Raw genomic sequence first — 55,592 nt, 5'->3', positions numbered from 1 at the left:
TAAATGAAAGCATGTTTCCACAGCCAGCATCGGCTGATGAGAAAATTGATGTTGTCTTCCCGTTGCTGCACGGACCAAATGGAGAAGATGGCACAATGCAAGGATTACTTGAGCTGTTAAATATCCCGTATGTCGGCAACGGCGTTCTCGCGTCTGCTGCGGGTATGGATAAAGTCATGATGAAAGATGTTTTTGCACAAGCAGGACTTGCACAAGCAAAGCACCTTTCTTTCAATAAAAAAGACTATGAGAAAGCGACACCAGACAGCTTAGAACAGGTGGAACAAGTACTTGGCTATCCATGCTTTGTGAAACCTGCCAACATGGGATCGAGTGTTGGAATTAGCAAATGCCGCAGCAAAGAAGAACTGCAGACTGCATTTGACCTCGCTTTCCAATATGATCGTCGTGTGGTCGTAGAAGAAGGCGTCGTTGGAAGAGAAATCGAGATTGGTGTATTAGGCAACGATGAGCCGAAATGCTCTGTTGTTGGTGAGATTGCACCTAAAACAGATTTTTATGATTACAAAGCAAAATATGAAGATGGCGATACAGATTTGATCATTCCTGCGAGTGTGTCAGAGGATGAATATAAGACGATTCATGACATGGCGATTAAGGCATTTAAAGCCCTTGATGGATCTGGTCTCGTACGTGCAGACTTCTTCCTTACAGAAAAAGGTGAAGTGTTGATCAATGAAGTGAATACAATGCCTGGATTCACACCTTTTAGTATGTTTCCATTACTTTGGAAGCACACTGGTGTAGAGTATCCAGAGTTGATTGAAAAGCTGGTGTCACTTGCAATTGAACGCCATCAAGAAAAACAAACCATTAAAACAACTTTTTAATGTGAGCAGTAAGCAGACACTATCCTTAGGTAGTGTCTCTTTTCCTTCAAACGTGAAATGAGAAAGAGAGGCGAAAATCATGATCAAACGTACAGTGAAACAAATCGCCCAAATGGCTGGGGGAACCCTATCTAATCAAGCTTTTGGCGAAGAGCAGATTCACGGAGTGACAACAGATACACGAAAAGTATCAGACGGCGCCCTGTTTATCCCGCTTATTGGAGAACATTTTAACGGTCACACATTTGCTGCGAAAGCAGTAGAGCTTGGAGCATCAGCTGTTCTTTGGAATCAAAAAGAAGCTAATCCGCCAGAAGGCGTTCCTGTTATTCTTGTAGAGGATACATTAGCTGCGCTTCAACAGCTGGCGAAATCATACTTAAAAGAAGAAAACCCTCGTGTTGTCGGTATTACAGGAAGTAATGGGAAAACCACAACGAAAGACATGATTCATTCTGTCTTGCAAACAGCGTATCAAGTTCATAAAACAGACGGTAACTTTAATAATCATATCGGTCTTCCGCTCACCATTCTTGCAATGCCAGAAGGAACTGATATTGCGGTTTTGGAGATGGGTATGAGTGCAAAAGGCGAAATCGAATTTTTATCAGAACTCGCTGAGCCGGATGCAGCAGTCATCACAAATATCGGGGAATCTCATATGCAAGATTTAGGATCAAGAGAAGCTATTGCTGATGCAAAATATGAGATTGTAAAAGGCTTAAAAGAAGACGGCATCTTTTATTACCTAGGTGATGAGCCTTTGCTTCGCGAAAGAGCAGGTTCACTCTCGCAGCGTGTAAAAACCTTTGGAGAAGCAGAGGACTGTGATATCAAGGTAACGCACATCAACCAGCTTGCAGAAGGAACAGAATTTCAAGTCGAAGGGTATGCCCAGGGTTTTCTCATTCCTGTATTAGGGAAACATAATGTGAAGAATGCACTTGCTGCTATTGCTATAGGCCAGCATTTTGGGCTGAATGAAAGACAGATCGCCCAAGGACTGATGCAAACGAAGTTGACAGGGATGCGTCTTGAGCTGTTTAAAACAGACAAGGGAATCACTGTTATCAATGATGCGTATAATGCAAGTCCTACTTCTATGAAAGCAGCCATTGACCTTGTAGGGGATATGGACGGCTTTGCCAATCGTATTCTTGTACTTGGAGATATGCTTGAAATGGGTAGCGAAGAAGAAACGTACCATTATGAACTTGGCCGTTATATTAAGCCGGAATTTATTGATCATGTTATGACGTATGGCCGTCTAGGTGCATTCATTGCTGAAGGAGCGAAAAAATCATTCGGATCTGAGCACGTATTCTCCTTTATGGACAAAGAGGAACTAAAGAAAAAACTAGCTGAAGTGGCAGGGCCTGACGATGTTGTGCTTGTCAAAGCCTCACGAGGTATGAGGTTGGAAGAAGTCATTACTGCACTATAAAAGTGAGAAGGTGACAGAATGATTGGATGTTTATGTATTCACGGTTTTACTGGTGCCCCTTATGAAGTAGAACCGCTTGCGCAATACTTAAAACAGGCGGCAGATTGGAATGTGCAGTCTGTCACGCTTCCGGGGCATGGGGATGAGCTTCAGTTAAAAGGCATTCTTTATCAAGAATGGATAGCGACAGCTGAACTCGAACTTCTATCCCTTTACCGGACTTGTGACACTGTGTATTTGGTCGGCTTTTCTATGGGCGGAATGATTGCTTCTTACTTAGCAGCGAAGTATCCAGTTGCCCGTCTTGTCCTTTTAAGTGCTGCGGCCAAATATGTAAATCCAAAACAAATGATGCAAGACACACGGCAGATGGTAAAGGAGTCCCTGTCAGGGATCATTGATACAAACCCTTTATATGATCGATATCGCCATAAGCTCACAAGCACGCCGCTGTCAGCTGCGATAGAATTTATGAAGCTGGTAAAGCAAACAAAGAATTCGCTTGAGAAGCTTCATCTGCCTGTGTTAATTGTTCAAGGTGAAAGCGACGGAATTGTGCCTGCTTCAAGTGCAGAATTTATTTATCATAAAGTTCCGTCTCGCCAGAAAGAAATGTTTTATTTGCCGGATTGTAAACATCATGTTTGTCATGAGCCGTGTGCCCAGCAATTGTTTGAGAAAGTAGAACATTTTCTAAAAAAAGCAATTTAATTATATAGAAAAGCTAAAATGTGGCTAAACTAATATAAATTGAATCCCACTTGTTAAAATTTGCATCATTTTTGTCGAATGAGTGACAGGCCTATGGTACAATAGGAAAGAAAAGGTGGTTGATTCGGTTGTTTCAATATGACGGAAAAACCTTTATCCCGCAGTCTAATTCGAGTAACGGAGAAGTATCAGCAGGAACCATATTTCAATATCGTCAGGACGGGAATATATTAACGGGCACATATAAAGGCGGCAGTATTGTATCTGGCGTACTTGTAGGAACTGTGAATGAGGATGGAACACTTCATTTTAGATACCACCATGTAAGCAAGGACGGCGGCATGAGAAGCGGGTCTTGCGACTCCACTCCTAAGCAGCTGGATAACGGAAAAATTCAACTGTTTGAAAAGTGGAAATGGATGGACGGAGATCAAAGTGAAGGTGAATCTGTCATTGTAGAGCAGTAGATATATCCATTTCTGTCTTGTTGAAAAACAAATAGTGTAATGGTAAGATATAAGGTAGGGTAATTCGGGCTTTGTATATAATGGACCTGTCCTTTCAGAAAAGGGCAGTTTTTAATGATCATTCACGAGATTACTGAAACAGCAATTAGAAGGAGTTTGAATAAATTGACTATAACGTTTCAAGATTTTCAATTAAGCGAAAGTCTCATGAAGGCTATTAACCGCATGGGATTTGAAGAAGCAACACCGATTCAAGCAGAAACGATTCCTCTCGGTCTTCAAAATAAAGATGTCATCGGACAAGCACAAACAGGTACAGGAAAAACTGCAGCATTTGGTATTCCTCTGGTTGAAAAAATCGACCCAGCGTCTCCAAATATCCAAGCGATTATCATTGCGCCAACAAGAGAATTAGCGATTCAAGTATCTGAAGAGCTATATAAAATCGGCCAAGACAAGCGTGCACGCGTACTTCCTATTTACGGTGGACAAGATATCGGCCGTCAAATCCGTTCGCTCAAGAAAAATCCTCATATCATCGTAGGGACTCCAGGACGTTTACTCGATCACATTAACCGTCGTACAATGCGTCTTCAAAATGTTGAAACAGTCGTGCTAGATGAAGCAGACGAAATGCTAAACATGGGTTTCATCGAAGACATTGAAGCGATCCTTTCAAATGTACCAAGTGAACACCAAACACTTTTATTCTCTGCGACAATGCCTGCACCAATTAAGCGCATTGCAGAGCGTTTCATGACAAACCCAGAACACGTAAAAGTAAAAGCGAAAGAAATGACTGTATCTAACATCCAACAGTTCTATTTGGATATTCACGAACGTAAGAAGTTTGATACATTGACTCGTCTTCTTGACATTCAATCACCTGAGCTTTCAATTGTCTTTGGCCGTACGAAACGCCGTGTTGACGAATTGACTGAAGCACTTAACCTAAGAGGTTATACAGCTGAAGGAATTCATGGTGACCTGACTCAAGCAAAACGTATGGTTGCGCTTCGTAAATTCAAAGAAGGTTCAATCGATGTGCTTGTCGCAACAGACGTTGCAGCACGTGGACTTGATATCTCAGGCGTCACACACGTGTATAACTTCGACGTGCCGCAAGATCCAGAAAGCTACGTACACCGTATTGGACGTACTGGACGTGCTGGACGTACAGGTATGGCGATGACATTCATCACACCACGTGAAAAAGATATGCTTCGTGCGATTGAGCAAACGACTAAACGTAAAATGGATCGTATGAAAGAACCTACACTAGATGAGGCAATTGAAGGACAACAGCAAGTAACAGTTGACCGTCTACGCACGATCATCAGTGAAAACAACTTGAACTTCTATATGACAGCTGCTGCTGAATTGCTGGAAGATCATGATTCTGTAACAGTGGTTGCAGCTGCTATCAAAATGATGACAAAAGAGCCGGATGCAACGCCTGTTCGTTTGACAGATGAAGCACCAATGATTTCAAAACGTCATCGTAACAACCGCAGCTCTTCTAAACGCAGAGACGGCGGCGGTGGCGGAGGCTACCGTGGAAAAGGCAAGAACAGCCGTTCATCTTATGGTGATAAAAAGCGTTCTTCAAATGACCGCAATCGTTCTTCTAACGATCGTCGTCAAAAGAAATCTTATAATAACTAACATATAAAAGAGCGAATCCTGTGCAGGGTTCGCTTTTTTTAACAGGCTAAAATTGAAACTTTTTAGGCTTTGTTACGTAATATATTGATAGAAAAGTAAGAGAATGGGGGAAGAATGTGAGAAAACAGCCGCAACGTCAAATTAGTCTAAATGGTTTAAAGGTATGGCGTCTTCAAAATGGAATTATCTCATTGATATTCTTACTCATCATCATTGGGGTATTTGTTGCTAGCTACTATTTTCAATGGCCATATTGGATTGGAGCGATTCTTTCTGGTTTATGGGTCTTACAGGTCATTTTTGGCATTTGGCTCATACCAAAAATCCGCCATCACATCTGGCGCTACGAAGTATTCGAAAATGAAATTGAAATACAGCATGGACTCATTCGTGTCACACGTGTCATTGTGCCGATGGTTCGTGTTCAGCATGTTGATACATCTCAAGGACCGCTTTTAAGGCGCTACCGTTTAGCCTCTGTTCAAATTTCGACTGCTGCCACAGTTCATGATATACCGGCGCTAGAATTAGAAGAGGCAGATGAGCTTCGTGATTACATATCTCGTTTAGCAAGGGTGACGGAAGATGATGTCTGAACCAAAACGTGTACATCCCATCTCGATGTTCATTGATTTTATATCAGATGCTGTGTCCATGATCAAAAACTTCATTATCCCTTTTTTCGTGTTGATTTTTGTGAACTCGAATTCGAGCATTCGCTTTTATGCATTTATCATTCTTGGTGTGCTTCTTTTATGGAAAGCCGTTTATACCATTTTAGAATGGAGACGATTCACCTACCGGATGGAAGACGATGAATTTCGTGTGGAATCGGGCGTAATCACGAAAAAGAAAAAATATATCTCATTAGAACGAATTCAAACAGTCAATACAAGTGAAGGTATTTTCCAACGGATTTTTGGTTTAGTACGGGTCCAAATCGAAACGGCAGGCGGAACGGATGGTCCAGAAGTGAGCCTGACCGCGATTACTAAAGCAGAAGCGGAACAATTAAAGCAGTCGATTTTCAACCGGAAGAAACGCTTGCAGGAAGAAGAAATGACGGATGAAGCAGGAGATCTGCATGGCCATTTGGCTGCTCAGAAACCTGTGCAGGAAGAAATCAATGTCTCCTATCGTATGGGTGTGCCAGAATTGCTTTTGGCTGCGACCACTTCAAGCGGTATCGGGGTCATTATATCTGGGTGTCTTGCCATCTACACACAAATAGATGAAATTCTCCCTTTGGACGGGTTCTTTAAGAAGTTCTCTTTTTTAAGTCATGCGAGCGTTGAAATTTATGCGATTTTGATATTTCTTGCCGTATTGATCGCGTGGATCCTGAGTGTTGGGGTAACAGCGCTTCAGTATGCGAATTTTGCTGCAAAGCGAAAAGGGAATGACATCATCATTACAAGAGGACTCATCGAGAGACATCAAATGACCATTCCACTTGCTAGAATTCAAGCAGTGAAAATCAAAGAGAATATTATCCGTGAGCCTTTTGGCTTTGCGACAGTGATGCTTGTTAGTGCAGGAGGTTCGATTACAGAGAAAGAAACTTCTTCCGTCTTATTTCCGCTCATTCGGAAGAAAAAAATAAATGAATTGCTGTCCCAATTCACGGATCATTATCATGTAGCACCAGAAACAGAGCTGAAAAAGGTGCCAAAGCGTTCACTCAAACGCTACCTGATCTCATATGGCTTTGTGCCGTTACTTGTAGGTGTCATCCTGTCGGTGCGCTTTCCGCCATGGGGATATTTGGGACTCATTCCGTTACCACTTGCTCTATTCTTTGGCTATTTAGCTTATAAACAATCAGGATATACAATCAAAGATTCATTGATTCAACTGACATCAAGAGGCATTGGCAAGACCACTGGCATTGTCTTGAGAAAACGAATGCAAAACTATACGATGACGCAATCTTTTTTCCAAAAGAAAGGCCGGGTCGCAAGTATTCACACCTTTGTAAAATCCTCCGCGCTGCTTGATTCCTTTGGTGTGCATCACCTTGAGGAAGAAGATGCTGCACGTGTATTTGATTGGTATTCGTATGAAAAAAATCAATCGTCTTAAACGAAAAATGTCGATCAGCTCCAGCTCAAGGAGGGATCGACATTTTTTATGAGATTAATAGCGTCTTTTTTTCGAATGGAAGAACAGCGTAATAGGTGCTAGAATCATACCGCCGATCAATCCAAATAAGTGAGCCATGATATTGATGTTCGAATTGACGAAGGTCATGATGACAGAAACAGCCAGAATCGTTAAAATCACTTGTGAATTGCCGCGGTCCATCATGTGCGGTTTAAATAGGACAAGGTATAGATACACCCCAAATAAACCAAAGATCGCACCAGAAGCGCCAACGTGTACATACTCTAAAGGCTCCACCCAATAGGTCCCGAGATTGCCAATGAACCCTGCTCCAAGATAAATGATTAAAAATCGAACCTTCCCGAGCAAATGTTCAAGCGCTGGGGCGAATAAGAAAAGGGACATAGAATTAAATAAAATATGCGTGAGACTTCCGTGGAGAAAAATAGGTGTGACGAGCCGCCACCATTCCCCAGCCGCTACACCATAGTTGAAACCGACGAGATGATCCTGTCCAAGCTGTATAATAGGGATAGGAATCGCAAATATAAGCCACAGGCCGATTTGTAAAGCAAGGATCGCTGTGACGATTGGATACGATCTAATAAATTGTTGAAAGCTCTCCGTTCGAATAAACATAACAAACCCCTTTTGACTAGATAATGGTAAGTTTATAGTAACACGTTTATGAAGTGAACACTTAAATTAGTACGAGTATCATAGGAGGTACCTCATGATCAAAGGAATAGGCATTGATATTGTAGAGATCGACCGGCTATCGCGAGTGCTCAGCAGACAGCCTCGTTTACCAGAACGCATTTTGACTTTAAGTGAACAGGATGTCTTTCGTACACTCAGTGAAAAAAGACAGCTGGAATTTTTGGCAGGACGTTTTGCGGCAAAGGAAGCTTTCGCTAAAGCATACGGAACGGGAATCGGTCAGCATTTAAGCTTTCATGATATAGACATTCAAAAAGACGATAATGGAAAACCTTTCATCAAAAGCGAGAAAGCGGAGGGAGATCAGGTTCATGTGTCCATTACCCATACAAAGGAATATGCTGCTGCACAAGTTTTAATTGAAAGGTTGTCAAGCTAGTCTGCATATTGTTTGTCCCCCCTTCATATATTGGGTAGTGCGATAAGGAAGGGCGAGTTGCTAACAGGCTTTGATGGTTCGCGGTACGCAGTTAACTCTTGAGGCGTACTGTTAAAGTCAAACAAGCGGTTTCTTCCTTTTAACACAATTAACGAAGGGGTTGAAAAGGGTGAGAAAAAGCTTTGTTTTGCTTGTAACGGGAATCCTTTTTGTACTGATTCTCTCCGCATGCGGTCAAAAATCTCAGCAGGATATCGTTGGAGATTTAAACAAAAAGGCAGAGGAAATGACATCATACAAAGCCAAAGCAAAAATGACCATTGAGACAGGAAATGACCCGCAGGAGTACCAGGTAGAAATTTGGTACAAAAAGCCGGAGCTTTACCGTGTCTATTTAGAAAATCCGAAAAAGGATCAGAGTCAAGTCATTTTAAGAAACGGCAATGGTGTGTTTGTGCTGACACCTTCATTGAACAAGAGCTTCCGTTTCCATAGCGATTGGCCGAATAATAGCAGTCAAGTCTATTTATTCGAATCACTCGTGAAGGACATTAAAAATGACAGTGCAGCTCAGTTCAAAGCGAAAGAGTCAAAGTATGTGTTCGAAACGAAGACCAATTATCAGCACAATCAAATGCTGCCTACCCAAGAGATTACCTTTCATAAGAAAACAATGGCGCCTGCCAGTGTAAAAGTGCTGGATAGCGACAAAAAGCCAATGGTGAAAGTGGAATTCTCTCACTTTGAATTCAATAAATCCTTTGACAAAGATGCATTTGATGAGAAGAAAAACATGACACTCTCTCAAATGGATGTTGCCACAAGTGCAGACCCATCTGACAGTTTTGCGGTGAAAACACCAGTTCATATGCCAGAAGGCGTAAAAAAGATGGAAGAGAAAGAAATGACGACAGATGCTGGGAAGCGTTATGTGATTACGTACGGCGGCAAGAAATCCTTCACACTCATCCAGGAAAAAGCGAGAGTAGCTGAAGCATCTACGCCTGTCACGATGAACGGCGAGCCGGTCGATCTTGGTATGACAGTAGGGGTTCTGACAGATCAATCTCTCTCATGGACATCTGACGGAGTTGACTACTTAATTTCCTCAAGTGATCTATCGAAGGAAGAGCTGTTGATGGTCGCAAAGAGTGTAGAAGGCCAGTCAGCTAAATAAATGAGGTTCTCAGGCGGAAAGCCTAATAAATGAAGCATCAGCCCTGTGCAAGGGCTGATTTTCTTTGATTTGTTTCACATTATTCTTGATTTTTAGTATCATATGAGGGGATTGAATCATTCAATAGGGAAGTGTGACTGATGGACACAAATGCCTTTTATAGAGACACATGGGCAGAAATTAATTTAACAGCAATCAAGCACAATGTTTCGCATATGAAAGATCATATCGGTCAAAATGTTCAACTGATGGCTGTTGTGAAAGCCAATGCATATGGACATGGAGATATAGAAGTGGCAAGAGCTGCCCTCAAAGCAGGTGCAGACTTGTTAGCTGTAGCTTTTTTAGATGAGGCCATTTCTTTAAGAAATAAAGGCATCAAAGCTCCGATTCTTGTACTCGGCGCAGTACCACCGGAGTATGTCAAAACCGCTGTTCGATACAATGTGATTATGACCGCTTACTCCACCAGGTGGCTGAGGGAAGTCGTCGATATGGTGAAAGGGCAGATGGGACAACCCGTTCGTTTTCATTTGAAAATAGACAGCGGAATGAACCGTTTAGGTGTGAAAACGTTGGAGCAAGTCAGCGAAGTAAAGAAGCTAGTCAGCGAGCATTCTTATTTACAGCTGGAAGGAGTATTTACTCACTTTGCGACCGCGGATGAAAAGGATGAGAACTATTTTGATCGGCAGGTCGACACCTTTCAAACGCTGCTTCAGCCGCTTCATACGGAAAAGCTGCTCGTTCATTGTGCCAATAGTGCAGCAGGATTAAGGTTTAAAGAAGTGTTGTTTAATATGGTTCGCTTCGGCATCAGTATGTACGGGCTGTCACCGTCAGAGGAAATGAAAGATGAACTTCCTTTCAAGCTGAAAGAAGCCATGTCTCTTCATACAAAGCTTGCCCATGTAAAGCTCATTCAAAAGGGTGAAAGTGTCAGCTATGGGGCGACGTATACAGCTAATCAAGATACATGGATCGGTACGGTACCAGTCGGCTATGCAGACGGGTGGATTCGGAAACTGGCAGGCACGGAAGTACTTGTTGGCGGAAAACGCCGGAAGATTGCTGGAAGGGTATGTATGGATCAATTCATGGTTGAACTGAAAGAGAACCTTCCAGTAGGGGAGCCAGTCGTTTTGATTGGTGGACAAGGTGAAGAAATGGTATCAGTCGATGAAATTGCAAAAAGGCTTGAAACCATTAACTATGAAGTCACATGCTCAATTGGACACCGCGTTCCAAGAGTATATATAGAGGACGGCAAAAGGGTACATGTGCGGAATCCGCTGCTTCAAGGCGGGCCAAGCCTTTTCTAAACAGCTTTCACAGGAACGATCGTCAAACTGACATCGTTCCTTTTTATTCTACAACGAAGGCGTAAACATTCTCCCTTTTTTAGAGATTTTGGAAATACCGTATGATTTTCGGAAAAAAGCGTATAATGTGAAAGAGGAACTCCATTATCATCTTTGATTTACGGGTGAACAGCCGCTTCATGTTCTAATAAGAAATCATGAAAAAACAGCTTTGCTTGCGCATTGAATAATGGTATGATTAGTCTTGGAATGGATCGAAACGGTATCCGTAAGTTTTGTGGAGGTGTATGTTTTTTGTCTGAATCCAGCGCAACAAACGAAATGAAGATTCGACTACCGGAGGCTTTGATGTCTGAAATCGAACGAGTAGCAGAGCAGGATAAGGTAACAAGAAATGAATTGATCTACCGAGCGACAAAAACGTATATTCGTGAACGTAATATTCGACAAAATCGTGAATCGATGAGACGCGGCTACATGGAGATGGCGAAAATTAATCTGAATATCTCTTCAGAGGCACAATACGCAGAATTTGAGGCTGAGAATACAGTTGAGCGATTAGTCAGCGGGGGTTAAACATTTGATTGTTAAACGCGGTGATGTTTACTTTGCTGATTTATCTCCTGTTGTTGGCTCCGAGCAGGGCGGGGTTCGCCCAGTATTGGTGATTCAAAATGACATTGGAAATCGCTTCAGCCCGACTGCTATCGTTGCAGCCATAACAGCCCAAATACAAAAAGCGAAATTACCGACTCACGTCGAAATTGATGCAAAGCGCTACGGCTTTGAACGAGATTCTGTCATTCTCTTGGAGCAGATTCGTACAATCGATAAACAAAGATTGACAGATAAAATCACACATCTTGATGATGAGATGATGGAGAAGGTTGATGAAGCCTTACAAGTTAGTTTGGCTCTTATTGATTTTTAATATGGTGAGATTTGGTTGCTCTCAAGAGAGCAACTTTTTTTTGTGTTCAATTTTTATTAACGTTATAATGAAGAAAGAATAAAAGAAGTGCTGTTTATGTACGTAGGGGGTAAAACATGTCGAATCATATCGTGTTAGCTTTCGCAAGGGAGCATCAAGAGGAATTACAAAAAGAGTGGACGGACATTTTTAGACGACTCGGAGAAAAAGAAACGGACATGATGCTGAACGACAAAATGTATGAAACCATCTGTTCGGAATATGTTCAACTGATCATTACATCTCTTTCAGAGGGGTATAATGAGGATTTTGAAGAAAAAGTGCAAACTCTTGCTTTAAACATTGTTCAAATGGGTATATCACTTAAGTTACTGGCAAATGGTCTAACTGAAATCCGTACACATTTATATCAAAAAATGAACGATGACAAAGATACAACAGAAGAAAGTCATGACCTCATCTGGCAAATCGACCAATTCATCACACCAATTCATAACGAGATATTAAACCAGTATTCCATCTCATGGGAGAAAACAGTCAACCTTCAAAAAATTGCGCTGCAGGAACTTTCTGCCCCGCTGATCCCTGTATTTGAGCACATCACCGTCATGCCGCTTGTTGGAACAATTGACACAGATCGTGCGAAAAAAATTATGGAGAACCTGCTAAATGGTGTCGTCAAACATCGCTCACAGGTCGTCTTAATTGATATTACGGGTGTCCCTGTCGTTGACACAATGGTAGCCCACCATATCATTCAAGCATCTGAGGCTGTGAGATTAGTAGGTGCGAAGTGTTTGCTTGTCGGTATTCGCCCAGAAATAGCCCAAACCATTGTGAACCTTGGAATTGATTTATCTCAAGTTACAACAAAGAATACCCTTCAAAAAGGAATTCAAACTGCTTTGGAAATGACAAATCGAAAAATTGTTTCATTGGAGGGATAACCCAGTGAGAAATCACCCGAAGATTCCAATCTTAAAACTATATAACTGTCTTCTGATTTCAATACAGTGGGAGCTTGATGATCAGACAGCTCTCCACTTTCAAGAAGACTTGCTGAATAAAATTCATGAAACAGGAGCAAACGGTGTTGTCATTGACCTCACATCCGTCGATATGATTGATTCCTTTATTGCAAAGGTATTAGGCGATGTCATCACGATGTCCAAGCTCATGGGGGCAAAAGTTGTATTAACAGGAATACAGCCGGCAGTCGCTGTGACGCTGATTGAACTTGGAATATCGCTTGAAGAAATTCAGACAGCATTAGATCTTGAACAAGGGCTTGAGACACTGAAGCGGGAATTGGGGGAATAGATATGAAAGACCAATCCTGTGTAAGAATATTGACGGAATGGGACATAGTCGCAGCAAGACAATTGGGGCGCAATGTTGCAAAAGAACTTGGATTTGGAACAGTTGACCAAGCAAGAATTACGACGGCCATTTCAGAATTAGCTCGAAACATCTATTTATACGCTGGTAAAGGTCAGATTTGTATAGACGAAGTGATGGAGCGCGGAAAGCGTGGACTCAAAGTCATCGCAGCCGATGAGGGGCCGGGTATCATGGATATACGTAAAGTAATGGAAGACGGATTTTCAACATCAGGGGGACTCGGAGCAGGTCTTCCGGGTGTCAGAAGACTGATGGATGAATTTAAATTAGACTCTGCACCAGAACAAGGAACGGAGATACAAGCTGTTAAGTGGCTTCGCTAGGAGGGAAACCATGGATTTTAAGGAGGTAATGGAGCAGCGGTACCATCAGCTGCTCAGTCGTTATATCAGTGATTTAACTGAAACATCGCTTTATCAAGCTCAAAAATTTAGCCGTAAAACCATTGAGCATCAAATACCTCCTGAAGAAATAGTGAGTGTTCACCGAAAAGTGATTCAGGAGCTTTACCCTGATTTGCCGGAAGATGTTTTTCATTCACTAGACTTCTTAATTGAAGTCATGATTGGGTACGGACTTGCCTACCAAGAACATTTAACACTCAGAGGCATTCAGCAAGAAATAAAATCTGAAATCGAAATTGCTGCAAATGTTCAGCAAACCCTTCTGGAAACGAAAATTCCAGAAGGAGATACCTTTGATATTGGTGCGATTAGTGTACCGGCAAAACAGATGAGTGGAGATTATTACCACTTTGTAACGGATCACGATACAATCAATATCGCGATCGCAGATGTCATTGGAAAGGGAATCCCGGCTGCGCTCTGTATGTCGATGATTAAATATGCGATGGATTCCTTACCAGAGTCAGGGAGCGGCCCAACAAAGGTACTGAAAACCCTGAATCGTGTAGTCGAGCAAAACGTAGATCCAAGTATGTTTATCACGATGTTCTATGGCAGCTATAATAAAGAAACGCATGAGTTTAAATACGCATCGGCTGGTCATGAGCCGGGCTTTTTCTATTGCAAAAAAGAGAATTCATTTTACGATTTAGACGCAAAAGGGCTTGTTCTTGGGATCGCACCAGACTTTGACTACAGACAGTACGAGAAGCATCTGGACGTAGGAGACATGGTGATCTTATTCTCTGATGGGGTCACAGAATCCAAGTCAGAGGACGGTTTCCTAGAGCGGGAGGATATCAAAGCACTCATATCAGAGCACCTATCCTACTCAGCTCAAGAAATGGTGGATGCCATCTACGCCAGCTTACTCAAACTACAAGATTTTCAACTGCACGATGACTTTACTTTACTTGTTCTCAAAAGAAAGGTTTAGAAAGTGAACATGCGGGTATATAAAACTTTAGGAAACAAGAATTTCGAGGTGAATGCATAATGAATATGTCTGTAAAAGAGCATCAAATAGATCAAAAAACGAAAATCAGCGTCAGCGGAGAAATCGATGTGTACTCCGCTCCTCAGCTAAGAGAAACGCTCATGCCTAAAGCAGAGGCGGGAGAGCATCTTGAAATCTGTCTAAAGGATGTTACGTATATGGATAGCACAGGTTTAGGTGTATTCGTTGGGCTGTTTAAAGCGGCTCAAAAAGCAGGTGGCACATTAAAGCTTGAGAACTTGTCAGAACGACTTGTAAGGTTGTTTGAAATCACTGGATTAAAGGACATCATTGACATTTCTGCAAAGTCAGAGGGTGGGGTACAATGAACGAATCAGTAGATCTAATCGAGATGAAAATACCGGCAAAACCAGAATATGTAGGCATCATTCGTTTGACTCTTTCAGGCGTCGCGAGCCGGATGGGCTATGCCTATGAAGAGATTGAGGACTTAAAGATTGCCGTCAGTGAGGCCTGTACAAATGCAGTTCAGCATGCCTACAAAGGTGAAGACGGCGAAGATGGAGAGGTGGCTGTTCGCTTTCTTGTCTACGAGGATCGTCTAGAAATCATTGTCGCTGACAAAGGCGGTAGCTTTGACTTTAAGCAAAAACAAGAAGACTTGGGACCGTACACATCTGCTCATACGGTGGATCAATTGGCAGAAGGAGGTCTTGGTTTATACTTAATGCAAACATTGATGGATGAAGTCGAGGTGCAAGCAAACTCCGGAGTTACCGTGGCGATGACAAAGTTTTTAAACAGGGAGCGAGTTGACCATGACACAACCATCCAAAACTATGAAACTAACTAAAGATGAAGTAGACCGCCTCATCCAAAGCTATCAAACCAATCAAGACGAGCAGGCGCAGCTCACGCTGGTCGAATGCTATACAAACTTGGTTGATATGCTGGCGAAAAAATATTCTAAAGGAAAAAGCTTTCATGAGGACCTCAGACAAGTTGGAATGATTGGTTTACTTGGCGCCATTAAACGATACGACCCGCTCGTCGGTAAATCATTTGAAGCCTTTGCTATTCCAACCATCATCGGGGAAATCAAACGCTTTTTACGAGATAAGACATGGAGTGTCCATGTACCAAGGCGGATCAAAGAGCTTGGACCAAGAATCAAAATGGCAGTCGATCATTTGACAACAGAGACACAGAAATCACCTAAAGTCCAAGAAATTGCAGAATACCTGGATGTAACAGAAGAAGAAGTACTTGAAACCATGGAGATGGGCAAAAGCTATCAAGCGCTGTCTGTTGACCAAGGCGTAGAGGCTGATTCTGAAGGAAGTACTGTGACGATTTTAGACGTTGTCGGCTCACAGGAAGAAGGCTACGAACGTGTGAACCAAAAAATGATGCTTGAGAGTGTGCTTCATGTGCTGTCGGATAGAGAAAAAGAGATTATCAATCTGACTTACTTGCAAAATAAGAGTCAGAAAGAGACAGGCGATTTACTTGGCATATCTCAAATGCATGTATCGAGACTGCAGCGGAAGGCAGTGAAAAAACTGCGAGATGCATTATCAGAAGATGCGTCTATGGAGCTAGGGTAATGAAACAGATTGAACAGCATGAGCATGTAAACGCCATTATCTATCAATCGAATAAAGAAGGAAAACCATGCTGCGGGGACAGTTTTTTTATTAAAGCAGATGATGAAGAACTAATTTGTGCTGTAGCAGACGGATTAGGCAGCGGCCAGTACGCCAATGAATCATCTTCTTTAGTCAGCGAAATTGTCGAAGAATATGGACATGAGGATGTGGCAACTCTCATCGACAGATGCAATCAGGCCATGAAAAATAAACGCGGTGCCACAGTTGCGATCTTAAAGGTGAATTTTTCCCAGCAGCAATTTACCTATTGTTCGGTTGGTAATATTCGTTTTATCTTGAATGCACCTTCTGGCGACTATATTTATCCACTTCCGACATCAGGATACTTATCAGGCAAACCTAGAAAATATAAAACATACACCTATTCCTACGAAAAAGGATCGATATTCATTATGTATTCAGACGGACTGAATGTGCCAAACATGCGCATGTGTTTAAAGCATGGACATTCAGTTGAAGACATCGCCAAACAGCTTGAAACATACACACAAGACAAAAAGGACGATCTCACCTATGTACTTGGTCAGCTCACGTAAAATAGCTGACCTTTTTTCTGTTTTGCCGGTTTTTTTGATACACTAAAAGAGAAGACACAGTGAGAGGATGCAAAGTATGAAGACATCTGACTTTTTATTGAAACAAATTGCGACAGAATTAAAGCTTTCAACGAAGCAAATTGAAAGTGTGATCAAGCTTTTAGAGGATGGCAACACCGTCCCGTTTATTGCCCGTTATCGGAAAGAGCAGACAGGCTCACTGGATGAGGTGCAAATTCAAACCATTTCAGAGCGCTATACATATATCCAAAATGTCACGAATCGAAAAGAAGAAGTCATTCGCTTAATTGCTGAACAAGACAAACTAACCGATGAATTAAAACAGAAAATTGAACAAGCTCATAAACTGCAAGAGGTCGAAGATTTATACCGGCCTTTCAAACAAAAGCGCAAAACAAAGGCGAATGTAGCCAAAGCAAAAGGGCTGGAGCCGCTGGCGGAATATTTACTCACGCTGCCAAGCGATCAGATCGAGAAGAAGGCAGCTGCTTTTATGAATGAAGAAAAAGAAGTGACGAATGTAGAAGAGGCACTTGAGGGTGCACAGCACATCATTGCTGAACAGCTAGCAGATGATCCTGATATGCGAAAATGGATTCGCAGTGAAACGTACCAAAAGGGCAATCTGGTCACATCAGGAAAAGACGTCGAAAGCGATGAGAAAAACGTCTATGAAATGTATTACGATTATCAAGAGCCAATCAAAAAGATTGTCCCGCACCGTGTACTAGCGGTCAATCGTGGGGAGAAAGAGGGCATTTTAAAGGCAGCCATCGAACCACCTGCTGAAAATATTCGCTTCTATCTCGACAAACAAGTTCTAAAAGGCAAACAGACGACAGCGAGACCGTTTATTGAAGCAGCAATCGATGATGCATATAAACGTCTCATTCAGCCTTCCATCGAACGAGAAATACGAAAAGAGCTGACAGAAAAAGCAGAGGAACAAGCGATTCATATTTTTGCTGAAAACTTAAGAAAACTGCTGCTTCAACCGCCGATGAAAGGGAAGCGTGTACTTGGAGTCGACCCCGCATTTCGGACAGGCTGTAAATTAGCCGTCGTGGATGATACGGGCAAAGTCCATCATATTGGCGTCATTTACCCGCATCCGCCCGTGCAGAAAAAAGCGGAAGCGAAACAAAAAGTCAAAGAGATCATTCAATCATCAAACATTGAAGTCATTGCGATTGGAAACGGTACAGCCTCAAGAGAGACAGAACAATTCATTGCAGACTTGATTCAAGAGCTGGATCAGCCGGTGTCCTATTTGATCGTGAATGAAGCAGGAGCAAGTGTTTACTCAGCATCTGCGCTGGCACGAGAAGAGTTTCCAGATCTGCAAGTCGAAGAACGAAGCGCCATTTCAATCGCTAGAAGATTACAAGATCCTTTAGCAGAGCTCGTGAAAATTGATCCGAAGTCTGTTGGTGTGGGCCAATACCAGCATGACGTCAGCCAGAAGCAATTAAACAGCTCGTTAACCTTTGTCGTTGAGACAGTCGTCAACCAAGTTGGTGTAAACGTCAATACAGCATCACAGGCGCTGCTGCAATATGTATCAGGCCTTTCAAAAGCCGTCGCTGGGAATATCCTCAAAAGGCGCGAAGAGATTGGGAGATTCACAAGCAGAAAAGAATTGAAGGATATTCCAAGGCTCGGTGCTAAAACATATGAGCAGTGTATCGGTTTCTTGCGTATTACAGACGGACAAGATCCGCTTGACCGCACAGGCATTCACCCAGAGAGCTATAAAGAAACAAAACAGTTTTTACGCATGATCAACATGACGCCAGACGATCTTGGCACAGAGCAGTTAAAAGAGAAAATTGCTGAAGTGAAACTGGATGAAGCAGCAGAACAGCTAGATATTGGGACAATTACACTTCAAGATATCATCGATCAGCTCACAAGACCTGAGCGTGATCCGCGGGATGAAGTACCAAAACCGCTGCTCAAAACAGATGTGTTGAAATTGGAAGACTTGAAGCAAGGAATGGAGCTGCAAGGAACGGTAAGAAACGTCGTAGACTTCGGCGCATTCATTGATATTGGCGTAAAGCAGGATGGGCTTGTGCATATTTCCAAACTAAGCAATCGTTTTGTGAAGCATCCGCTTGACGTTGTATCAGTTGGTGACATTGTGACCGTCTGGGTGGACTCCGTTGACCAGGCAAAAGGCCGCGTTGCCCTCTCCATGCTGAAACCAGAGTAAACAAAAAACGAGGCGCACCTTAGGATGGGGTGTGCCTTGATGTGACTGAATGTTTTTTTCTATAGAAGTACCAGCATTGATTCAGCAATTTGATTTGATAATGATTTTTCTCATAAAATGCCTTCTGCATCTGATTTTTCAGCCAGTTGGGCATCGCCCATTCCTCCTTTGATCGAAACAGTGGGTGTATCTTCAATGTATGCATAGGGGAAATTGTCCCGTTCGAGGTTTTTATAGAAAGGAACGATCTTGATTGAACGAGAGAGAGTTACAGCAGTTAACAGAGCACATTTCCCAGCAGTTCTTTGGCAAGACATTCCGCCATCAGGCTGTTTTTAATGACCGGTTAAAAACGACAGGCGGGCGATATTTACTTGGTACACACAATATCGAACTGAACCGCCGATACCTAGAGGAGCATGGACGAGAAGAATTAATTGGGATCATCAAGCATGAGCTGTGTCATTATCATCTACATCTTGAAGGAAAAGGCTATCAGCATCGAGACCGTGATTTTAAAGAGTTATTAAAACAAGTAGGAGCCCCGCGTTTTTGTACACCGCTTAAGACCGTACAAAAGAAGCGACGTGCGGGGAAACGCCATGAATACATTTGCACAGGATGCGGCCGGTCTTTTATCAGAAAAAGACGGTTTGATACCTCTCGTTATGTATGCGGCGTCTGCAAAGGGAAATTAAAGTGGCAGCGTACAACCGATTCATTGTGATAAGCATTCCTCTATGGGGATGCTTTTTTTGTTCCATTAGATGTGTGGACATATGGAGACAAAAAGAGACGCATGTCTCATTTTGTCTCTTTTTTCATCGGTGTGATTCGGTCAAAGCCTAAATGTTCATGTATCTTCATGTTGGCACGATTTTTGCTTGTATAGAAGTGCAAGCAAAAAAGGATAGGAGGTTTTACCAAATGGAAATGGCATTGACTAAAGAAAAAGCCGTATGGATGTATCAAAAAATGCAGGAAATCCGCCAATTTGAAGACCGGGTGCACACGCTTTTTACAAAAGGAATCTTGCCGGGGTTTGTCCATCTTTATGCTGGCGAAGAAGCTGTTGCCGTAGGAGTCTGTGCTCATCTGAATGAAAAAGACAGTATTACAAGTACCCACCGCGGCCACGGCCATTGTATAGCGAAGGGCTGTGATCTAAAAGGAATGATGGCAGAAATCTATGGAAAAGCCACAGGTCTTTGTAAAGGCAAAGGCGGATCCATGCACATTGCAGATTTTGATAAAGGAATGCTTGGTGCCAACGGAATTGTTGGAGGCGGCTTTCCTCTTGCGTGCGGGGCAGCACTCACAGCCAAATATAAAAAGACCGAAAATGTAAGCGTTTGCTTTTTTGGAGATGGTGCAAACAATCAAGGGACTTTCCACGAAGGAATCAATCTCGCGGCCATCTGGAAACTGCCCGTCATTTTCATCGCAGAAAACAATGGGTACGGAGAAGCGACACCATTTTCCTATGCTTCAAGCTGCAAATCAATCGTCGATCGAGCGGCCGGTTATAACATTCCTGGGATTCAAGTAGACGGAAAAGATTTGATGGCCGTTTATCAAGCCGCAGAACAAGCAATTGAACGAGCGAAAAATGGAGAAGGTCCGACATTGATTGAATGTATGACATATCGGAATTATGGCCATTTCGAAGGAGACGCCCAGCGTTACAAAACCAATCAAGAAAAAACAGAACATCAAGAAGAGAGAGATGCGATCACTCTTTTTAAAAATGAATTGATCAAGCAGCAGCTGCTGACGAATGGAGAGCTATCAAATATTGAAACGGCAGTAACTGAAGCGATAGATGAAGCCGTTCAATTCAGTGAAGAAAGTGAATATCCAGATCAGACCGAATTATTGACCGACGTGTATGTTTCGTATCAATAAATCAGAAGGAGGAGAGGAAAATGACAAGAGAAATCAGCATGTCTAGTGCATTGAATGAAGCGATTAAGCTTGCCATGAGAAGAGACGAGGATGTCATTTTAATGGGGGAAGATGTTGCTGGCGGCGCTCATGTAGATCACTTACAGGATGATGAAGCATGGGGCGGTGTGCTCGGTGTAACGAAAGGAATCGTTCAGGAGTTTGGACGTGAGCGAGTCCTTGACACACCGATTAGTGAAGCTGGCTATGTAGGTGCGGCCATGGCAGCTGCTTCCACAGGGCTAAGGCCAATTGCAGAACTCATGTTTAATGATTTTATCGGCACCTGTCTGGACCAAGTGCTGAATCAAGGAGCAAAATTCCGATATATGTTTGGCGGAAAAGCAGAGGTACCGATCACGATCAGAACGACACATGGAGCGGGTTTTAGAGCAGCTGCTCAGCATTCGCAAAGCTTGTATGCGCTATTTACAAGCATCCCTGGATTGAAAGTGGTGGTGCCTTCTTCACCATACGATGCCAAAGGATTGCTGCTGGCAGCCATCGAGGATCAGGACCCTGTCATCTTTTTTGAAGACAAAACGCTTTACAATATTACAGGAGATGTTCCGGAGCGATATTACACGCTGCCGCTTGGCAAAGCAGATGTGAAAAGAGAAGGCTCAGATGTGACCATTTTTGCAGTAGGCAAACAAGTTCATACAGCACTCGAAGCAGCAGAGCAATTAGCTGCGCAAGGAATTGAAGCCGAGGTGATTGATCCTAGAAGCTTGTCGCCGCTCGATGAAGAGGCCATTCTGACTTCAGTAGAGAAAACAAATCGGCTTGTCATTGTGGATGAAGCAAATCCAAGATGCGGAATTGCCGCAGATATTTCTTCTCTGGTTGCGGATAAAGGCTTCGATTTACTCGACGCTCCAATCAAAAAAGTGACGGCTCCTCATACACCGGTCCCATTTTCACCACCGCTTGAAGATATCTATTTGCCGACACCTGATAAGGTTGTGAACACTGTCTTAGAGATGGTTGGAAAAAGTCATGACAAGATCTTGAACTAAAGAAAGGAGAGAGGGAGATGGCTGTCGAGGTTGTGATGCCGAAATTGGGCATGTCAATGAAAGAAGGAACGGTATCTGTCTGGAATAAAGAGATCGGAGAGACCGTGAATAAAGGGGAAAGCATTGCAAGCATCAACTCTGAAAAAATTGAAATGGAGATCGAATCACCTGCAGAAGGAACCATATTGGATATAAAAGTGTCTGAGGGAGAAGGTGTACCGCCTGGCACGGTCATCTGCTATATCGGTGAAGGAAATGAACAGGTCGAGGAAAAGAAAGAAAAAGACCTGCCGCCAAAACAAAAGAAAGAGAGAATAAAAATCTCCCCTGTTGCACGTAAGATTGCTCAAAGTGCTAATTTGGATATTCATACACTAGTGGGAACAGGTCCAGATGGGAGAATCACGAAAGCGGATGTGCTTCGGGCACTTCCTGATGAAAAAGAAAAACAACATAATGAACCAACAAAGCATCAGCCAGTCAGCATGATGCGGAAAACCATTGCCTCGCGAATGATGGAAAGCCTGCAAACAAGTGCACAATTAACAATAACGATGAAAGCGGATGTGACAAAACTTACAGCATTACAGTCTGAGTTGAACGAAACAGCTGGAGCACAACACGATATGAAATTAACCATGACCGATTTTGTAGCCAAAGCAGTGATTCTTTCTCTGCAAAAGCACCCTGCAATGAACAGTCAATATCAACATGATAGAGTCGAAACTTTTGAGCATGTACATCTTGGAATCGCTGCTGCTTTAGATCACGGGCTGGCAGTACCTGTTATTCGGCATGCGGAAAAGCTTTCACTTATTGAGCTGGCGAAGAGTATCAAATCGTATGGCAAAAAAGCACGTGAAGGCAAACTTCTCCACGATGAAATTGAAGGCTCTACCTTTACAATCACTAACCTAGGTGCTTATGGTGTGGAACATTTCACCCCGATTTTGAATCCGCCGGAAGCAGGTATTCTTGGCGTTGGAAAAGCGGATCACATGCCTGTTTATCATGGGAATGAATTATGTAAAGGGACGATCCTGCCACTCAGTCTGACATTTGACCACCGCGTGCTGGACGGGGCTCCGGCATCACAATTTTTATCAACTGTTAAAGCCTATTTAGAAAAACCAGTATCCATTCTTTTATAGGAAGAAGGTGAAATGACCATGACGCTAGTCATTATAGGAGGCGGGCCAGCAGGATATGTGGCGGCAATAACAGCCGCCCGTTTTGGCAGAGAGGTTGTATTAATCGACCGAGGCCTGTTAGGAGGTACCTGCCTGAATGAAGGCTGTATCCCAACGAAAGCCCTTTTGCAAAGCGCCGATATGTACGAGCATGTCAAATCAGCTGGTCATTTTGGAATTGAGCTTCCAGAAAATGACCCTATCATTCATTGGGATGCTGTTCAAAAGCGGAAGCGGTCAGTCGTGAAGCAGCTGACTGATGGCGTTCGTTATTTGATGAATAAAAACAAAATCAGCGTGTTAAATGGGAAAGCATCATTTCTTTCAGCACATGAGCTATTGATAGAAAGTGAAGGGAAATCAGACATCATTCAAGCAAAACAAATCATTATTGCTTCAGGATCAGAACCTGCTGCTTTACCCTTCGCCCCATTTGATAGAGAGTGGATCATTGATAGTAAGGATGCGATGACGCTCCCTTCAATACCAGATTCGCTTTGTATCATTGGCGGAGGAGTGATCGGCTGTGAGTTTGCAAGCATCTTTAGCAGAATGGGATCAAAGGTTGTCATGGTTGAACAGGCAGCACACATTTTACCTGAAGAAGATCACGATACCGCTAACTGTCTTCACGATCAGCTTCAAAAAGCTGGTGTGGAGATTTTGACATCAGCAGCAGTCAAACAGCTTGATGCAATCTCAAAAAAAGTGGTGGTTGAGAAGGAACATGGAGAGCGCTGTGACATCAAGGCCAATCATTGTTTAGTCGCCATTGGCAGAAAGCCGAGGCTGGGAGAGCTGAATCTTGAGCAGGTCGGCATAGAATTTGACAGAAACGGCATCTGCGTCAATGAGCATATGCAAACCAATCTCCCGCATATCTATGCGTGCGGTGATGTGACAGGCGGTGTTCAGCTTGCTCATGCTGCTTTTCATGAAGGAACGATTGCGGCATCACATGCATCAGGTGAAGATGTAAAGGTCAATGAACAAGTGATTCCAAGGTGCATCTATACGTCTCCAGAAATCGCGAATGTCGGTTTAAATGAAGAGAGTGCTAGAAAAAAATATGGGGAGATTCGGATAGGGAAATTCGCATTTTCTGCTAATGGAAAAGCACTCATTTTAAATCAGCCAGCAGGTCAAGTAAAGGTCATTGTCGAACCGAAATATCAAGAAATTTTAGGTGTATCAATTATCGGGCCAAATGCCACAGAACTGATTGGACAAGCGGCAGTGATGATGCATACAGAGTTGACAGCTGATACATTAGAGCAGTTTATTGCGGCACATCCGACACTCTCTGAGGCGATACACGAAGCCTTGCTGCAAACAAATGGACGAGCGGTGCACTGCTGATAGAGAAACATTTTATCCGAATGAATTCCTGGGTCAGTCAATAATTGAAAGCGCTTTTATAATTATCTATAATGGATAAAAAGCCCCCAGAGGAGAGGATGGAATGAATCCGACGCCTTGTTATTTAAATACTTGGAAACGCTTTGTTCGTGAAGGTTTACTTGATAGGTCTCGTCTGGACAAGAGAGTGATGGAGTCATGGCACAGATGTAAACAGGCAAATGTGAACCCGTATTTAGATAAAGGACAGTCGTTGTTAGAAAAGGAATTATTCAGTATTCAAAAAAAGAAGTACTCACTATTCCTAAATGCCGCTCTTCCTTACTTAAATAAAATTAGTCAGCAATTAATAGAATCGGACATGATGGCTCTACTCATTGATGCAGATGGCTATGTGCTAAGTCTGACAGGAAGCCAAAGGACGCTGGTAGAAGCGAAAAAAATAAATTTTATGGAGGGCGCGCGCTGGACCGAAGCCGATGTGGGGACGAACGCTATTGGAACGGCACTGGTCATTGGGGAAGCTGTAGCGATCAATGGAACTGAGCATTTTTCAGTCGCTTCCCACCATTGGAGTTGTTCAGCGGCCCCTATTCGTGACGCAGACGGCACGATCATAGGAGTCATTGATATCTCCTGTATGGCGGATCAAAGGCATCCTTTTATGCTTGGGATGGCTTCAACAGTTGCATATGCCATAGAGAGAGAAATTCAGGTCCAGCAAAAAAGGAAAGAGATGGAGCTGGTCAGTCATTGTCTCCAGCAGGTAGAAGCGGACGAGCCGTATGTTGTCTGTAATGAGAAAAAGCAGATTGTTTTGGCAAGCAAACCGATTAGAGATCGATTTTCAGACTGGTACGGAATGGATGTTGAGCTGCTCATGGCTGATACATTTGTTACACGAGACAAGCGTCTCATTCAGTCAGAACAAGACGGAGAGCTGCTTGGGATGTCTTTTTCTCTTGAAGAAGCAGCGAAGAGCAATATCACCGTTTCTTTTGCTCAATTTCCCGGGGAATCTGGAACAAGTACAGTATTTCAGCAGACGCTCAGCGAATTGAAACGAGCGGCACAAACAGATGTAAATGTATATATTTGGGGAGAAACAGGTACAGGGAAAGAACTGGCCGCTCGAGCGATTCACTTAGCTAGTGAAAGAAATAAAGGACCGTTTATTGCCGTTAATTGTGGAGCCATACCAGAAAGCCTGTTAGAAAGCGAACTATTTGGTTATGCTGAAGGAGCTTTTACAGGGGCAAAACGTCATGGAGGAAAGGGGAAATTTGAACAGGCGCAGAAAGGAACGCTCTTTTTAGACGAAATTGGCGAAATCCCTTATGCGATGCAAGTGGCGCTTCTTAGGGTCATTGAAGAAAGAAAAGTCGTACCGCTCGGCGGGACACACGAAATCCCTTTGGATATTAGAATCATTACAGCGACACACCGGAATATGAACGAACTGCTGAAGGAAGGAAAAATACGTGAAGATTTGTATTACCGTCTTCATGTCTATCCAATCAACATCCCGCCGCTTAGAGAAAGAAAAGAAGACATTGTTGATTTCTATCGCTATTACCAAAAGAAACACCAATGGAATGCGACATTTCCTGAATCTTTTTTTCGTAAGCTAGAAGCGTACCACTGGCCAGGAAACATACGAGAGCTTTTTAATCTGTTTGAACATATAAGGGTACTGTTTCCTAAAGGAGGATGGATTGGTGAATCGCAATATGCGACGGTATTAGAGGCGATGAATCAGAAAAAGCTGCATCTACCAGAGTATACCGAGAATCCAAAAGAACTCACGCTAAGGGAACGCATTCAAAAGCAAACGGTGATTGAAGCACTGCACAAAACAAAAGGTCATGTGTCAGAAGCAGCGAGGCTGGCAGAGGTGCCAAGAAGCACCTTTTACAAGTGGATGCGAAAGTATAAGCTGTCATGAACTCATAGGGAGCGCAGCAGCAAGGAGGCCTTGGTCTTTCAGTTAGAGGTCGGGGTCTTTCTGTCATGACTAAACAGAAAACAAAAAGGAAGGAAGAAAGGCTTGACTGTTATATTAGTATATGTTAAATTATAAAAGCCGTCGCTAATGAGACAGGAATGAAACACTTAAAAATTCTTGACACATTTTTCTGGCATAGATATAATGAAACATGTCTTATTATTCCGCAGTAGCTCAGTGGTAGAGCTATCGGCTGTTAACCGATCGGTCGTAGGTTCGAGTCCTACCTGCGGAGCCATAATGGAGAAGTACTCAAGTGGCTGAAGAGGCGCCCCTGCTAAGGGTGTAGGTCGCGTAAGCGGCGCGAGGGTTCAAATCCCTCCTTCTCCGCCATTATTGTATGGCCCGTTGGTCAAGCGGTTAAGACACCGCCCTTTCACGGCGGTAACACGGGTTCGAATCCCGTACGGGTCATGTTTTGTTTTTTGATTCGTTGGGCTATAGCCAAGCGGTAAGGCAACGGACTTTGACTCCGTCATGCGTTGGTTCGAATCCAGCTAGCCCAGCCATTTTTTATATATGTTTTTCTGCATAGCAGATGAGCCATTAGCTCAGTTGGTAGAGCATCTGACTTTTAATCAGAGGGTCGAAGGTTCGAGTCCTTCATGGCTCACCATTGTCACGCGGGTGTGGCGGAATTGGCAGACGCGCTAGACTTAGGATCTAGTGTCTTTATGACGTGGGGGTTCAAGTCCCTTCACCCGCATTGTTTTTTCAAACAGTGCACTTATGAATATATGAGCACATCATACACGCGGTCGTGGCGGAATGGCAGACGCGCTAGGTTGAGGGCCTAGTGGGTGAATAACCCGTGGAGGTTCAAGTCCTCTCGGCCGCATCAATGATACCAAGGGTTTATAGACCTTTGGTATTTTTTATTTTTTATAGGATTTCACGTAAATGCCCAAAACGTGCCCACTTAGATAAAGTAAGTGGGCATATTTTGTTTGAATTTGATATTTTTAAATAATGTCATCTAATTTATCAGCCATGGATTTTTGTTTGTTTGGAAATAAGTGTCCATATACATCTATTGTTGTTCTTATAGATGCATGCCCTAATCGTTCTTTGATTGTGCGATATTCCTCTCCTTGATCAATGAGAAGTGCGACATGTGAATGTCTTAAATCGTGTAATCTGATTACTTTTAAATTCTCATCTTCGATCATCAAAAAGCTTTTCTTGTTCTTGTCTCCATTGATCTAGTAAATTTAAAAGTTTCTTATTTATGCTTATTCGCCTTATAGAGGTTTTTGTTTTGGGTTCAATTAAAACATGTTCTCCATTGATAAATGTTGAGGCTTTGTTGACATCAATTTCTTTCTTATATTTATCGTGGTCTATATTGTCACAAGAGTTTGCCGAATATCGTTACACATTTTACAAGACAAGTTATTTGCTAGATGGTCTAATGACGAGCTTAAAAATTTATATTGAGAAACAAAAGGTAAAAGGGTGTTACTTCGTGTAGCGTCCTTTTTATCTTTCTTGGAAAGAATGAAACAAATTGAAAAGAAGGAGAGTTGAAAAGATTTTAATTGTATTAGGGGACTTTGATAATAAATATTTATGATAAACTGATGTCATCAAAATTTTCTAATTGAAATGAATCTTAACGCGGGAGCAGTTGCTAGATAATGAGGGTATAACATGAAACAGATAGAAGTAATTTTTTTAGATAGAGATGGAACAATTGGTGGTGATGATACTATTCATTATCCCGGAAAATTCGAACTCTTTCCTTATACAGCAATTCAAATTAATAAACTAAAAAAGGATAATGTGAAAATATTCTCTTTTACAAATCAACCTGGTATATCAAGTGGATTAGCTAAAGTAGAAGATTTTAAAGAGGAATTGAAAGGTTTTGGTTTTGATGAAGTATATATATGTCCACACGGTCATAATGATGGATGCTCTTGTAGGAAGCCTGGCACAGGAATGTTAATGGAAGCTCAACAAAAACACGATTTAACTCTCGAAAATTGCGTCGTTATTGGGGACCGCTGGAGTGATATTGTTGCAGCTGATAAAGTAGGAAGTATTAAAATTTTGGTTAGAACTGGGGCTGGTGAATATTCACTTCGTGAACACTTTGATAAATTAAGTGGGATTAAAATAGATTATATAGCCAATGACCTTAATGATGCTATAAACTGGTTGTATAAAAATTCTTGTTTAAATAATCAAGTGTAATATTACCCTGCTAATGAGAGCTGTCAATACAAACAAGGTGTTTCAACATGTAGCATCTTTTTTTGAAATAAAACAGGTTACAAGTCCTTTCATGAACAGAGTGTTGAGGACGTTGAAATTAAGGTAAACCAGTAGAAGTGATGGTGACGGAGTTAAAACAGACCGAACTATGAAAAATGGTAAGAAACATGAAAGCTAATCAGGAGGAAAGTCTTTAGAAATCTATGAATGGAGAGTGAATCCAATTGCCCCATTAAAGAAATTGACTCGAATAAATAAGAAAAACAAAAAGTAACTCGTGACAGGTCGAAGCGGATTGCAGTTACATTGTGGTCTTGTGTTAGGAGCATGCTGCTGAAAACTTTCTGTCAGGGTTTATCAAAGAAAACATCAGATTATAAGGGCAAAGTTTGCGGAGTAGACCCACTTATCAAGACCAAAATTAAAAAACATAGCATATCATATATAATTAATATGCTATGTTTTTTCTTGTTCCACTAATGCACCTATTACTTTAATTGCTGATGTTCATTAGGTTACTTTATTATGGAATAAAAACAAGTGTCAGTCAGCTTGCTGCCATCTGCGGATAAATCATCATTTCTTAAAGTGCCTTCAAATACAAAGCCAAGTTTTTCTGGGATAGCCCGACTTTTGAGGTTTGTTGATTCACACCTTATTTCAATTCTTCTAAATTTGATATTGTTTAACCCAAAGTCAGCTAATTTCTTCACTGCTTCTGTCATAAATCCATTCCCGCTACATTTTGTATTTACCCAGTACCCGATCTCACATTTAGGAATGGTCCAGTCAATCCTCTGAAGGCTAGTTACCCCAATGAAGTGATTGCTGTTTTTATCAAAAATAAGAAAACGAAAACTTTCTCTCTTTAAAAAATTGATATGAGCATTTCTTAAATTGATTTCTGTTTCTTCAGCAGTAGGAAGTTCTTGAGCGAATGGCAACCACGCTTTTAATTCAGAAAAGGAATCCTTTATTGCTTGGTTTACAATTTTTCCGTCTCCTGTTTGGTGTGGTGCTCGAAGAATGAGTCTTTCTGTTTCTAACTGTAAAGGAATATCTAACAATAAAGGGTTCATTTCATTTCTCCTCTCGGAATTTTATATTTTAGCGTGTATGGAGAGTATGTAGTTCAAACTGTTCGTTGTCAATTTATTGTAGCAGATACTTGATCAATTCTTTAGAATATGAAGGTGCATCTTAAGTAAGTGGAATTTTTGTTTGAGATTGTTCTCTGTTTAGTTATTTAAAATTTCCAACTGAACAACAAAATCATAATGTGGGGTTGAGTAAATGCTTGGATTACCAAGAGGGGAAGTTTTTTTAGTACCTTGGTCTATTGAATGGGTCAAAGAATTTGAAAGTGAAAAGAAACGAATAATAGAAGTTATCGGTCAGTACATAGTGAATGTACACCATATTGGAAGTACAGCAATAAATGGTTTGAGTGCAAAGCCAATTATTGATATTGCAATTGAAATCAATCATTTTGTTGACGGAGAACATTGCATAACAGCTTTGCAAGGGCTTGGTTATTCATATAGAGGAACCAATGTGTTGCCTGAAAGACACTATTTCAGCAAAGGAGAACCACGTACACACCAAATCCATATGTATCAAACGGGCAATAGATATCTACTTGAACAAATAAATTTTAGAGATTACCTGAGAAGTAACGAACTAGCAAGAAGTGAGTACCAACAGCTTAAACTTAACCTATCAAGTGTAAATAAAAATGACAAACACAAATATGCAGAGGGAAAAACAGACTTTGTTAAGTCGATTTTAGAGAGAATTTAGATACAGCTCTCTGTAAGTGATGAAAAAACGATTTTATGCACAAAGGGACTCGATGCAAAGGAGAGTATCTGTTTTCTAATCAACAAATTGCAATTATTACCGATTCATGCTATAATGAAAAGTAATTATTTTTGTTCGGCGTAAAGGATAGTATGAAGATTGACTTTTCGTCTTGAGGGTACTTTGGGCAAGGATAGTATAATACATTGTGTGGTAAACGCACGAGGAGGCAACAATCATGGAACAAGGTACAGTAAAATGGTTTAACGCAGAAAAAGGTTTTGGATTTATCGAACGTGAAGAAGGCGACGATGTATTCGTACATTTCTCAGCTATCCAAGGCGACGGATTCAAATCTTTAGACGAAGGTCAAAAAGTATCATTTGACGTAGAGCAAGGTTCTCGTGGAGCTCAAGCTGCTAACGTTCAAAAAATTGCTTAATCTTCATTCTTTTAAAACAGGTTCTCTACGGAGAGCCTGTTTTTTTGCATAAAAAAACCCTACTCAACGTACAAGTAGGGAGATGGTACAAGGTATTCGTGAAAATTTCATGCTTCAAAGGTTAATTTAGTATAACATACTGGATTGACAATATGCGGAATTTCCATAAATTATTTTCTTTTCTTTTCTTCATAAAGCAGACTGTTCAGTCATTCTTTCATTAAGAAAATTGAAATGAAGTTTCAATTTACTTATTAATCAATTAAATGAATATTTTTCCGGAGTAGAATATGGTAAAATCAATATGTTCTTTCTATAAAAAATGGAAATGTGGTGGATATATTGAAACGTATTTTGGGATCTTTTGTTTTTATATTTATCTTCAGTTTTTCTTTTGTTTTATTAGCAAGTGCAGAAGAGGTTAATATGTCATCTGGAGTCTCCATAAATGGAGAATTGAAATCCAAGAGTTCAATAAACCGATACAATTTTACAACGAATACTGATGGAGAAGTATACATCAGGATGGATAAGGCATCTGCCTCTTTTAGTATCACTCTATATGATTCGAAAGGGAATAGGATAGATTCTAATGAATCCTCATTTCCTGGAGAAGCCTTGGTTCTCAATAATAAATTGAAAAAAGGGAAATATTTTATTGAAGTCAATCCTAGTGAATGGGAAGGTGTGACTAAAGGTACATATCAACTAAAAGCGACATATCCAGGTGCTTTTAAGCGTAATTTAACAACCTTCGAACCAAACGACACTTTTGAAACAAGCATGAAGGTATCTAATGGTACCTATTATAAATCAACGATTGATAGTGAAATTGATAAGGATGTTTATCAGTTCACTTCCAACAAAGATGGTGAGTTATATCTTACTTTAGATCAGGAAACATCTGAATTAGAAGTCACTGTCTATAATGAGAACAAAAATGAAATTGTATCTGACTATACGTGGAATGCTGGAGAGAATATTGTCATTCACGAAAATATAAAAAAAGGAACCTATTATGTCAAAATAAAACCATATACCCCTAATTGGGAAGGAATATCAAATGCTAAGTACCGACTTAAAGTGACGTATCCAGCTTCTTTTAAAAGAGATTCAAATACTTACGAACCAAACGACACGTTTGAAACAGCAGTTCCGCTCATCTCAAATCAATATTACAAATCAAAGCACGAATCGGATTTGGATAGAGACGTATATCAATTTTCAACAGTGAAAGATGGAAAAGTAAAGATTAATCTAGATAAAATAACGGAAGGAGCCACTATTGCTTTATACGACAAGAACGGTAATGAAATCACCAAGGAATATTTACCTGATATCTTTGGGACAAGTCCCGTTATCGATTTAAATCTAAAAAAGGGCAAATACTATATTGTTGTTGAGCCTAGACATTGGGATGGTGTATCCAGTCAAACATATCGTTTAAAAGCATCTTATCCAGATAAAACACCAAGCATCAACACAGTAACTGATCAATCAACAAATATCGTAGGTAATGCGGAAACAAATGCCAAAGTTTTCGCATATATTGGTCAGAAAAAATTAGGCTCTACAAATGCAAAAAAAGGGAAGTATTCAATCAAAATTCCTAAACAAAAAGCTGGTACTTTAATCACTGTGTATATAGTAGATTCTAATGGGGCGAGAAGTGGCAGCAAAACAATAAAAGTGTTAGATAGAACACCTCCTGCTATACCAAGTATTAATAAAATCAAAAAAAATACAACGGTTATAACAGGTAAAGGTGAAAAATATGCTACAGTATACGTTTATCAAAAAAACAAAAAGTTAGGAACTGCAAAATTAAATAAAAATGGACAATTTAAAGTGAAAATAAAAAAACAGAAGAAAAATACGTTGATAACCGTTTATTTAAAGGATGCTGCTGGAAATAAGAGCAAATCTAAAGTGGTAAAGGTTTATTAGTGGACAATGTAAGACAACTTAAGGAGACATCGAAATGTTAAAACGATTCTTATTCATTTTTTCAACGCTCCTCATGGCGATTGCAGTATTGTTAATCGCAGCAAAGGATTCACCGGGGAAGAACACGATTTCGTTAGATGACCCATTACCCTTCATGCTGTCACTAGGGATGGTCGTTTTCTTGTTTATTCCTCCTCTGGTGATGTCGTTTTTTGATCATATTGTGGTTAGATTGATATCTGGAATCTATCAATGTTTTATCGTGTTCTCATTCTTTGTCTTAATCCCTATCGGCTTTTTTATTCCAAACGGGGGAATGACTATTTTGATTGCAATTTTAGGTTTTTTGGTTAGCTTGTCCAGTATGGTTGTTACATTTATGGGTGGCCATCATAAAGAAAAAGAGATTAACATATAGCTATCCATTAAAAAGCCACGACTCAATAGAGAAGTGGCTTTTATACGTTTGATCAAAAATCATAGAATTCTCATCGGTCAGCTATAAAGCAACCAAACATCGTCATTTCAAAGAATCTCAATCACAACGTAGCAATATCAATCACAAACCGGTAACGCACATCACTTTTCAGCACCCGTTCATACGCTTCATCAACTTGATTCGCGTTAATCACTTCAATTTGTGGTGCGATGTTGTGAGCAGCTGCGAAATCGAGCATTTCTTGTGTTTCTTGGATGCCACCAACGAGTGAACCAGCTATGCTACGACGGCCGGAAATTAATGAAAAGACGTGGAATTGATCCGGCTTAGGCGGTGCACCGACGTTCACCAAGGTTCCATCTACACGGAGTAAGGACAGATAGGCATCCACATTAATGTTGGCAGAGACCGTATTGAGAATAAGGTCATACTGACCGGCTAGTGTCTGAAACGTTTCAGGATCACTTGTAGCAAAATAGTCTTTTGCGCCAAATGATAGTGCTTCTTCTTTTTTATTCAAAGAGCGGCTTAAAACCGTTACTTCAGCGCCAAGTGCGCGTGCGAATTGAATGGCGACATGGCCGAGTCCGCCCATTCCGACGATAGCAACCTTTTTGCCAGGGCCTGCCTTCCAGTGCTTTAATGGAGAATAAGTTGTAATGCCAGCACAGAGAAGAGGGCTTGCGGCATCAAGAGGCAGTTGATCAGGTATGCTGACGACAAATCGTTCAGTCACGACAATTTTTTGACTGTAGCCGCCATAAGTCGGTTCCCCGTCATAGTCACGGCTGTTATACGTTTGGACGACCCCTTTTGTGCAATACTGCTCGTCTCCATTTTGACAATATTCACAGGTGCCGCAGGAATCCACAAAGCAGCCAACACCTACACGGTCTCCGATCTGAAACTTCGTCACATCATCCCCTACAGCTGCAACGACCCCAGTAATCTCATGACCAGGAACCATAGGGAAAATGCCGCCGCCCCATTCATCAAAAGCGCTGTGGATATCTGAATGACAGATCCCGCTAAATTGAATATCAATTAAAATATCATGTGGACGAAGCGCTCTTCGTTCAATGGTCGTCCGTTCAAAATTCGCTTTTGCGTGTGAAACACTTAAAACGTTTGATTGGTGCGTCTGACACATTTTTGATCATCCTTTCAAAAATAAGATTCGATTCTTTCTTCTATACTGTACTTCTTAAAGTGAACTATAAGTCAACAGAAAACCTTCTGTAATAACGATACAACATTCTTGAATCGAGAATTGAGCCAAAAGCATCTTGCTTTCTTTTTTAAAATGGAGATGATGAGAAAAGGGAGATCGGAAGGTAAGAGAAAGAGGGAGGGCACAATGAAAATAGCACAAGCAGCAAAACAGCTCGCTTTATCCACTGCGACACTTAGATATTACGAAAATATTGGTTTGATTAGGGAAATCAAACGTGACGATCATGGGATTCGTGATTATACAGAGGATGATCTTCAATGGATTGAATTTATCAAGTGTATGAGAAATGCTGGGCTCTCGATTGATGCGCTTAGAGAATATACAGCCTTATTTTTTGAGGATGATAATCATACGTTATCTTCGCGAAAAAACATTTTGGTCAATGAACGAGAAAGACTCGTCCAAAAACAAAAGGAAATCGAAGAGACCATTAAACGATTGGATTTCAAAATAGAAAGTTATGAAGATATTATCCACAATCATGAGAAAAAACTCGCTCATCAGCTGAAAACTAGTTCAAATTAAACGAAGAAAAACCTGTGACAAGTCACAGGTTTTTTGATAGAGTTATCTTTTTGTGTAACGCACCCAGTTATAATGTGCATGGAGTGGTGTAACACCGTTGTAGGAACCAAGCCATTCATCGACACCTGCACCATTCCACAGGTTCATCATAATTTTCCCTGGTGTTTGAGGAATTTGTGTGGTGGCGGTATGCTTTAATTGTCCATCGACATACCATTTGATAGAGTTTGGCTGCCAGTCAAATGCATACGTGTGATAAGAGTTTGCTGCATCGAAACCAAGGTTGACGATCTTTTCATGATTTCCTACACCATTGGTATAGTAGTTAAACTGTACCTTTGTCGTATCTTTTCCTAGAAATTCAATGTCAATCTCATCCCAAGGGGTGCCATCAGTCGGTCCCGTATAAGTGAAGAAAGAAGAGACGATCCCCACATTTTTGGCGGGCTTCATGTTGACTTCATATAACCCATAGCCGTACGTTTGAACGGAGCGGTTTTCTCCGCAGTCAAACTTGTTATAGGAGGGACTTGTGAGCGATAAACGCATTTCACCTGCTGAGGTCATCGACACATTATTTGCACGCCACGTACAGTTAAACATGTTTCCATTCGAGTATCCATCGGCTTTTTGCCATAACCCCGTATTATAGTTGTTAAAAGGTTCATAAAACGATCCACCCGTTTGTGCCGAGGCACCCACAGTAAATGTGGACAAACTCAAGACTAATCCAGTGACAACCAGCATCAACATTCGTTTCATACGGTACATATTCGCATTCTCCTCTCCTTTTATGGAAGCGCTTTCTTTATTGATCATACATGATTCTTTCAAAAGGGAAAATCGGTCTAAATAATGATAAACTGTGTGCATCATTTAATAGAATTGAAAGAAAAAAATAATGATTGACAATGCGGACAGTTGTCCGTAAGATAATATCGGGACAATTGTCCTAAGAAAAACCTAAAGTGTTTTGATTTAACACATAGAGATGAGTGTCATGTGGATGAAGGTAAAGAAGGTGTGTATCGTGGAAAAGGATATTGGTGAGGAAATTGAAGAGATCGCATTCTCCTTGTTTCAAGAATTTGGTGTAGAAAATGTCAGCATGCATAAAATTGCGAAAACAGCTGGTGTTGGACAGGGCACTCTATACCGCCGCTACGCCAATAAAAGTGATCTATGCCTTTCTATCCTTGGGGAGAGATTTGAACAGCTGATCCCAGCTTTGCATCTTTACTTGAGCAAAATAAGTGATCAGCCGGTCCGTGAACGATTACGCTATGTTCTCGAAGAAATTCATCTGATCGTCGGTCACCATTTAGACTGGATTCGGATGCTCACAATCTCTGGGAATTTAGAGCAGACAAGTAAAGTGTATGATAGTCATTACAGTCAATCACTCAGACAAATCATTCGTGAATTGCTTGAAGAAGCGAGAGAAAAGGGAGAAGCGAATATAAAGGATATAGAACTGACAACGTTATGTATGTCTTCTCCAATGACGCCTGAGCTCATGTTTTATATACATGAATCTGGCTATTCGATCGACAAAATTGCTCAATTTGCTGCAGAAAAACAGATTTTATCCGTCTTTCAATAGACATGAAAGTGGCTCATTTCTGACCACCCTGACTTCCTAAGGTTCATCTAAATTGAAAAAGAAAAGGAGCCAACTTAATATGAACAAACAGCAAGCAGCAGCTTCTGAAATTCGAACGCTGCCCATTATTATTTCTTTTATCACAGCTGGATTTATTGGCCTGTTCAGTGAAACGGCATTAAACATGGCGCTGAGAAGTTTAACGTTAGACTTTGGAATTGAAGCGACGACTGCTCAGTGGCTGACAACAGGATATTTATTAACACTTGGTATTCTCGTACCGATTTCAGGACTCATTCTTCAATGGTTTACGACAAGGCAGCTTTTCATTACGTCGCTCGTCTTTTCGATCATCGGAACATTTATTGCGGCGGTTGCGCCGGTCTTTAGTATTTTAATGGTAGCACGTGTCGTGCAGGCAGTCGGTACAGCATTGCTTCTGCCATTGATGTTTAATACGATTTTGGTCATCATCCCGCCTCATAAACGAGGCCGATCAATGGGAATTATTGGTCTTGTGATTATGTTTGCACCAGCTGTCGGCCCGACAGTCTCTGGCCTTATTTTGAAATCGTTGACTTGGCATTGGATTTTCTGGATTTCACTTCCTTTATTAATGGCTGCACTTGTCTTTGGTTTTATCTTTATGCAAAATATTACAGAACCAACAAGACCGAAAATCGACATCTTATCGATTGTGCTTTCAACCATTGGTTTCGGTGGAATAGTATATGGCTTTAGCAGTGCCGGGGAAGGCGGCGGCTGGAGCAGTATGCATGTCATCGTTGCAATTGTAGTTGGTGTCATAGGGATTCTCGTGTTCTCTTTAAGACAGTTGAACATGAAAGAACCAATGCTGAACTTAAGCCCGTTTAAATATCCGATGTTTGTCATTGGGTTACTTCTGATTTTAGTGTGTATGATGGTAATGCTGTCTGCTATGATGATTTTGCCATTGTATCTGCAAACGTCCTTGGCGCTTTCTACATTTACAGCAGGTTTAATGCTGTTGCCAGGTGGAATTATCAACGGACTGCTATCTCCAATCATGGGGGGTCTATTTGATAAGTTTGGTCCAAAATGGCTTGTCATTCCAGGTCTTGTCATTGTCGCAGCGACGATGTTTGGCTTTACGAATCTAAGTGTGAATACGTCGATTGGATTCATTGTAACCCTTCATATTACCTTAATGATCGGAATCGCGATGATCATGATGCCTGCTCAAACCAATGGATTAAATCAGCTTCCGCCAGAGCTATATCCGCATGGTACAGCGATTATGAATACCTTGCAGCAGGTGGCAGGAGCCATTGGTACAGCGATTGGTATCTCGATTCTTTCATCAGGAGCTCGCAGCTTTATGGAAAATGTGGCTGATCCCGCAAATCCGGTGAATCAGCTGCTCGCCTTTACAAATGGCGTCCAGCATGCATTTATCTTTGCAGTGATCATGACGATCATCGGTTTGATTATTGCCTTCTTCATTAAACGAGTGAAGGTAGAACAGCAAGTATCATAAGAGAAATGAAAAGCACTGAGGACATAGGGCCGCAGTGCTTTTTTTATTTGCTCAATGCTTGTTTCAAAGAGAGTGAAAACGGGGAGATAGGTAAAAAGTGAATAAATGAAAGTAGCTGCTGGTTTAGTAGGAGGAAAAGAGGAAAAGAGGAAAAGGAAACGAATGAGTAACTAAGAAATGAATAAGATAGGAGTCTGAGATCATGAACTTAGAAGAACAAATCAAAATCGCTGCGTCATTACGCCAGCCATCTGAAGGTTCATTAGCGAGCCAATCGGAACTAAAGCCAGTAAATCCTCCTGAAGTGAACAAAATGGAATATGACATTCCAACAAGTGCTGGCGAAACAAAGGTGTGGGTATTTAAACCAGTGAACACATCAAAACAGCTGCTTCCTGTTTTTGTGAATTTACATGGAGGCGGATTTATCATGGGCAGTGCTGAAATGGATAATCCATGGTGTCCAGTCATTGCAGACCGGGCGCAATGTATCGTGGTCAATGTCGAGTATCAGCTTGCTCCTGAGCACCCTTTCCCAGCGGCTCTTCATGAATGCTACGATGTACTGAAGTGGCTGTATGAACATCCTGATGAACTTCAAATCGATCGGACTGCATTAGCCATTGGCGGACATAGTGCAGGAGGAAATTTGGCAACGGCTGCTTGTCTATTGAATATTCAAAAAGGAAATACACTCCCAATTGCCTATCAAGTGCTTGATTATCCGCCGCTTGATCTAGCCACTGATCCAGCAGAAAAGCCAGCGTTTGAAGAAGCGATTCCAGTTGAATTGGCGAGACTCTTTAATTCCTTCTATCTGCAAGGCCAAGATCCGCGCAATCCGCTCGTTTCCCCGGTTTTTGCAGATCGTTCATCCTTGGCACAAATGCCTCCAGCTCTCGTCATCACAGCAGAGAAGGATTCGCTAGCTGAAGAAGCTGAGCAATATGCTGCCAAGTTAAAAGAAGCTGGGGTAGACGTCACGTATAAACAATTTAAAGGAGTTCCACACGGCTTCACGCACGCCGGAGATTTAGCCATAGCTGAAGAAGCTTGGCATCTGATGGGGGATCAATTAAAGAAGGCGTTTGAACAGAGACCTTGAGGGCTTCTTTGCATAAATAGGTTAAGGACAGGTGCACTTGTGCTTGCACCGTGTAGATAAACCCTCGCATTCGGTGTCAGGTCTGCGCTCCGGTACTCGCCCTTCCTAGACTGCAAAGGTTTTCTATCACGCTGAAAAGAAGACAATGGGGCTAAAATAAACATCATTTTAGCCCTTTGTCAACAATCTAAAAGCACAGGTGCAACCTGTGCTTCTTACTTCTCTTTAATTGTTACAAGCTGTCTAAAGAGATTGATTTACTAATACTTGAATTCGACTATCTTTCTCTATTTAGTTCTAACAATATTGATAAAAGAGCTTTTCTATCATGCTTAACTTGTAATGTTTTTTCGCATTTTGATTTAATCTATCCACTAATTTATGTAGAATTATATTAAAGGGTGATATTCAATGAAAACCCCTATATTTATACTGTTGGTGTTTATTATAGCAGTCGGAGGATTTATTATGAAGCTAGAATCTGATAAGAAAGAGCGCGTAAAAGATAAAGAACAATTTTTAGTAATTGAAGCAAGGGAATATATGGAACAGTATATAAAAGAGGGATATAAATCTATTGAACAAATTGATTTCTCAAGTGAATATGATATTGATCCAACTGGCGGAGTAGAAGTAAGAGGGTATTTAAATAATGATAGGGATAAAAAATTTTCTGGAATATATGATCCTACAAATAAAAAAATTGGAGTAGCTCTTGTCGACGCAAAAGAAAAATAAAAAAATATCATATTTCTAAGGAGTATTGGGTCAGCAGATTGGGCAGGCTGTGTTCCTGATCTTTGTCAAGCTGTGCTTCGGATTAGGTGAATTTTTCAAGGTTACCTATTTGACAACGAATTTTATGCGTCTTTACAGAAGAGATAACCCCTCTTATTATAAAATATAAGGAAAAAATGATATGTTTAATAAAAAGGGAAACATAATGATCCTAATTTGTTTTGGTGTTATATTAGCTGGAGGAATTTTCATGAAGCATCAAAATGATGTTAAACTACAAAATGAACAAGAAATAAAGTTGTTTGAAACAGCCAAAAAAAGAATGACATCGTTTTTAAAAGCCAATTATGAAAATATCAGTGATATTACATATAGAGAGAAGTATGACATAGACCCAATGGGTGGAATTAGTGTTGAGGGGTATCTAAACAAAGATCCAAAACAAGAATTCTGGGGAATTTATAATAAGTCGATGGATGAAATTGGAGGGTCTTCAGTCGAAGCAGATAAAAAGGCTGATTGTGAGAAAGAATTTTGCAAATATTAAAAGTAATCATAAGGAATTAATCACCAATTTTTTATAAGGTTCTAAACAGTCAAGTAGCGAGTAACGAATAGGGGGATATAAAATGGTCTATACAGTCATTACAGGAGCAAGCTCAGGTATTGGATATGAGGCGGCTCTCGCCTTTGCAGCACGAGGGGAAAATCTTATATTAGCTGCACGCAGGCTCGATAAACTCCAAGAATTGAAGAAGAAGATTCATGATCAATATCCCGATATCAAAGTAGTCATACAGTCAGTCGATTTAACAAACATAGAGCAAGTGTATTCATTTTATGAATCATTGTCAGATTATGAGCTGGATACGTTCATTAATAATGCAGGGTTTGGTCACTTTGGCTCTATAGGAGAACAAGATTTAAGTAAAATTGGGGATATGCTTCGTCTGAATATCGAAGCATTAACGATTCTATCCACCTTATTTGTTCGTGATTATGAGCAAGTAGAGGGAGCGCAGCTCATTAACATTTCTTCACGAGCAGGCTATACAGTCGTCGGCAATGCTGTCACCTATTCAGCAACGAAGTTTTACGTGAGCGCCTTTACAGAAGGACTTGCCCTAGAGTTGAAAGGAAAAGGTGCCAAATTACAGGCAAAAGTATTAGCGCCATCTGCGACAGAATCAGAATTTGCAAAGCGTTCATTGGATGTAGACGAATTTGAATATGAAGGGAATTTTAAGAAATATCATACATCAAAAGAAATGGCAGCTTGTATGCTTGAGCTTTATGACAGTGAAAAAACAATCGGTATTGTGGACGGAAAGACATTCGAATTTGAATTGAAAGATCCGATTTTTTCACACGCTGGTACAAGTATGAAATAACAATTCCTATCACTGAGGTAGATTTCCTCTTATGGCATGATTGATTGTGTGGTCAAGCGTAGGAGGAATTTCGTCACTATACAGAACAGGATTTTGTACGTCCTAGGAAGATCGCTCAAAAAGGATACCGATTATTTGATGAGAAAGATATACACGCTTTAAAAAAACACCTTAGCATTAGGTGTTTTTTTCATGCATTCTTTGATAAAACAAAGAATCACAGGTCCAGTAGATAAGACTGCTCATGATGATGATGGGTAAAGACGCCTGGCTCCCAATACTATCAATGAAAAAGAGCATGACAACCATTGCAATCAGTAAATAAGCAGCTAAATAAAGTAGATGAAAAGCCTTTGGCTGTAAAGAAAACAATAACTGCAAAGGAACCGCAAAGACGAAAAAATAAACAAAAAAGATAGGAATGTAAAATATCAGAAACGCAGGCTCAGCTTGAATAGGTGGAAATAAGCATACAAACAAGCCGAGTAAAATAGAGCTAGTGAATAGTGAGATTAGGATTTTGTAAAAGGGTTGAAGCGAATGCAAAATGTATACTCCTTTTTTGTAAAATTTACTATATTTTATCATAAATTCATGATCAAGCATCGGTTATTTTTAAAATAAGCAACCTTCAATACTTAATTTAATTACAGCAAATTTAGGCATTACGAATTGAATAAATTTTTAATATAAAGACCTTTTTACCTTTATTTGGTTCTATATCTTTAGCCTCATGCCGATGAATGAAGGTATGGTATAAAGTAAAGCCTATAGATAGAGTTTAGCCATAAATCCATCAAATGAGGAAAAGAGATGATCCAATGAACATGACAAAATGGTTAGGTGCTGTCCTTCTTTCCGTTTTATTACTTGTGACAGCAGCCTGTGCGAACACAGGCTCTCAAGAGAATAATCAAAGCGAAAAAGAAAACGTATCCAATGAAACAAAAGAGAAAAACAATGCCGTTGAAACAGGGAATAAGTCCTTATCAAATATTAAGGTATTAGCCACAGGCGGGACGATTGCTGGCAGTTCAGACAGTGATACAGATACGACGGGCTATAAATCTGGTGCACTTGGCATCGATAAAGTCATTGCTTCAGTTCCACAGCTGAAGGATATTGCAAATGTCACTGGTGAGCAGGTTGCGAATGTTGGAAGTGAAAATGTTGATGAAGCTCTTCTTTTAAAATTAGCCAAACGAGTGAATGAGCTATTAAAAGATGATCAAGTGGATGGCATTGTCATCACGCATGGAACAGATACACTTGAAGAAACAGCTTACTTTTTACATCTGGTTGTCAAAAGTGATAAGCCTGTTGTGGTCGTTGGCTCAATGAGACCAGCATCGGCTATCAGTGCAGATGGCCCGCTTAACTTGTATCATGCGGTGAAAATTGCATCCACCAAAGAAGCAAAGGGCAAAGGGGTCATGGTCACATTAAATGACCGAATTGCATCAGCTCGTTTTGTTACGAAAACAAACACAACCACAACTGATGCCTTCAAGTCACTTGAGCAAGGATACATGGGAGAAATTGCTGGTGAAGTGGTGTCCTTTTATAACGAACCAACAAGAAAACATACGACTGAAAGCGATTTTGATGTATCGAAGATAAAAGAATTGCCACAAGTTGATATTTTATACGGCTATCAAAATGATCAAAAATATATGTATGATGCTGCAGTAAAAGCAGGAGCGAAAGGGATTGTTGTAGCCGCAGCAGGAAATGGAACGATGTCAACAGAAGCCATCAAAGGAGCAACAGATGCAGTGAAAAAAGATGTGGTTCTCGTGCGATCAAGCCGTACGGGTAATGGGATTGTCACCCATGAAAAAACGGATGATGAACATCACTTTGTGTCGTCTGATTCATTAAACCCGCAAAAAGCACGTATTCTGCTCATGCTGGCACTGACGAAGACAAAGGATCCAGATAAAGTGCAGAGGTATTATGAACAATATTAATGAAGAAAAAGACCCGAGTCATATCGGGTCTTTTTTCATGCATGTTTCTGATGTTCAGCACGCTCCTTTAAAGAGCGTAAAATATCTCGCCAAATATCGTCTACATCAGTAAGAAAGTGCCCTGCTTGATCTATATAATGGGTTTTGACGTTTGGAATTGCCCGAGCTATTTTTTCTATTTCTACAAATGGAGCCATCGTATCTTCTTTTCCATGCCAGACATCAACAGGGATCTGAATATCTTTCATATCGAATGCCCATGGTTTCGAAAGTAAAATTGGTTCACGAATACATTCATCCACCGATTGACGAGTCGCTTCGTGTAAATGTGTCATCATCATTTCTAACTGCTCATCGGTTTGAAGGAATTGCCGATCCCATGGATGTAAATGCTTGTTCCCGTTTTTGGCCAGCTTCTTAAATTTCTCTGGTTTGTTCTCAATCATTTTTTTCTGGGAACGATAGCTTGCTTTCAATAGCCAAGGAAACTTCTTACTAAGGAAAAAGGCTAATTTATTTTCTTTCAGCATGCTTTTCGGCGGTTTTCCGTCCTGAAAAGGGGTTGTACTTGAGATCAGAGCGGCTGAAAGGACGCGATCCGGCAATTGATAGGCACAACCAGCAGCAAATGCACCGCCTCCAGATACACCCATCACTGAAAAATGTTGAATGCCAAGATCATCTGCCACTTCCAGCACGTCTTTTGTCCAGTCTAAAATTGTGCGGTCAGGTAGAGGGGGGGATAAACCAAATCCAGGTCGATCCAAACAGATGAGACGAATGCCGAGCTCTTGAGAGATTGGATCATCATCTAAAAACATCACTCTTGATCCAGGTGTTCCATGAAAAAAGAATACTGGAAACCCCTCAAGATCACCGTATTGAGTCAAACCGATGTGCCGACCATCTTGTAAATGAATACTTGTCATATTTTCAGCCCCTTAATAGTTTAGTCAGATTAAATGTTAGGGAGAGAAACACCGTATTAAGGCGCTTCTTTCGCAATCTGATAGATTTTTTCGTATAGAGATAGTAATGTTTTTAAATCTTCTTTTGGAAGCTTTGCATAATATTTTTGAATTAGGTGCAATTGAATGTCTTCTGTATTCTTGTGATAGTCATGGCCCTTTTGAGCACAATCAACAATAATTTCTCTTCGGTTATGCGGATTGATTTCTCGTTTGACATAGCCGAGCTTCTCAAGCCTTGATACAAGCTGGCTAGCTGCGCTGGCAGAAATCGAAAAGTAATCAGCTAATTCATTGATTGTTCTCGTTTTTGTGCGCAGTAGCTCAAGCGTCAGTTCTTGTTTGGCTGATAAATCTGCATACTCATGTTTTAAAAATCGCTGATACTCTTCTACATAAATTGAGCCTAGAGCATTCGAGTATTCAATGATTTTTTTACTGTAATGAATAATTTCCTCATCCAATGACATCACCTCTATTTTATTATAGGCAATCTTTATATTTAAGTGAAGTTAAATATAAAGGAAAATTAAATGAATGATGAACACGTAGTAGGCCAAGGCAGCCATGAAAAGGTGCAGAAGAAAAATGCGTATAAGTCCTTTTTAATGATAGAGCAGATGACTGTTTTGTTCGTTTTCACATGAATCACGCCTTATGAATCGATGCCTTTTTCATTGTATTATGAGGAAAATCCATTTATAATAAAAAAATAAACCAACTGGTCGGTTTTATTTTGTTCGCATTAAGAAATGTAGGGTAGAAAGGGATTGTGAAACATGACAAGTACACAAAGCGGGGCTGGAAAGAGTGAGAAGACAAAGCAAAAAATCGTCACCGCTTCTCGTGATTTATTTGCGAAAAAAGGTTATTCAGAAACATCCGTGCGCGATATTTTAGAGGCTGCTGAGGTGAGTAAAGGCAATCTCTATCATCATTTCAAAGGAAAAGAGTTTTTGTTTCTTCATATTATGGAAGAGGATCATCGTTTGATGATGGAAACGTGGCATGAGGAAAAGAAAACACTGAACCGAGCTATTGAAAAGCTTGCCGGATTTGCAGAGCTGCTCAGTCAAATGGGGATTAACTACCCATTAATGAGAGCGAGTGAGGAATTTTGCGCCAGCGCCTTTACATCAGACGAAGTCATGGAACGGCTGAACAAGATTGATGTCGATTTTGATGATGTGATGAGAGATATCTTACTTGAGGGAAATGAAGATGGCAGCTGGTCGATCCAGCATGTGGAGTCAAAAGTGAAAATATTACTTTCCGTTTTTTATGGATTAGACGTGTTATATAAAAATGACACCATTGAGCAGAAGAAAGAGTTACAAAAAGAGGCGATCTCATTGTTTATTCACGGAATCAACCATCATGAGTAACAAGTGAGTCTGTAAAGGGGAAACAAACATCATGCAAAAACCGATTCGTGAGCAAAAAGCAGTACTCGTTATTTTATTAAGTAATATATTTATCGCGTTTTTAGGCATTGGTCTCATTATTCCTGTCATGCCGCTATTCATGAATGTGATGCATCTAACAGGAAGTACGATGGGATACCTTGTGGCGGCGTTTGCCGTTGCTCAGCTCATTGCATCACCGATTGCAGGGAGATGGGTAGACCGCTACGGAAGAAAGATTATGATTGTGTCTGGGCTGTTCCTATTCGCGTTATCAGAACTCGTTTTTGGTCTTGGAACACACGTGTACGTTCTGTATGTTGCAAGGCTTCTCGGCGGAATTAGTGCGGCATTTATCATGCCTGCTGTCACTGCGTATGTCGCAGATATTACGACCGTTCAAGAAAGATCAAAGGCGATGGGCTATGTTTCTGCGGCCATTAGTACTGGTTTTATCATTGGCCCGGGAATTGGCGGGTTTATTGCAGAATACGGCGTACGCCTGCCATTCTTCTTTGCAGCAGGGATTGCGTTTATTGCCGTCATTTCGTCTATGTTTATGCTGAAGGAGCCTTTAACAAAAGAAGAGCGAGAGAAGCAAATGAATGAGGTGAAAGAATCGACTTTCTTTAAAGATTTGAAAAAATCAATTCATCCAAGCTATCTCATCGCCTTTATCATTGTATTTGTCCTCGCATTTGGACTATCTGCTTATGAAACAGTCTTTAGCTTGTTCACAAATCATAAGTTTGGATTTGGTCCAAAAGATATTGCCGTGATCATTACCGTCAGCTCGATTGTGGCAGTCATCATCCAAGTACTTGTGTTTGGTAAACTGGTAAATACCTTAGGAGAAAAAAGAGTCATTCAGCTATGTCTGATTATCGGGGCTGTCCTTGCTTTCGTTTCAACCGTGGTGTCAGGCTTTTTGGTTGTCTTGATTGTCACATGTGTCATTTTCCTTGCGTTTGATTTATTGCGTCCAGCATTAACGACCTTCTTATCCAAAATCGCTGGCAACCAGCAAGGATTTGTCGCAGGAATGAACTCCACCTACACAAGCCTAGGTACGATTTTCGGGCCGGCACTTGGCGGCATTTTATTCGACCAAAATATTCACTTCCCATTTCTATTCGCTGGTGTTGTCTTATTTCTTGGATTAGGCTTAACCCTGATTTGGAAGGGAAAAGTGACAGAAGAGGCAGCGGGAGAATAATGTCATGCAGAAGTAAGAGACCTTTTAACTAAGGTCTCTTTTTAAAATGGTGCCTTTGATCAGAAGAATTGCTTTTGCTGAAAAGAGTCCTGTATGTCAGCAGCTTTTTCTTTATAATGGAAGGAAAGGAGGAGAAATCGTGCATCTCTTGGAACGGCAAAAGACACCAGCAATGAAAGAAGGAATTAAGCAGATCGATCCGGCATATCCAGTGTTTGTAGATGCGGTCATGGATGGCGTCATACAAGGACATCTTTATGTAGATGATGAAGCGCATCCGCTTGTATATTTTCTCGAAGCTTCATGCGGCATTTATTATGTGGCAGGAAGGAGTGAAGCGGAGCTGTTACGCTGCTCAGCCTTCATTGTCGATGTGTACGAAAGGCAGAAAAGACAAAATGCCCGGTTCACCATATTTTCAGCAAATCCATTAACAGATGCGATGATGAAAAAATGTCTTGGGCTACATCTGGATGAAATGGAAAGACATGCGTACGTTTATCCACAGGCATATTCTCATGCCACTCAGCCTCATCCAGGCTATAGAGTAGAGCGGACAAATGAGCAGGTGATGACTGCAAGCAGGACTTTTCCTCCTAGCTATTACGAAGCCTATTGGGGAGAAGCTGCTCGTTTTCTATCAAAGGGAATCGGGATTGCCATTTTAAATGGAGAGAACGTGGTAAGTGAATGCGTCTCTATTTTTTCAAGTAAGGATCGTGCGGAGATAGATATTTGGACAGATGAGACTTATCGAGGAAAAGGTTTGGCGCTGCTGGCAGCTCAGTATATGATTAGCATCTGTCTTGAAAAAGAGAGGACACCGCATTGGGATTGCGATGTCCATCATCTAGCTTCAATCAAACTAGCAGAAAAGTTAGGCTTTCAGAGGCTCAAAACCTATCGATTGTTTTATGGTTCATGATGAGAAGGTCTTGAGATACCAAGCATCCATTGCAGAATGCTCAGAGCCTTCAAGCGGTTCTGAAAGACGAGAAAAGCCATATCGCTGATAAAGGCCTATAGCCGCTGTTAATTCCCGGCGGGTTTCTAAATAACACGCTTCGTAGTATGTAGAGGCATATTCCAGTGCCGTATCCATCAGTTTTTTGCCCGCACCTTTTCCTTGTGCTTTTGGACTTAAATAAAGCTTTTGTAATTCACATACTCCATTTGTGAATGGAGCAATCCCTACACCACCCACAATCTCACCATGCTCTTCAGCAATCCAATAGGCTGCATGAGTCAATGATTGATAGTATTCGAAAAGCTGGTCAAGTTGGGGGTCAGTGTAGGCTGTTCCTTCAATAGCTAGATTCGCTGATTCTAGTGACTGGCGGATAATCGCTGCGATATACGGATTGTCTTTTTGCTCGATGGGTCTAATGTTCATTTGAAGTACCTCCGTAGTTAAAGGTTCAAAAAAGAGAAAGGGAGTTGATATCATATGTTCTGGCTGCAAACAGCTATTTTTACAATGGTTGTATTGTGTCTCTCATGGTGGGCAGGGAAAAGAAGCCGGCAGCGCCATGCGGGGTTCATTGTCCCTATATGTTTGATTTTATTTGGTTTGGTTTTATTGATTGTCAGTCTCTTTATTGGCAGATGGGAAGGCATGGCGCTCAGTCTATCAAGCGTCTCTATCGTTCTCTCTTCCATCATTTGTTTAATCATCGTCACTGGGATTCAATTTTTTAAAAAAGATGACCCTTCTTAAGCAGGAGCATCTGTATTCATCATGTTTTTATATTCTTCACGAAGGATGCCCATGATGATGACATCTGAGTATGTACCGTTGAAATAGAGCGCTTGGCGTCTTTTTCCTTCATATTGAAATCCGGCTTTCTCATAGCTTCGAAAGGCCCTTGGATTGTGGGAAAAGACTTCAAGCTCAAGACGGTTGAGTTCTAATGTGTCAAAGGCAAATGCTTGAACCATCCGAACAGCTTCAGTGCCATAGCCCTTTTGAAAATGCTCCGGCCCGTGAAGCGCAATGCGGAAGCTTGCCGTATGATTGATTGGATCAATGTCCACAATCGCCGCATCTCCAATCATCTCTTTCGTATCCAGCAGACAAATGGCGAAATCTCGTCTGCTGTCATCCTGCAAAAAACGGGTATAGGCGGATCGAATTTCTTCTAGTGTGAACGTTTTTCGTGTGCCAGTCATATGAAGTGTTTCTGCATGCTGGCACCCTCTTTGAATACCAGGATAATCTTGCTCTTCAATCGGTCTCAAAAATATACGAGTCATGACGGATCACCCTCCTCTATATATCGAGAGATTTCAATTAAATTCAGATCAGGATCACGGATGTAAACAGATTCAATTGGACCTAATGTACCGGTGCGTATGACCGGCCCCTCTTCAATGGGGATCACTTGCTTCCGGAGGTGCAGCAGCAAACTGTCCATGTCTAAATCGGTGATAAAGCACAAATCATGAGATCCAGGAAGAGGATGAGCCGCTTTTGGCTCAAATTCATGACCAGCTTCATGAAGGTTGATCTTCTGTAAACCAAAACGAAGCGCTTTACGGTCTTCACCAAAAGTTTCTTCCTTCATTCCTAATACGTTTGTATAAAAGCGAATGGTTTCCTCCATATGTTGTACAGTCAACACGATATGATCAAGTCGTCGTATCATCAGTCTCTCCTCCAAGTATGATCATTGATTGAACTGACTCTATTATATCATCACCTGATGAGGATACCTTATTTAATCACGGTTTTATAGCTCCAGCTTTCCAAGGATATTTCCTTTCCGCGCAATACCCTTTCATCAAACTCCATCCAGCCATTTTTCCGGTAGAAATGACGATTGGCCTCGTTGTGTGTAATCAGTGTGAACAGCCCGCCGCCTTGCCGGGCGATAAAGGGAAAAAGGCATTGCTTTAACATGCGGCTTCCGAGTTTTTTTCCTTGCTGGTTTTTTGCCACGACAAGTGCTTCTAAATACCAGTAAGGCTGCTTTAAGGAAGAACACGCTTTTTTCGCCTCCTTTAAAACACGGAACACATGCTGAATGGCCGAAATACCGCCAGTGAAGAGCAGCTTTAACCCACCTGACAATACATAATTTATGACGCCTGGTTCAGGAAGATGCGGATGCTTTAAAAGGGCAGCAGACACAACCTTCTCGTTCTCAACCCCGACAAAACAGATTTGATGCTGAAAATACACCTTTGTATTGACCAAATGCAGCTGACGAGCGAAAGCAGAGCGCTTTGAGACCTTTTCACATAATAAGTCAAAAAATGAATAGTCCTGAAACGAATCATCTAACAACTCTGCCACTTGAGGCAGTTCATCCTCTCTGGCAAGTCTGAAATGAAGCATATGATGGCCTCCTTTTTTGAACAGATATATATTATTGAACATGTGTTGATTATAATAAGAAGTAAAGAGATCGAACATCGGCAATGGATGATAACCTGTTCATAATTAGACAGTTAACGCCTGATTGTTCAAAAACGGAGGGGATTTCATGAAGGACAGACGAACAATCAAAACAAAAAGAGCCATTCGGGAAAGCTTCCTTGAGCTGTTAAAGGAAAAGGAAGTCCAGCAGATTACGGTATCAGAGCTATCAAGGAAAGCGGATTTAGGCAGGGGAACCTTTTATTTGCACTATCAAGATGTGTTTGATTTATATGAACAGCTTGAGAAAGAACTATTCGATCAGCTCGGGGGATTATATGATGAAACCTTTCCAAGTCAGGATCCTCTTGATATGCTTTCCTTTTTAAACAAAACGACTGAATACTTGAAAGAGAATCAATATATGTTGACGTTATTTGTAAAACCAAATGGCCCAACGACCAATCAATTCAAAGCCTTTTTCAAAGAAAAAATCATGAAAGAGTGGCAGCTTGATCAGCGTCCTATTACAGAGAATGAACAAATAGAGGCCTCTTTTGTCGTGTCTGGTGTCGTGGGGGTACTCGAGGAATGGATTCATGAAGAAATGACTATTGATGCCGGCAAGCTCGCGCATAAATTATACGAGCTTCTCGTCAAGGTGGAACAGGAATCGTAAAAAGGAGAAAGTTATGTAGCCTTTGTCTTTCCTTTTTGATAAAATAGAATATATGTTCTTATTTGAAGTAAGGGAGTGGTGGGATTGAGTGAGAAAAGGAAACTGCTTTTTTATGGGGCGATGAGTATCGATGGATATTTAGCGAGAGAGGATCACCGGCTCGATTGGCTAATAGGGACAGAGGGCGAAGATGAAACGAGCTACGACACCTTTTATGCGTCAGTCGATACACTGATCATGGGGCGCAATACATATGAACAAGTTCTTCAACTGTCACCAGATGAGTTTCCTTATGAAGGAAAGACATGTTATATCATGTCACGTACGTTACAAGACAGTCTGGAAGGAACCCATATCATTCGCGAAGATGTCTTATCATTTGTGAAAAAATTAAAGAATGAAACAGGCCGGAATATTTGGATTGTCGGCGGCGGGGGACTGCTTCAATCTTTCATAAAAGAAAGATTGGTGGATGAGCTTTTTCTTCAAATCGTACCTGTCATCATTGGAAGAGGAATTCCTCTCTTTTCGCCAGCGGATCTGGAATCCAAGTTTTCATTACAGGAAGTACATCAATATAAACAAATTGCTGAAATGCATTTCACCTTAAAAGAAGAGGACCACTGAACCAAGGTGGTCTTTTTTTCATGAAACAAACTCATTGACAAGAAAATATCCTAGTGTTAGGATAAATTTATCCTAGTTTTAGGATTTCTTGAAAAAGGAGTAGTTGCCATGGTGCAGCATGATCATGAATTAGATTTAAGGCTATTCCGCGTATGGATGAAAGCCTATCAAGCCCTTTTTACAAATATCCAAAAAGACATTGAACGTTATGATATCGGATTTGAAAACTTTCAGATCCTTGAATTGCTCTACAGTAAAGGGCCTCAGCCTGTTCAAAAAATCAGCGACATCTTGTCAATCCCAAGTGGAAGCATGACATATGTCGTGAACAAACTAGAAAAACAAGAACTGGTGAAAAGGCAATGTGCGCCTTCAGATAAGCGGGTATTCCATGTACAGCTTACGGAAAAAGGGAAGCAATTGTTTGACGACATTTTCCCTAAACACACAGAGGTCATTTCGCAAAATCTATCCTTTATTGAAAAAGAAGAAAAAGAGCAGCTGATTGAATTACTAAAACAAATCGGTTTAGGTGCAAAACAACTTCGCGAAAAGGGGAAACAAGATGACACTCAGCTTTGATACATTGGTACGTGAAAGACGATCCGCATCAAATTTTTTGCCAAATATCTCGATTTCGAGAGAAGAGCTTAACAGCATATTTGAAGAGGTCAAGCTCGCACCATCTGCTTTTAACTTACAGCACACACAATATGTTGTCGTCCAAACAGAAGAGCTGAAAGAACAAGTAAGAGAAGCGGCATTTGGACAATATAAAGTGCACTCTGCTTCAGCAGCGATCATCGTACTCGGAGATCCAAACGCTTATGAGCACGCTGGGGACATATATGAAGGCCTGAAAATGCTAGGCATTTTAAATAAGCAGCAATATGAAGAAATGGTCAGAGAGACCGTGAGCTTTTATGAGCAGAGAGGGGCAGATTTCCAGAAGGAAGAAGCGATCCGAAATGCTTCCTTATCTGCCATGCTGTTTATGCTTGCCGCTAAAAATAAAGGCTGGGATACTTGCCCGATGATCGGTTTTGATCCCGAAGCAATGAAAAAGGTATTAAACATTCAATCAGATTTGGTTCCTGTGTTAATGATTACACTTGGAAAAGAAAAAGTAGAGAGCAGACAAGCGAGAGGTTATAGAAAGCCAGTTTCTGAATTTGTGACATATTTATAAGATAGGGGGTTCCAATCATGGAACTAGGAATTAGTACATTTGTCGAAACAACACCTGATTTTCAAACAGGAAAAACAGTCAGTCATGCACAGCGTATTCGAGAAGTAGTAGAAGAAATTATTTTAGCAGATCAAGTCGGTCTCGATGTATTTGGCGTAGGTGAGCATCACCGTGAGGATTTCGCCGCATCGAATCCAGCTGTCGTCTTAGCGGCTGCAGCAACACAAACAAAAAATATTCGTCTGACAAGTGCAGTGACAGTCCTTTCATCAGCAGATCCTGTTCGTGTATTTCAGGATTTTGCAACGCTAGATGGACTATCAAACGGACGTGCAGAAATTATGGCAGGCCGTGGTTCATTTATTGAATCATTCCCGCTCTTTGGTTATGACCTTGATGATTATGAAGAATTATTTGAAGAAAAGCTTGATTTGCTGTTGAAATTACAGCAGTCAGAGCGTGTAACATGGAGCGGAAAGCATCGCCCATCCATTCAGGATGTTGGGGTGTACCCAAGACCTGTTCAAGATCCGCTTCCAATCTGGATCGGCAGTGGAGGAAACCGTGAATCCGTCGTACGTGCTGGATTACTAGGATTACCGCTTGTACTTGCAATCATTGGCGGAAGTCCAAGACAGTTCGCACCGCTCGTTCAGCTGTACAAGCAAGCGGCAGTGCACGCTGGACATGACCCTGAAAAATTAACTGTAGCATCACATTCTCATGGATTTGTTGCGGCAGAAACAGACCTGGCAGCAGATCAATTTTTCCCATCCACACAGCATGTGATGAACACATTAGCGAGAGAGCGAGGCTGGGGACCTTATACTCGTTCTACGTTTGATGCAGCGAGAACTTTAGAAGGGGCGCTGTATGTAGGAGATCCAGATACCGTGGCAGAGAAAGTCATTCATCTTAGAAAAAATGTAGGCATCACACGTTTTATGCTTCATGTACCGGTTGGTTCAATGCCGCATGATCAAGTGCTAAAAGCCATTGAGCTATTTGGAAAAGAAGTGGCTCCTAAAGTAAGAGAAGAGGTTGCCCGCTGGGAAGCAGAGCAAAAATAAATAAAAAGGCCGATCAAGAGAGTAGGCTTGATCGGCCTTTTCTTATGCTTAAGGATCAGTGTGATACGTGGTACGCGATCCGGGATTTAATTAAAGAAAACAAAAAGCTGACAGGTGGACAAGCCTGTCAGCTTTTTTCATGAGGATAATAAAGAATCATTTGCATCCGTACCATTTGTTCTCCGGTTTGTTTATACGTGTGCGTCCGGTCCGCTTTAAAACGAATAGAGTCTCCAGCTTTTAAGGTGTATTGTTCATCACCAATAGATAAATCAAGAACTCCCTCAAAAACAGTGATCAATTCCTCTGTTCCCCCAATGTGTTCACTCGCACGCAGCGACCCGCCTCGATCAATTTCTACTCGGTACATTTCAAATTTCCCCCTGTCATCGAAGGGGAAAGTCGTGTACACACGATAACGGCCGTCGTCCTCAGTTAAAACCTGCGCATCCTCCTTGCGTACCACCTTGATTTCAGGCTGTGGTGCGTAAATGAGCTCACTAAAAGATACTTTTAATCCGTTGGCGATTTTCCACAAAGTCGTGATGGTAGGGGTTGATTCTCCTCTTTCGATTTGTCCAATCATGGTCTTGCTGACACCAGTTAATTCTGCCATCTTTTCGAGGCTTAATTTTTTTTGATCTCTAAGAAGCCTCACGTTTTTAGAAATAATGGATTGTACGTCTTCCATGAAAAAAGCTCCTTTCTCTATTTACTTTATAAAGACTGAACGTTACAATAAAACGTAATATACGCAATAAAGTAATTAAAGTCTAAATAACGTATAAGGGAGGCGTCATCTTGATTGTATCTATGTTGATCTATGCTTTTGTTAGCAGCTTTACCCCAGGGCCAAACAACATCATGGCCATGGTCTTTACGAATAAATATGGGGTCAAGCAAACATTTCGATTTTGTTTAGGTGTGGGTATCGGTTTTCTCGTTATTTTGTGTTTGAGCTGCTTCTTTAATATCATTCTTTATCAAGTGATGCCGAAAATAGGCTGGGTCATGGCGTTCATCGGAGCCGCATACATGATTTATTTAGCGGTCAAAATCATGAAAAGTAAAGGCGGGGATGACGAAACACTTGATCGCTACAATCATTTTATCCCTGGTATGATGCTGCAATTTATCAATCCAAAAGCCATCTTGTATGGATTGACTGTGATTTCAACATTTGTTTTGCCATATGGACAATCTAATATGCAGTATGTCATATGGACGCTGATTCTCGCACTTATTGGCTTTCTCGGTACATTCAGCTGGAGCTTATTTGGCTCTTTGTATAAGCGCTTTTTGACTGCTTATGAAAGACCGTTCCAGTATGTGATGGGGGTGCTTCTGATATACAGTGCGATTTCGATGATATGGAGCTATGTCATGTAAGCGGTCAGGAACTAGGATGCTGCCTTCCCATCACAACAGTATCATAATATAATCCGTCACTCAGCCGTTTATCGTTTTTTAATACACCTTCAATCAAAAATCCATGGTTCTCATATAACCGAATGGCTTTTTTGTTCGTTTCAAGCACATGAAGAGACACCTTCTGAATGCCCTGCTGATCTGCCCAGTCAATTGAAGCGGCTAAAAGCTCTTTCCCTATGTGAAAGCCCCAAGCATCTTTCTGGATGGCGACGCCTAATGTCACTTTGTG

Annotated in this window: 63 protein-coding genes, 7 tRNA genes and 2 pseudogenes (2 of these 72 only partly in view); 58 read left to right on the top strand and 14 right to left on the bottom strand. The window is 41.1% G+C overall.

From position 1 onward, the window contains the following. From V6Z54_RS04885 to V6Z54_RS04855, 7 genes are all read left to right on the top strand, one after another. Positions 1-851 carry the 3' portion of a D-alanine--D-alanine ligase gene (locus V6Z54_RS04885; protein WP_041089190.1) on the top strand. It extends 232 nt beyond the left edge of the window, so only the last 851 of its 1,083 coding nucleotides appear in the window; the start codon falls outside the window, past its left edge; the stop codon is at positions 849-851. Between the two features lie 79 nt (positions 852-930). Next, positions 931-2,295 (top strand): UDP-N-acetylmuramoyl-tripeptide--D-alanyl-D-alanine ligase, encoded by a 1,365-nt coding sequence (gene murF / locus V6Z54_RS04880; RefSeq protein ID WP_269103788.1) that lies wholly within the window; start codon positions 931-933, stop codon positions 2,293-2,295. Positions 2,296-2,313: 18 nt separating this feature from the next. Next, on the top strand, positions 2,314-3,006 hold the full coding sequence (locus V6Z54_RS04875) for an alpha/beta fold hydrolase (RefSeq protein WP_041089194.1): 693 nt from the start codon (positions 2,314-2,316) through the stop codon (positions 3,004-3,006). Positions 3,007-3,134: 128 nt separating this feature from the next. Continuing rightward, positions 3,135-3,473 carry a n-acetylglutamate synthase gene (locus V6Z54_RS04870; protein ID WP_075610920.1) on the top strand — a complete coding sequence of 113 codons (339 nt, stop codon included), beginning with the start codon at positions 3,135-3,137 and terminating at the stop codon, positions 3,471-3,473. A gap of 165 nt (positions 3,474-3,638) precedes the next feature. Next, a complete protein-coding gene (locus tag V6Z54_RS04865; RefSeq protein ID WP_024427371.1) occupies positions 3,639-5,138 on the top strand; it encodes a DEAD/DEAH box helicase in 1,500 nt (499 codons plus the stop codon). 116 nt (positions 5,139-5,254) lie between these two features. Beyond that, positions 5,255-5,734 (top strand): PH domain-containing protein, encoded by a 480-nt coding sequence (locus tag V6Z54_RS04860; protein WP_024425383.1) that lies wholly within the window; start codon positions 5,255-5,257, stop codon positions 5,732-5,734. Then, a complete protein-coding gene (locus V6Z54_RS04855; RefSeq protein WP_338527764.1) occupies positions 5,724-7,220 on the top strand; it encodes a PH domain-containing protein in 1,497 nt (498 codons plus the stop codon). Before V6Z54_RS04860 ends, V6Z54_RS04855 begins: the two co-directional genes overlap by 11 nt. Before the next feature lie 54 nt (positions 7,221-7,274). Here the strand turns inward: V6Z54_RS04855 and V6Z54_RS04850 are convergent, their stop codons facing one another. After that, entirely contained in the window at positions 7,275-7,880 is a 606-nt protein-coding gene (locus tag V6Z54_RS04850; RefSeq protein WP_041089200.1) for a rhomboid family intramembrane serine protease, read from the bottom strand. A 94-nt stretch (positions 7,881-7,974) separates the two neighbouring features. Between V6Z54_RS04850 and acpS the strand changes: the two genes are divergently transcribed. The 14 genes from acpS to V6Z54_RS04780 all read left to right on the top strand — a co-directional run bounded on the left by acpS (position 7,975) and on the right by V6Z54_RS04780 (position 18,975). Next, complete coding sequence (acpS, locus tag V6Z54_RS04845; RefSeq protein WP_047202005.1) at positions 7,975-8,340, top strand: holo-ACP synthase; 366 nt, start codon at positions 7,975-7,977, stop codon at positions 8,338-8,340. 160 nt (positions 8,341-8,500) lie between these two features. Continuing rightward, entirely contained in the window at positions 8,501-9,517 is a 1,017-nt protein-coding gene (locus tag V6Z54_RS04840; protein WP_338527763.1) for a DUF4367 domain-containing protein, read from the top strand. A 140-nt stretch (positions 9,518-9,657) separates the two neighbouring features. Next, complete coding sequence (alr, locus tag V6Z54_RS04835) at positions 9,658-10,839, top strand: alanine racemase (RefSeq protein WP_041089204.1); 1,182 nt, start codon at positions 9,658-9,660, stop codon at positions 10,837-10,839. 294 nt (positions 10,840-11,133) lie between these two features. Next, positions 11,134-11,415: a hypothetical protein gene (locus tag V6Z54_RS04830; RefSeq protein WP_003214273.1), complete on the top strand. Its 282-nt coding sequence runs from the start codon at positions 11,134-11,136 to the stop codon at positions 11,413-11,415. Between the two features lie 4 nt (positions 11,416-11,419). Next, positions 11,420-11,770, top strand: a complete 351-nt coding sequence (ndoA, locus tag V6Z54_RS04825; protein WP_024425388.1) for a type II toxin-antitoxin system endoribonuclease NdoA — start codon at positions 11,420-11,422, stop codon at positions 11,768-11,770. A gap of 116 nt (positions 11,771-11,886) precedes the next feature. Then, on the top strand, positions 11,887-12,717 hold the full coding sequence (locus tag V6Z54_RS04820) for an RsbT co-antagonist protein RsbRA (protein WP_041089206.1): 831 nt from the start codon (positions 11,887-11,889) through the stop codon (positions 12,715-12,717). 4 nt (positions 12,718-12,721) lie between these two features. Continuing rightward, positions 12,722-13,090, top strand: coding sequence for an RsbT antagonist protein RsbS (gene rsbS, locus V6Z54_RS04815; protein WP_003214235.1), 369 nt, complete (start codon positions 12,722-12,724; stop codon positions 13,088-13,090). 2 nt (positions 13,091-13,092) lie between these two features. After that, complete coding sequence (locus V6Z54_RS04810; RefSeq protein ID WP_024425390.1) at positions 13,093-13,494, top strand: anti-sigma regulatory factor; 402 nt, start codon at positions 13,093-13,095, stop codon at positions 13,492-13,494. A gap of 10 nt (positions 13,495-13,504) precedes the next feature. Then, entirely contained in the window at positions 13,505-14,512 is a 1,008-nt protein-coding gene (locus V6Z54_RS04805) for a PP2C family protein-serine/threonine phosphatase (RefSeq protein ID WP_041089208.1), read from the top strand. A gap of 59 nt (positions 14,513-14,571) precedes the next feature. Continuing rightward, positions 14,572-14,901: an anti-sigma factor antagonist gene (locus V6Z54_RS04800; protein WP_017358393.1), complete on the top strand. Its 330-nt coding sequence runs from the start codon at positions 14,572-14,574 to the stop codon at positions 14,899-14,901. Next, on the top strand, positions 14,898-15,386 hold the full coding sequence (gene rsbW / locus V6Z54_RS04795; RefSeq protein ID WP_024425393.1) for an anti-sigma B factor RsbW: 489 nt from the start codon (positions 14,898-14,900) through the stop codon (positions 15,384-15,386). The genes V6Z54_RS04800 and rsbW overlap by 4 nt, the downstream gene beginning before the upstream one ends. Then, complete coding sequence (gene sigB, locus V6Z54_RS04790) at positions 15,352-16,140, top strand: RNA polymerase sigma factor SigB (protein WP_024427378.1); 789 nt, start codon at positions 15,352-15,354, stop codon at positions 16,138-16,140. The genes rsbW and sigB overlap by 35 nt, the downstream gene beginning before the upstream one ends. Continuing rightward, positions 16,140-16,739, top strand: coding sequence for a PP2C family serine/threonine-protein phosphatase (locus V6Z54_RS04785; protein WP_041089211.1), 600 nt, complete (start codon positions 16,140-16,142; stop codon positions 16,737-16,739). The genes sigB and V6Z54_RS04785 overlap by 1 nt, the downstream gene beginning before the upstream one ends. Before the next feature lie 76 nt (positions 16,740-16,815). Further along, on the top strand, positions 16,816-18,975 hold the full coding sequence (locus tag V6Z54_RS04780; protein ID WP_338527762.1) for a Tex family protein: 2,160 nt from the start codon (positions 16,816-16,818) through the stop codon (positions 18,973-18,975). A 19-nt stretch (positions 18,976-18,994) separates the two neighbouring features. Here V6Z54_RS04780 and cmpA read toward each other — a convergent pair whose 3' ends face one another. After that, complete coding sequence (cmpA, locus tag V6Z54_RS04775) at positions 18,995-19,129, bottom strand: cortex morphogenetic protein CmpA (protein ID WP_008346893.1); 135 nt, start codon at positions 19,127-19,129, stop codon at positions 18,995-18,997. A 99-nt stretch (positions 19,130-19,228) separates the two neighbouring features. On the opposite strand from cmpA, the gene V6Z54_RS04770 reads away from it, so the two are divergent. The 13 genes from V6Z54_RS04770 to V6Z54_RS04710 all read left to right on the top strand — a co-directional run bounded on the left by V6Z54_RS04770 (position 19,229) and on the right by V6Z54_RS04710 (position 27,330). After that, entirely contained in the window at positions 19,229-19,702 is a 474-nt protein-coding gene (locus tag V6Z54_RS04770) for a SprT family protein (RefSeq protein ID WP_041089215.1), read from the top strand. A 200-nt stretch (positions 19,703-19,902) separates the two neighbouring features. Further along, entirely contained in the window at positions 19,903-20,880 is a 978-nt protein-coding gene (locus V6Z54_RS04765; protein WP_041089217.1) for a thiamine pyrophosphate-dependent dehydrogenase E1 component subunit alpha, read from the top strand. Between the two features lie 20 nt (positions 20,881-20,900). After that, positions 20,901-21,938, top strand: coding sequence for an alpha-ketoacid dehydrogenase subunit beta (locus tag V6Z54_RS04760; protein WP_008346887.1), 1,038 nt, complete (start codon positions 20,901-20,903; stop codon positions 21,936-21,938). Positions 21,939-21,955: 17 nt separating this feature from the next. After that, positions 21,956-23,089, top strand: a complete 1,134-nt coding sequence (locus tag V6Z54_RS04755; RefSeq protein WP_338527761.1) for a dihydrolipoamide acetyltransferase family protein — start codon at positions 21,956-21,958, stop codon at positions 23,087-23,089. Positions 23,090-23,107: 18 nt separating this feature from the next. Further along, entirely contained in the window at positions 23,108-24,487 is a 1,380-nt protein-coding gene (lpdA, locus tag V6Z54_RS04750) for a dihydrolipoyl dehydrogenase (protein WP_338527959.1), read from the top strand. A gap of 103 nt (positions 24,488-24,590) precedes the next feature. Continuing rightward, positions 24,591-26,432, top strand: coding sequence for a sigma-54-dependent Fis family transcriptional regulator (locus V6Z54_RS04745; RefSeq protein ID WP_338527760.1), 1,842 nt, complete (start codon positions 24,591-24,593; stop codon positions 26,430-26,432). A 223-nt stretch (positions 26,433-26,655) separates the two neighbouring features. Next, a tRNA-Asn gene (locus V6Z54_RS04740) sits at positions 26,656-26,730 on the top strand. 4 nt (positions 26,731-26,734) lie between these two features. Further along, positions 26,735-26,825: transfer RNA gene (locus V6Z54_RS04735), tRNA-Ser, on the top strand. 9 nt (positions 26,826-26,834) lie between these two features. Beyond that, positions 26,835-26,906: transfer RNA gene (locus V6Z54_RS04730), tRNA-Glu, on the top strand. A gap of 20 nt (positions 26,907-26,926) precedes the next feature. Further along, positions 26,927-27,001, top strand: a tRNA-Gln gene (locus V6Z54_RS04725). A 31-nt stretch (positions 27,002-27,032) separates the two neighbouring features. Continuing rightward, positions 27,033-27,108, top strand: a tRNA-Lys gene (locus tag V6Z54_RS04720). A 7-nt stretch (positions 27,109-27,115) separates the two neighbouring features. Beyond that, positions 27,116-27,198: transfer RNA gene (locus tag V6Z54_RS04715), tRNA-Leu, on the top strand. Between the two features lie 48 nt (positions 27,199-27,246). Further along, a tRNA-Leu gene (locus V6Z54_RS04710) sits at positions 27,247-27,330 on the top strand. A gap of 124 nt (positions 27,331-27,454) precedes the next feature. Here the strand turns inward: V6Z54_RS04710 and V6Z54_RS04705 are convergent. Next, positions 27,455-27,812, bottom strand: a pseudogene (locus V6Z54_RS04705) (site-specific integrase); the annotation flags it as partial. Positions 27,813-27,843: 31 nt separating this feature from the next. Here V6Z54_RS04705 and V6Z54_RS04700 point away from each other — a divergent pair. Together V6Z54_RS04700 and V6Z54_RS04695 are read left to right on the top strand one after the other, a co-directional pair. Then, positions 27,844-28,019, top strand: a pseudogene (locus V6Z54_RS04700) (hypothetical protein); the annotation flags it as partial. Positions 28,020-28,142: 123 nt separating this feature from the next. Then, on the top strand, positions 28,143-28,688 hold the full coding sequence (locus tag V6Z54_RS04695; protein ID WP_041089227.1) for an HAD-IIIA family hydrolase: 546 nt from the start codon (positions 28,143-28,145) through the stop codon (positions 28,686-28,688). 536 nt (positions 28,689-29,224) lie between these two features. On the opposite strand, the gene V6Z54_RS04690 is transcribed toward V6Z54_RS04695, so the two are convergent. Further along, positions 29,225-29,788, bottom strand: a complete 564-nt coding sequence (locus V6Z54_RS04690) for a GNAT family protein (protein WP_041089229.1) — start codon at positions 29,786-29,788, stop codon at positions 29,225-29,227. 214 nt (positions 29,789-30,002) lie between these two features. On the opposite strand from V6Z54_RS04690, the gene V6Z54_RS04685 reads away from it, so the two are divergent. The 4 genes from V6Z54_RS04685 to V6Z54_RS04670 all read left to right on the top strand — a co-directional run bounded on the left by V6Z54_RS04685 (position 30,003) and on the right by V6Z54_RS04670 (position 33,316). Then, on the top strand, positions 30,003-30,509 hold the full coding sequence (locus V6Z54_RS04685) for a GrpB family protein (protein WP_041089231.1): 507 nt from the start codon (positions 30,003-30,005) through the stop codon (positions 30,507-30,509). Positions 30,510-30,747: 238 nt separating this feature from the next. Beyond that, positions 30,748-30,951 carry a cold shock protein CspC gene (gene cspC / locus V6Z54_RS04680; RefSeq protein WP_008346765.1) on the top strand — a complete coding sequence of 68 codons (204 nt, stop codon included), beginning with the start codon at positions 30,748-30,750 and terminating at the stop codon, positions 30,949-30,951. A gap of 342 nt (positions 30,952-31,293) precedes the next feature. Beyond that, the gene (locus V6Z54_RS04675; RefSeq protein ID WP_080772307.1) at positions 31,294-32,898 is read left to right on the top strand and encodes a PPC domain-containing protein; all 1,605 of its coding nucleotides are present in this window, start codon (positions 31,294-31,296) and stop codon (positions 32,896-32,898) included. 34 nt (positions 32,899-32,932) lie between these two features. Continuing rightward, entirely contained in the window at positions 32,933-33,316 is a 384-nt protein-coding gene (locus V6Z54_RS04670) for a hypothetical protein (protein ID WP_041089235.1), read from the top strand. A 121-nt stretch (positions 33,317-33,437) separates the two neighbouring features. On the opposite strand, the gene V6Z54_RS04665 is transcribed toward V6Z54_RS04670, so the two are convergent. After that, entirely contained in the window at positions 33,438-34,487 is a 1,050-nt protein-coding gene (locus V6Z54_RS04665; protein WP_041089237.1) for an NAD(P)-dependent alcohol dehydrogenase, read from the bottom strand. Between the two features lie 207 nt (positions 34,488-34,694). Between V6Z54_RS04665 and V6Z54_RS04660 the strand changes: the two genes are divergently transcribed. Further along, positions 34,695-35,096: a MerR family transcriptional regulator gene (locus tag V6Z54_RS04660; protein WP_338527759.1), complete on the top strand. Its 402-nt coding sequence runs from the start codon at positions 34,695-34,697 to the stop codon at positions 35,094-35,096. A 42-nt stretch (positions 35,097-35,138) separates the two neighbouring features. Here the strand turns inward: V6Z54_RS04660 and V6Z54_RS04655 are convergent, their stop codons facing one another. Beyond that, positions 35,139-35,867 (bottom strand): glycoside hydrolase family 16 protein, encoded by a 729-nt coding sequence (locus V6Z54_RS04655; protein WP_041089240.1) that lies wholly within the window; start codon positions 35,865-35,867, stop codon positions 35,139-35,141. Between the two features lie 259 nt (positions 35,868-36,126). Here V6Z54_RS04655 and V6Z54_RS04650 point away from each other — a divergent pair, with 259 nt between their 5' ends. From V6Z54_RS04650 to V6Z54_RS04620, 7 genes are all read left to right on the top strand, one after another. Further along, positions 36,127-36,699: a TetR/AcrR family transcriptional regulator gene (locus tag V6Z54_RS04650; RefSeq protein ID WP_058837393.1), complete on the top strand. Its 573-nt coding sequence runs from the start codon at positions 36,127-36,129 to the stop codon at positions 36,697-36,699. Positions 36,700-36,778: 79 nt separating this feature from the next. Beyond that, positions 36,779-38,218 (top strand): DHA2 family efflux MFS transporter permease subunit, encoded by a 1,440-nt coding sequence (locus V6Z54_RS04645; RefSeq protein ID WP_073979605.1) that lies wholly within the window; start codon positions 36,779-36,781, stop codon positions 38,216-38,218. Positions 38,219-38,420: 202 nt separating this feature from the next. Further along, positions 38,421-39,323: an alpha/beta hydrolase gene (locus tag V6Z54_RS04640; RefSeq protein WP_041089244.1), complete on the top strand. Its 903-nt coding sequence runs from the start codon at positions 38,421-38,423 to the stop codon at positions 39,321-39,323. A gap of 468 nt (positions 39,324-39,791) precedes the next feature. Further along, positions 39,792-40,061: a DUF1433 domain-containing protein gene (locus V6Z54_RS04635; protein WP_052468298.1), complete on the top strand. Its 270-nt coding sequence runs from the start codon at positions 39,792-39,794 to the stop codon at positions 40,059-40,061. Between the two features lie 250 nt (positions 40,062-40,311). Then, on the top strand, positions 40,312-40,608 hold the full coding sequence (locus tag V6Z54_RS04630) for a DUF1433 domain-containing protein (protein ID WP_241768948.1): 297 nt from the start codon (positions 40,312-40,314) through the stop codon (positions 40,606-40,608). An 82-nt stretch (positions 40,609-40,690) separates the two neighbouring features. Continuing rightward, positions 40,691-41,452: an SDR family NAD(P)-dependent oxidoreductase gene (locus V6Z54_RS04625; RefSeq protein ID WP_041089249.1), complete on the top strand. Its 762-nt coding sequence runs from the start codon at positions 40,691-40,693 to the stop codon at positions 41,450-41,452. An 821-nt stretch (positions 41,453-42,273) separates the two neighbouring features. Continuing rightward, complete coding sequence (locus V6Z54_RS04620; RefSeq protein WP_338527758.1) at positions 42,274-43,422, top strand: type II asparaginase; 1,149 nt, start codon at positions 42,274-42,276, stop codon at positions 43,420-43,422. Positions 43,423-43,457: 35 nt separating this feature from the next. Here V6Z54_RS04620 and V6Z54_RS04615 read toward each other — a convergent pair whose 3' ends face one another. After that, positions 43,458-44,351 carry an alpha/beta hydrolase gene (locus V6Z54_RS04615; RefSeq protein ID WP_041089254.1) on the bottom strand — a complete coding sequence of 298 codons (894 nt, stop codon included), beginning with the start codon at positions 44,349-44,351 and terminating at the stop codon, positions 43,458-43,460. 56 nt (positions 44,352-44,407) lie between these two features. Then, complete coding sequence (locus V6Z54_RS04610) at positions 44,408-44,860, bottom strand: helix-turn-helix domain-containing protein (RefSeq protein ID WP_041089256.1); 453 nt, start codon at positions 44,858-44,860, stop codon at positions 44,408-44,410. A 309-nt stretch (positions 44,861-45,169) separates the two neighbouring features. Here V6Z54_RS04610 and V6Z54_RS04605 point away from each other — a divergent pair, with 309 nt between their 5' ends. From V6Z54_RS04605 to V6Z54_RS04595, 3 genes are all read left to right on the top strand, one after another. Next, positions 45,170-45,775 carry a TetR/AcrR family transcriptional regulator gene (locus tag V6Z54_RS04605; RefSeq protein WP_041089258.1) on the top strand — a complete coding sequence of 202 codons (606 nt, stop codon included), beginning with the start codon at positions 45,170-45,172 and terminating at the stop codon, positions 45,773-45,775. A 31-nt stretch (positions 45,776-45,806) separates the two neighbouring features. After that, entirely contained in the window at positions 45,807-47,009 is a 1,203-nt protein-coding gene (locus V6Z54_RS04600) for an MFS transporter (RefSeq protein WP_338527757.1), read from the top strand. Positions 47,010-47,148: 139 nt separating this feature from the next. Continuing rightward, positions 47,149-47,934, top strand: coding sequence for a GNAT family N-acetyltransferase (locus V6Z54_RS04595; RefSeq protein ID WP_041089337.1), 786 nt, complete (start codon positions 47,149-47,151; stop codon positions 47,932-47,934). Here the strand turns inward: V6Z54_RS04595 and V6Z54_RS04590 are convergent. Then, a complete protein-coding gene (locus V6Z54_RS04590) occupies positions 47,929-48,402 on the bottom strand; it encodes a GNAT family N-acetyltransferase (RefSeq protein WP_041089264.1) in 474 nt (157 codons plus the stop codon). The genes V6Z54_RS04595 and V6Z54_RS04590 overlap by 6 nt on opposite strands. Positions 48,403-48,456: 54 nt before the next feature. Between V6Z54_RS04590 and V6Z54_RS04585 the strand changes: the two genes are divergently transcribed. After that, positions 48,457-48,726: a YesK-like family protein gene (locus V6Z54_RS04585; protein ID WP_268473331.1), complete on the top strand. Its 270-nt coding sequence runs from the start codon at positions 48,457-48,459 to the stop codon at positions 48,724-48,726. Here the strand turns inward: V6Z54_RS04585 and V6Z54_RS04580 are convergent. The 3 genes from V6Z54_RS04580 to V6Z54_RS04570 all read right to left on the bottom strand — a co-directional run bounded on the left by V6Z54_RS04580 (position 48,723) and on the right by V6Z54_RS04570 (position 50,346). Further along, positions 48,723-49,262 (bottom strand): GNAT family protein, encoded by a 540-nt coding sequence (locus tag V6Z54_RS04580; RefSeq protein WP_039176793.1) that lies wholly within the window; start codon positions 49,260-49,262, stop codon positions 48,723-48,725. The two genes, V6Z54_RS04585 and V6Z54_RS04580, sit on opposite strands and share 4 nt — an antisense overlap. Next, positions 49,259-49,654: a VOC family protein gene (locus tag V6Z54_RS04575; RefSeq protein WP_338527756.1), complete on the bottom strand. Its 396-nt coding sequence runs from the start codon at positions 49,652-49,654 to the stop codon at positions 49,259-49,261. The genes V6Z54_RS04580 and V6Z54_RS04575 overlap by 4 nt, the downstream gene beginning before the upstream one ends. A gap of 68 nt (positions 49,655-49,722) precedes the next feature. After that, positions 49,723-50,346 (bottom strand): GNAT family N-acetyltransferase, encoded by a 624-nt coding sequence (locus V6Z54_RS04570; protein WP_338527755.1) that lies wholly within the window; start codon positions 50,344-50,346, stop codon positions 49,723-49,725. A 148-nt stretch (positions 50,347-50,494) separates the two neighbouring features. Here V6Z54_RS04570 and V6Z54_RS04565 point away from each other — a divergent pair, with 148 nt between their 5' ends. The 5 genes from V6Z54_RS04565 to V6Z54_RS04545 all read left to right on the top strand — a co-directional run bounded on the left by V6Z54_RS04565 (position 50,495) and on the right by V6Z54_RS04545 (position 53,932). After that, complete coding sequence (locus V6Z54_RS04565; protein WP_048240359.1) at positions 50,495-51,046, top strand: TetR/AcrR family transcriptional regulator; 552 nt, start codon at positions 50,495-50,497, stop codon at positions 51,044-51,046. Between the two features lie 84 nt (positions 51,047-51,130). Further along, positions 51,131-51,673, top strand: a complete 543-nt coding sequence (locus V6Z54_RS04560; protein ID WP_058837410.1) for a dihydrofolate reductase family protein — start codon at positions 51,131-51,133, stop codon at positions 51,671-51,673. 108 nt (positions 51,674-51,781) lie between these two features. After that, positions 51,782-52,255, top strand: coding sequence for a MarR family transcriptional regulator (locus tag V6Z54_RS04555; RefSeq protein WP_058837411.1), 474 nt, complete (start codon positions 51,782-51,784; stop codon positions 52,253-52,255). Further along, a complete protein-coding gene (locus V6Z54_RS04550) occupies positions 52,239-52,862 on the top strand; it encodes a nitroreductase family protein (protein WP_058837412.1) in 624 nt (207 codons plus the stop codon). The genes V6Z54_RS04555 and V6Z54_RS04550 overlap by 17 nt, the downstream gene beginning before the upstream one ends. A 17-nt stretch (positions 52,863-52,879) precedes the next feature. Further along, complete coding sequence (locus tag V6Z54_RS04545) at positions 52,880-53,932, top strand: LLM class flavin-dependent oxidoreductase (protein ID WP_024425426.1); 1,053 nt, start codon at positions 52,880-52,882, stop codon at positions 53,930-53,932. A 127-nt stretch (positions 53,933-54,059) separates the two neighbouring features. Here the strand turns inward: V6Z54_RS04545 and V6Z54_RS04540 are convergent, their stop codons facing one another. After that, positions 54,060-54,623 (bottom strand): XRE family transcriptional regulator, encoded by a 564-nt coding sequence (locus tag V6Z54_RS04540; protein ID WP_041089280.1) that lies wholly within the window; start codon positions 54,621-54,623, stop codon positions 54,060-54,062. 110 nt (positions 54,624-54,733) lie between these two features. Here V6Z54_RS04540 and V6Z54_RS04535 point away from each other — a divergent pair, with 110 nt between their 5' ends. Next, positions 54,734-55,321, top strand: a complete 588-nt coding sequence (locus tag V6Z54_RS04535) for a LysE family transporter (RefSeq protein ID WP_073979600.1) — start codon at positions 54,734-54,736, stop codon at positions 55,319-55,321. A 4-nt stretch (positions 55,322-55,325) separates the two neighbouring features. Here V6Z54_RS04535 and V6Z54_RS04530 read toward each other — a convergent pair whose 3' ends face one another. Then, positions 55,326-55,592, bottom strand: the 3' portion of a protein-coding gene (locus V6Z54_RS04530) for a GNAT family N-acetyltransferase (protein WP_041089284.1). The gene runs 285 nt beyond the window's last position; the window shows 267 of its 552 coding nt (coding positions 286-552); the start codon falls outside the window, past its right edge; its stop codon occupies positions 55,326-55,328.

It is taken from the genome of Bacillus sp. MAG717A (assembly GCF_036884855.1).
Lineage (GTDB): Bacteria > Bacillota > Bacilli > Bacillales > Bacillaceae > Bacillus > Bacillus safensis.
This window is presented reverse-complemented; position numbering and strand designations above follow the sequence as displayed.

Coding starts and splice junctions, on each gene's coding strand:
- V6Z54_RS04590 (WP_041089264.1), bottom strand. CDS start 48,402: ATGAACATTAGACCCATCGAGCAAAAAGACAATCCGTATATCGCAGCG.
- V6Z54_RS04780 (WP_338527762.1), top strand. CDS start 16,816: ATGAAGACATCTGACTTTTTATTGAAACAAATTGCGACAGAATTAAAG.
- V6Z54_RS04605 (WP_041089258.1), top strand. CDS start 45,170: ATGACAAGTACACAAAGCGGGGCTGGAAAGAGTGAGAAGACAAAGCAA.
- V6Z54_RS04555 (WP_058837411.1), top strand. CDS start 51,782: ATGGTGCAGCATGATCATGAATTAGATTTAAGGCTATTCCGCGTATGG.
- V6Z54_RS04565 (WP_048240359.1), top strand. CDS start 50,495: ATGAAGGACAGACGAACAATCAAAACAAAAAGAGCCATTCGGGAAAGC.
- V6Z54_RS04875 (WP_041089194.1), top strand. CDS start 2,314: ATGATTGGATGTTTATGTATTCACGGTTTTACTGGTGCCCCTTATGAA.
- V6Z54_RS04545 (WP_024425426.1), top strand. CDS start 52,880: ATGGAACTAGGAATTAGTACATTTGTCGAAACAACACCTGATTTTCAA.
- V6Z54_RS04805 (WP_041089208.1), top strand. CDS start 13,505: ATGGATTTTAAGGAGGTAATGGAGCAGCGGTACCATCAGCTGCTCAGT.
- V6Z54_RS04665 (WP_041089237.1), bottom strand. CDS start 34,487: ATGTGTCAGACGCACCAATCAAACGTTTTAAGTGTTTCACACGCAAAA.
- V6Z54_RS04850 (WP_041089200.1), bottom strand. CDS start 7,880: ATGTTTATTCGAACGGAGAGCTTTCAACAATTTATTAGATCGTATCCA.
- V6Z54_RS04810 (WP_024425390.1), top strand. CDS start 13,093: ATGAAAGACCAATCCTGTGTAAGAATATTGACGGAATGGGACATAGTC.
- V6Z54_RS04610 (WP_041089256.1), bottom strand. CDS start 44,860: ATGTCATTGGATGAGGAAATTATTCATTACAGTAAAAAAATCATTGAA.
- V6Z54_RS04630 (WP_241768948.1), top strand. CDS start 40,312: ATGAAGCATCAAAATGATGTTAAACTACAAAATGAACAAGAAATAAAG.
- cmpA (WP_008346893.1), bottom strand. CDS start 19,129: ATGCCCAACTGGCTGAAAAATCAGATGCAGAAGGCATTTTATGAGAAA.
- V6Z54_RS04785 (WP_041089211.1), top strand. CDS start 16,140: ATGAAACAGATTGAACAGCATGAGCATGTAAACGCCATTATCTATCAA.
- V6Z54_RS04640 (WP_041089244.1), top strand. CDS start 38,421: ATGAACTTAGAAGAACAAATCAAAATCGCTGCGTCATTACGCCAGCCA.
- V6Z54_RS04540 (WP_041089280.1), bottom strand. CDS start 54,623: ATGGAAGACGTACAATCCATTATTTCTAAAAACGTGAGGCTTCTTAGA.
- V6Z54_RS04620 (WP_338527758.1), top strand. CDS start 42,274: ATGAACATGACAAAATGGTTAGGTGCTGTCCTTCTTTCCGTTTTATTA.
- alr (WP_041089204.1), top strand. CDS start 9,658: ATGGACACAAATGCCTTTTATAGAGACACATGGGCAGAAATTAATTTA.
- V6Z54_RS04690 (WP_041089229.1), bottom strand. CDS start 29,788: ATGAACCCTTTATTGTTAGATATTCCTTTACAGTTAGAAACAGAAAGA.
- V6Z54_RS04685 (WP_041089231.1), top strand. CDS start 30,003: ATGCTTGGATTACCAAGAGGGGAAGTTTTTTTAGTACCTTGGTCTATT.
- V6Z54_RS04855 (WP_338527764.1), top strand. CDS start 5,724: ATGATGTCTGAACCAAAACGTGTACATCCCATCTCGATGTTCATTGAT.
- V6Z54_RS04660 (WP_338527759.1), top strand. CDS start 34,695: ATGAAAATAGCACAAGCAGCAAAACAGCTCGCTTTATCCACTGCGACA.
- V6Z54_RS04670 (WP_041089235.1), top strand. CDS start 32,933: ATGTTAAAACGATTCTTATTCATTTTTTCAACGCTCCTCATGGCGATT.
- acpS (WP_047202005.1), top strand. CDS start 7,975: ATGATCAAAGGAATAGGCATTGATATTGTAGAGATCGACCGGCTATCG.
- sigB (WP_024427378.1), top strand. CDS start 15,352: ATGACACAACCATCCAAAACTATGAAACTAACTAAAGATGAAGTAGAC.
- rsbW (WP_024425393.1), top strand. CDS start 14,898: ATGAACGAATCAGTAGATCTAATCGAGATGAAAATACCGGCAAAACCA.
- V6Z54_RS04800 (WP_017358393.1), top strand. CDS start 14,572: ATGAATATGTCTGTAAAAGAGCATCAAATAGATCAAAAAACGAAAATC.
- V6Z54_RS04745 (WP_338527760.1), top strand. CDS start 24,591: ATGAATCCGACGCCTTGTTATTTAAATACTTGGAAACGCTTTGTTCGT.
- cspC (WP_008346765.1), top strand. CDS start 30,748: ATGGAACAAGGTACAGTAAAATGGTTTAACGCAGAAAAAGGTTTTGGA.
- murF (WP_269103788.1), top strand. CDS start 931: ATGATCAAACGTACAGTGAAACAAATCGCCCAAATGGCTGGGGGAACC.
- V6Z54_RS04645 (WP_073979605.1), top strand. CDS start 36,779: ATGAACAAACAGCAAGCAGCAGCTTCTGAAATTCGAACGCTGCCCATT.
- V6Z54_RS04615 (WP_041089254.1), bottom strand. CDS start 44,351: ATGACAAGTATTCATTTACAAGATGGTCGGCACATCGGTTTGACTCAA.
- V6Z54_RS04655 (WP_041089240.1), bottom strand. CDS start 35,867: ATGTACCGTATGAAACGAATGTTGATGCTGGTTGTCACTGGATTAGTC.
- V6Z54_RS04625 (WP_041089249.1), top strand. CDS start 40,691: ATGGTCTATACAGTCATTACAGGAGCAAGCTCAGGTATTGGATATGAG.
- V6Z54_RS04550 (WP_058837412.1), top strand. CDS start 52,239: ATGACACTCAGCTTTGATACATTGGTACGTGAAAGACGATCCGCATCA.
- V6Z54_RS04570 (WP_338527755.1), bottom strand. CDS start 50,346: ATGCTTCATTTCAGACTTGCCAGAGAGGATGAACTGCCTCAAGTGGCA.
- V6Z54_RS04695 (WP_041089227.1), top strand. CDS start 28,143: ATGAAACAGATAGAAGTAATTTTTTTAGATAGAGATGGAACAATTGGT.
- V6Z54_RS04600 (WP_338527757.1), top strand. CDS start 45,807: ATGCAAAAACCGATTCGTGAGCAAAAAGCAGTACTCGTTATTTTATTA.
- V6Z54_RS04765 (WP_041089217.1), top strand. CDS start 19,903: ATGGAAATGGCATTGACTAAAGAAAAAGCCGTATGGATGTATCAAAAA.
- V6Z54_RS04760 (WP_008346887.1), top strand. CDS start 20,901: ATGACAAGAGAAATCAGCATGTCTAGTGCATTGAATGAAGCGATTAAG.
- V6Z54_RS04585 (WP_268473331.1), top strand. CDS start 48,457: ATGTTCTGGCTGCAAACAGCTATTTTTACAATGGTTGTATTGTGTCTC.
- V6Z54_RS04580 (WP_039176793.1), bottom strand. CDS start 49,262: ATGACTCGTATATTTTTGAGACCGATTGAAGAGCAAGATTATCCTGGT.
- V6Z54_RS04755 (WP_338527761.1), top strand. CDS start 21,956: ATGGCTGTCGAGGTTGTGATGCCGAAATTGGGCATGTCAATGAAAGAA.
- V6Z54_RS04575 (WP_338527756.1), bottom strand. CDS start 49,654: ATGATACGACGACTTGATCATATCGTGTTGACTGTACAACATATGGAG.
- V6Z54_RS04820 (WP_041089206.1), top strand. CDS start 11,887: ATGTCGAATCATATCGTGTTAGCTTTCGCAAGGGAGCATCAAGAGGAA.
- V6Z54_RS04635 (WP_052468298.1), top strand. CDS start 39,792: ATGAAGCTAGAATCTGATAAGAAAGAGCGCGTAAAAGATAAAGAACAA.
- lpdA (WP_338527959.1), top strand. CDS start 23,108: ATGACGCTAGTCATTATAGGAGGCGGGCCAGCAGGATATGTGGCGGCA.